This window comes from Mycobacterium sp. 1482292.6 (genome assembly GCF_001672995.1).
GTDB classification, from domain to species: Bacteria; Actinomycetota; Actinomycetes; order Mycobacteriales; family Mycobacteriaceae; genus Mycobacterium; species Mycobacterium europaeum_A.
In genome coordinates this window covers 1-41,155 of sequence record NZ_LZKV01000084.1, presented here as the reverse complement: position 1 = coordinate 41,155, position 41,155 = coordinate 1, and the positions used below count along the sequence as shown (strand labels likewise).

At 68.6% G+C, this 41,155-nt stretch carries 37 protein-coding genes and 2 pseudogenes; 20 read left to right on the top strand and 19 right to left on the bottom strand.

Annotation, left to right across the window (positions count from 1 at the left end):
- The 3 genes and pseudogenes from A5624_RS08485 to A5624_RS08475 all read right to left on the bottom strand — a co-directional run.
- A pseudogene (locus A5624_RS08485) lies at positions 1 to 657 on the bottom strand (alpha/beta hydrolase); the annotation flags it as partial.
- The gene (gene fadD12 / locus A5624_RS08480; protein ID WP_066864525.1) at positions 657 to 2,288 is read right to left on the bottom strand and encodes an acyl-CoA ligase FadD12; all 1,632 of its coding nucleotides are present in this window, start codon (positions 2,286 to 2,288) and stop codon (positions 657 to 659) included. The pseudogene A5624_RS08485 and the gene fadD12, both read right to left, overlap by 1 nt.
- A gap of 3 nt (positions 2,289 to 2,291) precedes the next feature.
- The gene (locus A5624_RS08475) at positions 2,292 to 3,032 is read right to left on the bottom strand and encodes a lysophospholipid acyltransferase family protein (RefSeq protein ID WP_231997706.1); all 741 of its coding nucleotides are present in this window, start codon (positions 3,030 to 3,032) and stop codon (positions 2,292 to 2,294) included.
- A gap of 248 nt (positions 3,033 to 3,280) precedes the next feature.
- On the opposite strand from A5624_RS08475, the gene A5624_RS08470 reads away from it, so the two are divergent.
- The 7 genes from A5624_RS08470 (at position 3,281) to secG (ending at position 10,516) form a co-directional block, all read left to right on the top strand.
- Complete coding sequence (locus A5624_RS08470) at positions 3,281 to 3,754, top strand: hypothetical protein (protein ID WP_231999924.1); 474 nt, start codon at positions 3,281 to 3,283, stop codon at positions 3,752 to 3,754.
- Between the two features lie 148 nt (positions 3,755 to 3,902).
- A complete protein-coding gene (locus A5624_RS08465) occupies positions 3,903 to 5,657 on the top strand; it encodes a DUF3556 domain-containing protein (protein ID WP_066864521.1) in 1,755 nt (584 codons plus the stop codon).
- Positions 5,650 to 7,074, top strand: a complete 1,425-nt coding sequence (locus A5624_RS08460) for an NAD(P)/FAD-dependent oxidoreductase (RefSeq protein WP_066864519.1) — start codon at positions 5,650 to 5,652, stop codon at positions 7,072 to 7,074. The genes A5624_RS08465 and A5624_RS08460 overlap by 8 nt, the downstream gene beginning before the upstream one ends.
- A 124-nt stretch (positions 7,075 to 7,198) precedes the next feature.
- Positions 7,199 to 8,218 carry a type I glyceraldehyde-3-phosphate dehydrogenase gene (gap, locus tag A5624_RS08455; RefSeq protein ID WP_066864516.1) on the top strand — a complete coding sequence of 340 codons (1,020 nt, stop codon included), beginning with the start codon at positions 7,199 to 7,201 and terminating at the stop codon, positions 8,216 to 8,218.
- A 3-nt stretch (positions 8,219 to 8,221) separates the two neighbouring features.
- Positions 8,222 to 9,451 carry a phosphoglycerate kinase gene (gene pgk, locus A5624_RS08450; protein ID WP_066864513.1) on the top strand — a complete coding sequence of 410 codons (1,230 nt, stop codon included), beginning with the start codon at positions 8,222 to 8,224 and terminating at the stop codon, positions 9,449 to 9,451.
- Between the two features lie 15 nt (positions 9,452 to 9,466).
- Positions 9,467 to 10,252, top strand: a complete 786-nt coding sequence (tpiA, locus tag A5624_RS08445) for a triose-phosphate isomerase (protein WP_066864509.1) — start codon at positions 9,467 to 9,469, stop codon at positions 10,250 to 10,252.
- 30 nt (positions 10,253 to 10,282) lie between these two features.
- The gene (gene secG, locus A5624_RS08440) at positions 10,283 to 10,516 is read left to right on the top strand and encodes a preprotein translocase subunit SecG (RefSeq protein ID WP_066864507.1); all 234 of its coding nucleotides are present in this window, start codon (positions 10,283 to 10,285) and stop codon (positions 10,514 to 10,516) included.
- A gap of 21 nt (positions 10,517 to 10,537) precedes the next feature.
- Here secG and A5624_RS08435 read toward each other — a convergent pair whose 3' ends face one another.
- Positions 10,538 to 11,455: an LLM class F420-dependent oxidoreductase gene (locus A5624_RS08435; protein WP_066864532.1), complete on the bottom strand. Its 918-nt coding sequence runs from the start codon at positions 11,453 to 11,455 to the stop codon at positions 10,538 to 10,540.
- 138 nt (positions 11,456 to 11,593) lie between these two features.
- On the opposite strand from A5624_RS08435, the gene ppc reads away from it, so the two are divergent.
- Positions 11,594 to 14,401 (top strand): phosphoenolpyruvate carboxylase, encoded by a 2,808-nt coding sequence (ppc, locus tag A5624_RS08430; RefSeq protein WP_066864505.1) that lies wholly within the window; start codon positions 11,594 to 11,596, stop codon positions 14,399 to 14,401.
- Between the two features lie 74 nt (positions 14,402 to 14,475).
- A complete protein-coding gene (locus tag A5624_RS08425) occupies positions 14,476 to 15,267 on the top strand; it encodes a DUF4239 domain-containing protein (protein WP_066864503.1) in 792 nt (263 codons plus the stop codon).
- Between the two features lie 25 nt (positions 15,268 to 15,292).
- On the opposite strand, the gene A5624_RS08420 is transcribed toward A5624_RS08425, so the two are convergent.
- Entirely contained in the window at positions 15,293 to 16,222 is a 930-nt protein-coding gene (locus tag A5624_RS08420) for a histone deacetylase family protein (protein ID WP_066864500.1), read from the bottom strand.
- Between the two features lie 19 nt (positions 16,223 to 16,241).
- Positions 16,242 to 16,640 carry an ATPase gene (locus tag A5624_RS08415; protein WP_066864498.1) on the bottom strand — a complete coding sequence of 133 codons (399 nt, stop codon included), beginning with the start codon at positions 16,638 to 16,640 and terminating at the stop codon, positions 16,242 to 16,244.
- Between the two features lie 109 nt (positions 16,641 to 16,749).
- Here A5624_RS08415 and A5624_RS08410 point away from each other — a divergent pair.
- A pseudogene (locus A5624_RS08410) lies at positions 16,750 to 17,982 on the top strand (MFS transporter); the annotation flags it as partial.
- Between the two features lie 274 nt (positions 17,983 to 18,256).
- On the opposite strand, the gene pgl reads toward A5624_RS08410, so the two are convergent.
- The 5 genes from pgl to tkt are packed head-to-tail and all read right to left on the bottom strand — an operon-like array spanning position 18,257 to position 24,703.
- Positions 18,257 to 19,024 (bottom strand): 6-phosphogluconolactonase, encoded by a 768-nt coding sequence (gene pgl, locus A5624_RS08405; RefSeq protein ID WP_066864488.1) that lies wholly within the window; start codon positions 19,022 to 19,024, stop codon positions 18,257 to 18,259.
- Entirely contained in the window at positions 19,021 to 19,932 is a 912-nt protein-coding gene (gene opcA / locus A5624_RS08400; RefSeq protein WP_066864529.1) for a glucose-6-phosphate dehydrogenase assembly protein OpcA, read from the bottom strand. The genes pgl and opcA overlap by 4 nt, the downstream gene beginning before the upstream one ends.
- Entirely contained in the window at positions 19,929 to 21,473 is a 1,545-nt protein-coding gene (gene zwf / locus A5624_RS08395) for a glucose-6-phosphate dehydrogenase (protein ID WP_066864486.1), read from the bottom strand. Before zwf ends, opcA begins: the two co-directional genes overlap by 4 nt.
- On the bottom strand, positions 21,470 to 22,588 hold the full coding sequence (tal, locus tag A5624_RS08390; protein ID WP_066864484.1) for a transaldolase: 1,119 nt from the start codon (positions 22,586 to 22,588) through the stop codon (positions 21,470 to 21,472). The genes zwf and tal overlap by 4 nt, the downstream gene beginning before the upstream one ends.
- A 15-nt stretch (positions 22,589 to 22,603) precedes the next feature.
- Positions 22,604 to 24,703 carry a transketolase gene (tkt, locus tag A5624_RS08385; protein WP_066864482.1) on the bottom strand — a complete coding sequence of 700 codons (2,100 nt, stop codon included), beginning with the start codon at positions 24,701 to 24,703 and terminating at the stop codon, positions 22,604 to 22,606.
- Between the two features lie 255 nt (positions 24,704 to 24,958).
- On the opposite strand from tkt, the gene A5624_RS08380 reads away from it, so the two are divergent.
- Together A5624_RS08380 and A5624_RS08375 are read left to right on the top strand one after the other, a co-directional pair.
- Complete coding sequence (locus A5624_RS08380; RefSeq protein ID WP_066864473.1) at positions 24,959 to 25,885, top strand: heme o synthase; 927 nt, start codon at positions 24,959 to 24,961, stop codon at positions 25,883 to 25,885.
- 111 nt (positions 25,886 to 25,996) lie between these two features.
- Positions 25,997 to 26,398: a hypothetical protein gene (locus tag A5624_RS08375; RefSeq protein ID WP_066864471.1), complete on the top strand. Its 402-nt coding sequence runs from the start codon at positions 25,997 to 25,999 to the stop codon at positions 26,396 to 26,398.
- A 13-nt stretch (positions 26,399 to 26,411) separates the two neighbouring features.
- Here A5624_RS08375 and A5624_RS08370 read toward each other — a convergent pair whose 3' ends face one another.
- Positions 26,412 to 27,386, bottom strand: a complete 975-nt coding sequence (locus tag A5624_RS08370; RefSeq protein ID WP_066864468.1) for a quinone oxidoreductase — start codon at positions 27,384 to 27,386, stop codon at positions 26,412 to 26,414.
- Positions 27,387 to 27,405: 19 nt separating this feature from the next.
- Here A5624_RS08370 and A5624_RS08365 point away from each other — a divergent pair, with 19 nt between their 5' ends.
- On the top strand, positions 27,406 to 28,062 hold the full coding sequence (locus A5624_RS08365) for a hypothetical protein (RefSeq protein ID WP_066864465.1): 657 nt from the start codon (positions 27,406 to 27,408) through the stop codon (positions 28,060 to 28,062).
- On the opposite strand, the gene A5624_RS08360 is transcribed toward A5624_RS08365, so the two are convergent.
- The 4 genes from A5624_RS08360 to mptB all read right to left on the bottom strand — a co-directional run bounded on the left by A5624_RS08360 (position 28,012) and on the right by mptB (position 32,578).
- Positions 28,012 to 28,953 carry a heme A synthase gene (locus tag A5624_RS08360; protein ID WP_156748939.1) on the bottom strand — a complete coding sequence of 314 codons (942 nt, stop codon included), beginning with the start codon at positions 28,951 to 28,953 and terminating at the stop codon, positions 28,012 to 28,014. The two genes, A5624_RS08365 and A5624_RS08360, sit on opposite strands and share 51 nt — an antisense overlap.
- 162 nt (positions 28,954 to 29,115) lie before the next feature.
- Entirely contained in the window at positions 29,116 to 29,826 is a 711-nt protein-coding gene (locus A5624_RS08355) for an ABC transporter permease (RefSeq protein ID WP_231999692.1), read from the bottom strand.
- A gap of 77 nt (positions 29,827 to 29,903) precedes the next feature.
- Positions 29,904 to 30,869 (bottom strand): ABC transporter ATP-binding protein, encoded by a 966-nt coding sequence (locus A5624_RS08350; protein WP_066864454.1) that lies wholly within the window; start codon positions 30,867 to 30,869, stop codon positions 29,904 to 29,906.
- The gene (gene mptB, locus A5624_RS08345) at positions 30,866 to 32,578 is read right to left on the bottom strand and encodes a polyprenol phosphomannose-dependent alpha 1,6 mannosyltransferase MptB (protein ID WP_066864452.1); all 1,713 of its coding nucleotides are present in this window, start codon (positions 32,576 to 32,578) and stop codon (positions 30,866 to 30,868) included. Before mptB ends, A5624_RS08350 begins: the two co-directional genes overlap by 4 nt.
- A gap of 146 nt (positions 32,579 to 32,724) precedes the next feature.
- Between mptB and A5624_RS08340 the strand changes: the two genes are divergently transcribed.
- Genes A5624_RS08340 through A5624_RS08310 form a run of 7 tightly spaced genes read left to right on the top strand, consistent with a single transcriptional unit; the run spans position 32,725 to position 39,013 of the window.
- A complete protein-coding gene (locus A5624_RS08340) occupies positions 32,725 to 33,498 on the top strand; it encodes a metalloregulator ArsR/SmtB family transcription factor (protein WP_066864450.1) in 774 nt (257 codons plus the stop codon).
- Positions 33,495 to 34,943: a Fe-S cluster assembly protein SufB gene (sufB, locus tag A5624_RS08335; RefSeq protein ID WP_066864446.1), complete on the top strand. Its 1,449-nt coding sequence runs from the start codon at positions 33,495 to 33,497 to the stop codon at positions 34,941 to 34,943. The genes A5624_RS08340 and sufB overlap by 4 nt, the downstream gene beginning before the upstream one ends.
- Positions 34,943 to 36,136, top strand: a complete 1,194-nt coding sequence (gene sufD, locus A5624_RS08330) for a Fe-S cluster assembly protein SufD (protein WP_066864438.1) — start codon at positions 34,943 to 34,945, stop codon at positions 36,134 to 36,136. Before sufB ends, sufD begins: the two co-directional genes overlap by 1 nt.
- A complete protein-coding gene (gene sufC, locus A5624_RS08325; protein WP_066864432.1) occupies positions 36,133 to 36,942 on the top strand; it encodes a Fe-S cluster assembly ATPase SufC in 810 nt (269 codons plus the stop codon). The genes sufD and sufC overlap by 4 nt, the downstream gene beginning before the upstream one ends.
- Before the next feature lies 1 nt (position 36,943).
- Complete coding sequence (locus A5624_RS08320; protein ID WP_066864427.1) at positions 36,944 to 38,206, top strand: cysteine desulfurase; 1,263 nt, start codon at positions 36,944 to 36,946, stop codon at positions 38,204 to 38,206.
- Positions 38,203 to 38,691: a Fe-S cluster assembly sulfur transfer protein SufU gene (gene sufU / locus A5624_RS08315; RefSeq protein WP_156748934.1), complete on the top strand. Its 489-nt coding sequence runs from the start codon at positions 38,203 to 38,205 to the stop codon at positions 38,689 to 38,691. Before A5624_RS08320 ends, sufU begins: the two co-directional genes overlap by 4 nt.
- The gene (locus A5624_RS08310; protein WP_066864419.1) at positions 38,666 to 39,013 is read left to right on the top strand and encodes a metal-sulfur cluster assembly factor; all 348 of its coding nucleotides are present in this window, start codon (positions 38,666 to 38,668) and stop codon (positions 39,011 to 39,013) included. The genes sufU and A5624_RS08310 overlap by 26 nt, the downstream gene beginning before the upstream one ends.
- 45 nt (positions 39,014 to 39,058) lie before the next feature.
- Here A5624_RS08310 and A5624_RS08305 read toward each other — a convergent pair whose 3' ends face one another.
- The 3 genes from A5624_RS08305 to A5624_RS08290 form a co-directional block, all read right to left on the bottom strand.
- Entirely contained in the window at positions 39,059 to 39,799 is a 741-nt protein-coding gene (locus A5624_RS08305) for a DUF5666 domain-containing protein (RefSeq protein ID WP_066864418.1), read from the bottom strand.
- 127 nt (positions 39,800 to 39,926) lie between these two features.
- Complete coding sequence (locus A5624_RS29455; protein ID WP_197498178.1) at positions 39,927 to 40,721, bottom strand: DUF5666 domain-containing protein; 795 nt, start codon at positions 40,719 to 40,721, stop codon at positions 39,927 to 39,929.
- Positions 40,722 to 40,795: 74 nt separating this feature from the next.
- A partial coding sequence (locus tag A5624_RS08290; RefSeq protein ID WP_197498176.1) for an acyl-CoA dehydrogenase C-terminal domain-containing protein occupies positions 40,796 to 41,155 on the bottom strand: 360 nt, incomplete at its 5' end.

Here is a 41,155-nt window from a genome sequence, read left to right as displayed (position 1 = left end):
GTAGCCGATCGACACGCACACCCAGCCGCGGGCGGCCAGGTGGCTCATCAGCGGATAGGCCTGGGGGCGGCGCATGCCGATCACCCAGGCGCCGCCGGGCACCTGCAGCAGCACCGGCGCCTTGCCGTCGCGCGGCAGGTCGTGGCGGCGCCAGATGTCGGCGAGGTTCGCGCGGCCGTGGGGACCGTAGGACACCACGTTGGTCTTCTGGACGTACCGGCGGCGGGCCACGGTGTTGCCCAGTGGCAGCATGCGCCGCCCGCTGCGCCGCGGTTCCGTCTGGGGCAGCTTGGCCAGCGCCTCTTCGTAGTCGTCGCCGAGTTCCTCGCGCAGCCCGGCCTCCAGCACCGGGCCCGGGGTGGTGACCCCCCGGTACTTGATCACCGCCAGGATGGCCCAGGACGCCGCCGTCAGCGCCAGCGCCGCCTTGCCGCGCCGCCCCGCGAAATCGCCGCGCCGCCCCCGCCGCAGCGCATCGAGCAGCGAGGCGGAGAAGTACACGCCCGGCACCTCGGAGGCCGGCCAGCCGAACCAGAAAACCAGGACGGTGCTGTAGCCCTTGCGGGCCAGCGGGCGTAATCCGTTGGCGGCGTTGGCCAATTCGAGCGCGGCCCGCGCGAGTGGCCGGGGTTTCCGCAGGGTCCGGGCGAGCCGCATCAGCCGGTCACCCGCGCTTGCAAATCGGCGCGCAGGATCTTGCCGGTGCTGCCGCGGGGAAGTTCGTCCAGCACCGTGATCTCGCGCGGGATCTTGTAGTTGGCCAGGTTCTCCCGCACGTGCTGCTTGAGCGCCTCGGGCGCGGCGCCCGCGTCGAGCGCGGCGCCGGGCTCGAGCACCACGAAGGCCGCCAGCCGCTGCCCGTATTGTTCGTCGTCGACGCCGATCACCGCCGCCTCCGCCACGTCGGGATGCGCCGCCAGCGTTTTCTCCACCTCGATCGGGTACACGTTCTCTCCGCCGGAGACGATCATTTCGTCATCGCGGCCGACGACGAACAGGCGCCCCGCCTCGTCGAGGTATCCCACGTCGCCCGACGACATGAACCCGGCGTGAAAGTCCTTGGTACTCCCCGAGGTGTAGCCCTCGAACTGGGTGTTGTTGCGCACGTAGATGCTGCCGACCTCACCGGTGGGCAGTTCGTTGAATTCCGGGTCCAGGATCCGGATTTCAGTCCCGCCGGCGGGCCGGCCCGCGGTGTCGGGCGCGGCCCGCAGGTCCTCCGGGGTGGCGGTCGCGATCATGCCGGCCTCGGTGGCGTTGTAGTTGTTGTAGATCACGTCGCCGAACGCGTCCATGAACGCGATGACCACGTCCGGTCGCATCCGCGAACCCGATGCCGCGGCGAACCGCAGCGACCGCCCGCTGTAGCGGCGCCGCACCTCGGCGGGCAGCTCCATGATGCGGTCGAACATCACCGGCACCACGGCGAGCCCGGTCGCCTGATGGCGGTCGATGAGGTCCAGCGTGGCCTCGGGGTCAAACTTGCGCCGGGTGATCACCGTGCAGGCCATGGACGCGGCGAAGATCAACTGAGAGAACCCCCAGGCGTGGAACATCGGCGCCACGATCACGATCTTCTCCTCGGCCCGCCACGGCGTGCGGTCCAAAATCGCCTTGAGCGTGCCGATTCCGGCGTTGCCACCGGTTTGGTTGGCGCCCTTGGGAGTTCCGGTGGTGCCGGAGGTAAGCAGGATCATCCTGCCCTTGCGGCCCGACCGCTGGGGCCGTTGCCCGGCGTACTCGGCGATCAGCTTCTCGACGGTGAGCTCGTGTTGCCCATCGGTCCAGGCCACGATGCGGCTGGCGTTCGGCCTGTCGGCCAGCGCGCGGTCCACGGTTGGGGTGAATTCCTCGTCGTAAACCACGGCGTCGACGCCCTCGCGGTTGACCACCTCGGCAAGCGCCGGCCCGGCGAACGACGTGTTGAGCAGCACGACGTCGGAGCCGATCCGGTTGGTGGCCACCACCGCCTCCACGAAGCCGCGGTGGTTGCGGCACATGATGCCCACGACTTTCGGCTGACCCGCGGGCAAGTGTTGCAGCGCGGCGCCGAACGCGTTGATCCGTTCGTCGAGCTCGCGCCAGGTCAGCGTGCCGAGTTCGTCGATCAGGCCGGGACGGTCCGGGCACCGCTGCGCCGCGCTGGCGAAGCCCACCGTCATGCCCATGCCTTCGCGGCGCATGGCCGCCGCCATCTTGAAGTAGCGGTCGGGCCGCATCGGCGCGATCATGCCGGCGCGGCTCAGCGTGCTGACCAGGCCCAGGGTCTCGCTCAGTGGATTCGCCATGGTTCAGCCCAGGATCGGGAAGCGACGCTTGGCGGCGAGTTCGGTCAGGGCGTCCTGCATCACCGACCGCACATGCTCGTCGACCTCGTCCACATCCGGGTCGTCACCGAACTGCTTGGCGATGTCGATGGGCGGGAGCACCTGCGTCACGATCTTGGTGGGCAGCGGCAAATTCGGCGGAATGACCGCACTCAGGCCGAAGGGGAAGCCGAACGACAACGGCAGAATCGCGCTGCGCAGCAAGCGTTTAATGCCCAGCCGCTCGGCCAGCCAGGTGCCGCGGGTCAAATAGAACTGCGTCTCCTGCCCGCCGATCGACACCGCCGGCACGATGGGCACGCCGGCTTCGATCGCCGTGCGGATGTAGCCCTTGCGGCCGTTGAAGTCGATGACGTTCTCCGACAGGGTGGGTCGGTAGGCGTCGTAGTCGCCGCCGGGGAACACGATCACCACCCCGCCGGAACGCAGCGCCGCTGCCGCGTTCTCCCGATTGGCCCTGATGTATCCGGTGCGCCGGAAGAATTCCGCGGTGGGTCCGGTCATCAGGATGTCGTGGCTCAGCGTGTAGACCGGCCGGTCGTAGCCGAGTTTGTCGTAGAAGTGGACGCTGAAGATCGGAACGTCCATCGGGAACATGCCGCCGGAGTGGTTGCCGACCACCAGGGCTCCACCGGGCGGGAACGCCTCCAGTCCGTGCACCTCGGACCGGAAGTAGGTCTTGAGAACGGGGCGCATCACCGCCATCAGGCGCTGGGTCAAGCCGGGGTCGAATTTGCCGATATCCCCGCCGTCGGGGTTGCCGTTGTCGGTCACGTTCCCTCCTTGACGCTCGCACTGGGCCGCTTCGCCGAGTCGAGTCCCTCGATGGTAGCGACCGGGCCTCGGTTGCTGTCACGGTGTTTCGCCCATTGCGCAACCGGGCATATGGTGTGGGCCGGGTCGGGGCGCTATTGTTACGGCGCCCTAAGTAATCCTCGAGTAAAGGGGACCCGATGGACGTAGCCGGTCTGTCTCACGAGCGTGGCGCCCGCTCGAGTGCCACCCGCAGATCGGCCGGCACCCGGGACCGGCGCGGGCGCCGCGCCCACCCCGCCGCGGTCCGCGCGGAATCAGCCCGCCCGGGTCAGGAAACGTCACGGCCCGCACCGGCCGCCGGTGCGCTCGCCGCGCCGGGCACCGCGGACGAGCTGCAGGCCGATTACTTCGTCCGACTGCTCGCCGGCCGGCGCGGCCTCATCGATCAGCGCATCGACGAGTATCAGCGCAAAATCGGCACGGCGGAGGCGCGGGGCGACCTGGACGCCGTGGCGAACTACCGCCGTCTGGCGCGCATCGCCGAGCAGGATCGGCGGACCCTGGACGCGCTGATCGACAAACTGCAGCGCCGGTTCGTCCGCCGGACGGCGGGTGCGGCCGCGCCGCAGGCACGCCCGGTGGCTCGCCGGTCCGCGCCGGGCCTGCGCTGAATCACCGCTTCCCGCAACAGTTCTCGCCGTTGGGCGGTTGATCGGGTGGTTGACGCGCAGCGCTGAGGCGCACAATGCGGCGCACCCGCGTGGCGGTGCCGATACATTCAATGGGCCAGCTGGTTTCTAGACAGGAACGAGGCCGCCCATGGGATTCATGGCTCCAGAGTTTCCCGACGTCGACCCGCAGACGTGGCTCAGCCTGCCGCGTTCGACGAGGCGCCAGATCATGACCCGGCATTGGGTCGAACACGGCTTCGGTTCGCCCTACGCGGTCTATCTGTTCTACCTCTTCAAGATCGCCGGGTACGCCGCCGGCGCCGCCGCGGTGATCTCCCTGACGCCGGGGCTGGGCGGGCTGGGCCACCTCACCGACTGGTGGACGCAGCCGATCGTCTACCAGAAGCTGGTCATCTTCACGCTGCTGTTCGAGATCCTGGGCCTGGGCTGCGGATCGGGGCCGCTGACCGCGCGGTTCTGGCCGCCGTTCGGCGGGTTCCTGTATTGGTTGCGGCCCAACACCATTCGGCTGCCGGCCTGGCCGGGCAAGGTGCCGTTCACCCGCGGCGACAGCCGAACGGTGGCCGATGTGGCGCTGTATCTCGTCGTGCTGGGCTCCGGCGTCTGGGCGCTGCTCTCACCGGGGCGGGGCAGGCCGGTGACGCCCGCGGGCGACGTCGGCCTGATCGATCCGTGGCTGGTGGTGCCAGCGATCGTCGCGCTCGCACTGCTGGGGCTGCGGGACAAGACCGTCTTCCTGGCGGCGCGCGGCGAGCACTACGGGCTGACGCTGCTGGTGTTCTTCTTCGGGTTCACCGACCAGATCGCCGCCTTCAAGATCATCATGCTGGCGCTGTGGTGGGGCGCGGCGACGTCCAAGCTCAACCACCACTTCCCGTACGTCGTGGCGGTCATGATGAGCAACAGCCCCCTGCTGCGCAGCCGGGCGTTCAACTGGTTCAAGCGACGGCTCTACCTCGACCCGGTCGACGACCTGCGGCCGTCGTGGATACCGAAGGTCATGGCCCACGTCGGCGGGACGACGGCCGAATTTCTGGTTCCGCTGGTCCTGGTGTTCTTCGCCGACGGTCACCGGTGGGCGTGGTTCCTGATCGGCTTCATGGTGCTGTTCCACCTCAACATCACCTCCACCATTCCGATGGGGGTGCCGTTGGAGTGGAACGTCTTCTTCATCTTTTCGCTGTTCTATTTGTTCGGCCATTACGCCGGTGTCACGGCCACCGGCCTGAGTTCACCGCTGCTGCTGATCATCCTGATCGTCGCGCTGGCGGTGGTGCCGATCGTGGGAAACATGTTCCCGCAACAGGTTTCGTTCCTGCCGGCGATGCGCTACTACGCGGGCAACTGGGCGACCAGCACCTGGTGCCTGCGCAAGGGCGCCGAGGACAAGATCGAGGCGAACGTCACCAAGGCGTCGGCGCTGGCACCCAATCAGCTTGCCCGCCTTTATGATCCGCAGACCGCCGAGCTCATGATCGACAAGTTGATGGGGTGGCGGTCCATGCACACCCACGGCCGGGCGCTGGGCGGGCTGGTGTCCCGCGCCCTGCCCGACGGCGCCGACGAGGCCGACTACCTGCTGCGCGACGGCGAAATCATCGCCGGACCGCTGATCGGGTGGAACTTCGGCGAAGGCCACCTGCACAACGAGCAGCTGCTGGCCGCCGTGCAGCGCCGCTGCGACTTCGACGAGGGCGACGTGCGGGTGATCATCCTGGAAGCCCAGCCGATCCAGCGCCAGACGCAGGCCTACCGCATCGTCGACGCCAAGACCGGGCTCGTCGAAGAGGGCTACGTCGACGTCGCGGACATGCTGAGCCGGCAGCCCTGGCCCGAGCCCGGCGACGACTACCCCGTCCACGTCACGACGGTCCATGCGTAAGGCCGTCGTCGTCGGCGCCGGGCCCAACGGCCTGGCCGCGGCCATCCGACTCGCCCGCGACGGCGTCGACGTGCAGGTGCTCGAGGCGCGCGAGACCGTCGGCGGGGGAGCGCGCTCGGCCGAGCTGACGGTGCCCGGGGTGATCCACGACGTCTGCGCGGCGGCGCATCCGATGGCGGTGGGTTCACCGTTCTGGGACGAGATCGGCCTGAGTCGATATGGACTGACCTGGAAATGGCCGGAGGTCGACTGCGCGCACCCGCTCGACGACGGCACCGCGGGGTCGCTGTATCGCTCGATGGACCGAACCGTGGCCGAAATGGGCGCCGACGGACGGCGGTGGCGGCTCGCGGTGGGCGATCTCGCCGCCGGCTTCGACGAGCTGTGCCAAGACCTGATGCGCCCGGTCCTGCATCTTCCGCAACACCCCATCCGGCTTGCTGCCTTCGGACCGCGCGCGGTGCTGCCGGCCACGGTGCTGGCTCGCTGGTTTCGCACCGAGCGCGTACGCGCGCTGTACGGCGGCCAGGCCGCGCACGCCTACACCCGGCTGGACCGGCCACTGACGGCCGCGATGGCGCTGATGTTCATGGCCAGCGGGCACCACTACGGCTGGCCGGTGGCTGAGGGCGGATCGGGGTCGATCATCGCGGCGCTGGCAGCCGTGCTGGCCGAACACGGCGCCGCGATCACCACCGGCGTCACCGTGACCAGCCGCAAAGACATTCCCGACGCCGACATCGTCATGCTCGACCTGACTCCCGCCGCGGCACTGCAGATCTACGGCGACGCCATGCCCGCGCGGATCAAGCGATCGTATGAGCGGTACCGCCAGGGCTCGTCGGCATTCAAGGTCGACTACGCCGTCCAGGGCGACATCCCGTGGACCAGTCCCGACTGCGGTCACGCCGGCACCGTGCATCTGGGCGGGACATTCGCCGAGATCGCGCACAGCGAACGCGAGCGGGCGCAAGGACGGATGTACCGGCGGCCGTTCATCATCCTCGGGCAGCAATACCTGGCCGACCCGTCGCGCTCGGCGGGCAATATCAACCCGATCTACGCCTACGCTCACGTGCCATTCGGCTACACCGGCGACGCCACCGAGATCATCACCGACCAGATCGAGCGGTTCGCCCCGGGATTCCGCGACCGCATCGTCGCGACCGTGAGCACCGGCACCGCCGACCTGGCGGCCTACAACCCCAACTACATCGGCGGCGACATCATCGGCGGCGCCAACGACGGGCTCCAGGTCATCCTGCGGCCGCGCGTCTCGGTCAACCCGTACGCGACCGGGGTGCCCGGCGTCTACCTATGCTCGCAATCGACGCCGCCGGGAGCCGGCATCCACGGCCTGTGTGGGTACTACGCCGCCGGGGCGGCGCTGGGATGGCTGCGCAAGCGTGGCCGCTAACCGGACCGCGTGTGGCCGAGGTCACGGGTGATATACCAGCGCGGCAATGGTAGCCGCCCCTGATCTAGGCTGGCGACGAGCGCAAATCAGCGGACACCGGAAAGAAAGACGACAGGAGAGACAAGTGACGGTCCGAGTAGGTATCAACGGCTTCGGTCGCATCGGGCGGAACTTCTACCGGGCCTTGCTGGCTCAACAGGAGCAGGGCACCGCGGATATCGAGGTGGTCGCCGTCAACGACCTGACCGACAACGCCAGCCTGGCGCACCTGCTGAAATTCGACTCCATCCTGGGTCGGCTGCCGCACGACGTCAGCCTCGAGGGCGACGACACCATCGTCGTCGGCAACAAGAAGATCAAGGCGCTCGAGGTCAAGGAAGGCCCGGCGGCGCTGCCCTGGGGCGACCTGGGCGTCGACGTCGTCGTCGAGTCCACCGGCATCTTCACCAACGCCGCCAAGGCCAAGGGGCACCTGGACGCCGGCGCCAAGAAGGTGATCATCTCCGCGCCCGCCACCGACGAGGACATCACCATCGTGCTGGGCGTCAACGACGACAAGTACGACGGCAGCCAGAACATCATCTCCAACGCCTCGTGCACCACCAACTGCCTGGGGCCGCTGGCCAAGGTCCTCAACGACGAGTTCGGCATCGTCAAGGGCCTGATGACCACCATCCACGCCTACACCCAGGACCAGAACCTGCAGGACGGGCCGCACAAGGACCTGCGCCGGGCCCGCGCCGCCGCGCTGAACATCGTGCCGACCTCCACCGGCGCGGCCAAGGCCATCGGCCTAGTGCTGCCGGAACTGAAGGGCAAGCTGGACGGCTACGCGCTGCGGGTGCCGATCCCCACCGGCTCGGTCACCGACCTCACCGCCGAGCTGTCCAAGTCGGTCAGCGCCGAGGACATCAACGCCGCGTTCAAGGCCGCGGCCGAGGGCAAGCTCAAGGGCATCCTGAAGTACTACGACGCCCCGATCGTCTCCAGCGACATCGTCACCGACCCGCACAGCTCGATCTTCGACTCGGGTCTGACCAAGGTGATCGACAACCAGGCCAAGGTCGTCTCCTGGTACGACAACGAATGGGGCTACTCCAACCGCCTCGTCGACCTGGTCGCCCTGGTCGGCAAGTCGCTGTAAACCGTGGCCGTCCACACCCTGAAAGACCTTCTCGCCGAGGGGGTTTCCGGACGCGGCGTGCTGGTGCGCTCGGACCTGAACGTGCCGCTGGACGACGGGAAGATCACCGACGCCGGCCGCATCACCGCCTCGGTGCCGACGCTGCAGGCGTTGGTCGAGGCGGGCGCCAAGGTGGTGATCACCGCGCACCTCGGCCGGCCCAAGGACGGAGCCGACCCGAAGCTGTCGCTGGCGCCCGTCGCCGCCGCGCTCGGTGAGCAACTCGGCCGGCACGTCCAACTGGCCGGCGACGTCGTGGGCACCGACGCGCTGGCCCGCGCCGAGGGCCTGACCGACGGCGACGTCCTGCTGCTGGAGAACATCCGCTTCGACGCCCGCGAAACCAGCAAAGACGACGGCGAACGCCTGGCGCTGGCCCGCCAGCTGGCCGAATTGGTCGGTCCGACAGGGGCTTTCGTCTCCGACGGCTTCGGCGTGGTGCACCGCAAGCAGGCCTCGGTGTACGACATCGCCACCCTGCTGCCGCATTACGCCGGCACGCTGGTGGCCGAGGAGATCGCCGTGCTGGAGCAGTTGACCAGCTCCACCAAACGCCCCTACGCGGTGGTGCTCGGCGGGTCGAAGGTGTCCGACAAGCTCGGTGTGATCGAATCGCTGGCCACCAAGGCCGACAGCATCGTCATCGGCGGCGGCATGTGCTTCACTTTCCTTGCCGCGCAAGGTTTCTCGGTCGGCAAGTCGCTGCTGGAGACCGAGATGGTGGACACCTGCCGCGAGCTGCTGGACACCTACGTCGACGTGCTGCGGCTGCCGGTGGACATCGTGGTGGGCGACAAGTTCGCCGCCGACGCGACACCGCAGACCGTCGCGGCCGACGCCATCCCGGACGACGTGATGGGCCTGGACATCGGGCCGGGCTCGGTCAAACGGTTCACCACGTTGCTGTCCAACGCCCAAACCGTGTTCTGGAACGGGCCGATGGGCGTGTTCGAATTTCCCGCCTTCGCCGCGGGCACCAAGGGCGTCGCCGAGGCGATCGCCGCGGCCACCGGCAAGGGCGCGTTCAGCGTGGTGGGCGGCGGGGACTCCGCGGCCGCGGTGCGCGCACTGGGCATCCCGGAGGGCGACTTCTCGCACATCTCGACCGGTGGGGGAGCGTCGCTGGAATACCTTGAGGGCAAGACGCTTCCGGGTATCGAGGTGTTGAGTCGACCCCAGCCCGACCACAACTAGAAAGGCCCCAGAGTCGTGAGCCGCAAACCGCTGATCGCCGGCAACTGGAAGATGAACCTCAACCACTTCGAGGCCATCGCGCTGGTGCAAAAGATCGCGTTCGCGTTGCCGGACAAGTACTACGACAAGGTCGACGTCACGGTGCTACCGCCGTTCACGGATCTGCGCAGCGTGCAGACCCTGGTCGACGGGGACAAGCTGCGGTTGACCTACGGCGCCCAGGACCTGTCCGAACACGACTCGGGTGCCTACACCGGCGACATCAGCGGCGCCTTCCTGGCCAAGCTGGGCTGCACGTTCGTCGTCGTCGGGCACTCCGAACGGCGGACCTACCACCACGAGGACGACGCGGTGGTGGCCGCCAAGGCCGCCGCGGCGCTCAAGCACGAGCTGACCCCGATCGTGTGCGTGGGCGAACACCTCGACATCCGTGAGGCCGGCCAGCATGTCAGCCATTGCGAGAAGCAGGTGCGTGAGTCGCTGGCCGGGTTGTCGGCCGAGCAGATCGCCAAGGTCGTCATCGCCTACGAGCCGGTGTGGGCGATCGGCACCGGACGGGTGGCCAGCGCCGCCGACGCTCAGGAGGTCTGCAAGGCGATCCGCGAACAGTTGGCGTCACTCGCCTCGCCGGAGGTCGCCGACTCGGTGCGGGTGCTCTACGGCGGATCGGTGAACGCCAAGAACATCGGCGAGCTGATCGCCCGCGACGACATCGACGGCGGACTGGTCGGCGGCGCCTCCCTGGACGGCGAGCAGTTCGCCACGCTGGCGGCGATCGCCGCCGGCGGGCCTCTTCCTTGAGCACGGCTTCGCCCAGGTAGGCTGGCCGTCATGCAGTTGGCTTTGCAGATCACCCTGGTCGTCACCAGCATCCTGGTGGTGCTGCTGGTGCTGCTGCACCGCGCCAAGGGTGGCGGCCTGTCCACGCTGTTCGGTGGCGGCGTGCAGTCCAGCCTGTCCGGCTCCACGGTGGTGGAGAAGAACCTGGACCGGCTGACGTATTTCATCACCGCCATCTGGCTGGTGTGCATCATCGGCATGGCGCTGATGATCAAATATCGCTGACGGCGCGCGTGTCCCGCGCGGTCACAGCGCGGCGGTGAGCCTCCACAGCGCTTCCCGGTCGACCGAGTCGGAGCGGTCCAGCGGGCTGAGCACGATGTCGGTGGCTCCGGCGTCACGGTAGCGGCGCAACTGGCGGGTTACGGACTCCTCGGGCCCGATCGCGGCGAGGTCGACGACACTGGCGAGGCCTTCCCGGGCGATCACGTTGCGATACGACGGGATGGCCTCATAAAAACTCAGCTGCTGGGCGGCGGCGCTGCGGGCGCCGTCGACGTCGTCGGCCAACAGCACGGGCACCGCGGCGATGACGCGCGGTGCCGGGCGGCCCGCCCCGGCCGCCGCCTTGGTGATCTCGGGCACGATGAATTCTTCGATGGTGCGGGGCCCGGCCAGATAGGGCAGTGTGCCGTCGGCCAGTTCGCCCGTGACCCGCAGCGCCTTGGGGCCCATCGCCGCCACATACACCGGGATCGGTGTGCCGCCGGGCACCCGCACCGGCCAGGTGGGGCTGGCGTGCAGTTCGCTGCCGTGAAAGTCGACGCCGCCGCTGTTGAACACCGACGCCAGGATCGTCAGGTGCTCGCGCAGCCGGGTGATGGTGTTGGGAAAGTCGGTGCCGAAGGCCGGGCGCTCCACCTGTCGGGCACCCAGTCCCAGCCCCAGGCTGAAGTTGCCGTGCGCGGCGGCCTGCGCCGTTTGCGCCAACGAGGCGACGATCAGCGGGTGACGGGGATTGATCGGCACCACCGAAGTGCCCACGCCCAGCCCGGGCACGGCGGCTCCGACGAGCGCGGCGAGCGCGATCGCGTCGTAGTTCTGCTGTTGGGGTAGCCACACCTGCGCGACACCGAGCTCGTGGGCTCGTTGGGCTTGGGCGATCACGTCATCGACGAGGTTGGGGGCATCGGGACGGGCCATGAGGATGATTCCGGTGGACATGTCCGCAACCAACACGGTTGATCGGCCGGTCATTCCTGTTTAATCACGCTGATCTGACGCGCTGGGCGCCATGGTGATTCACGGCCGCGGACGGTCCCCGACGGGCGGCCGCGGACAACCGCGTCGATACTGGGACTCATGGTTGAGGCATCCGAGGGCACGCTGGAACCGATCGGCGCCGTGCAGCGCACCCTGGTGGGTCGCGAGGCGACCGAGCCGATGCGGGCCGACATCAGGCTGCTGGGCGCCATTCTGGGTGACACGGTGCGCGAGCAGAACGGTCACGAGGTGTTCGAGCTCGTCGAGCGGGCCCGGGTCGAATCGTTTCGGGTGCGACGCTCCGAGATCGACCGCGCGGAGCTGGCGCGGATGTTCGATGACATCGACATCCACCAGGCGATCCCGGTCATTCGGGCGTTCAGCCACTTCGCGTTGCTGGCCAACGTCGCCGAAGACATCCACCGCGAGCGCCGCCGGGCGATTCACGTCGCCGCCGGCGAGGCGCCGCAGGACAGCAGCCTGGCCGCTACCTACGCCAAACTCGACTCCGCGCAACTGAATTCGGCCACCGTTGCCGGTGCGCTGAAGGGTGCCGTGGTGGCGCCGGTGATCACCGCGCATCCCACCGAGACCCGCCGGCGCACCGTGTTCGTCACCCAGCACCGGATCACCGAACTGATGCGGCTGCACGCCGAGGGACACGAAGAAACCGACGACGGCCGTAACATCGAACGCGAGTTGCGCCGCCAGGTCCTCACGCTGTGGCAGACCGCGCTGATCCGGTTGTCCCGGCTGCAGATCACCGACGAGATCGAGGTGGGGCTGCGCTACTACGCCGCCGCGTTCTTCAAGGTGATCCCGCAGGTCAACGCCGAGGTGCGCGACGCGCTGCGGAAGCGCTGGCCCGACGCGGACCTGCTCGATCAGCCGATCCTGCAGCCCGGTTCGTGGATCGGCGGGGACCGCGACGGCAATCCGAACGTGACGGGCGACGTGGTGCGCCAGGCCACCGGCAACGCCGCGTTCACCGCGCTGGCGCACTACCTGGCCGAACTGACCGCGCTGGAACAGGAGCTGTCGATGTCGGCGCGCCTGGTCGCGGTCAGCCCCGAGCTGACCGAACTGGCCGAGGGCTGCGGTGAGAAGGCCCGCGCCGACGAGCCGTATCGGCGCGCGGTGCGGGTGATCCGCGCCCGGCTCACCGCGACCGGCGCCGAGATCCTGGACCGCCGACCCCAGCACGAGCTGGACCTCGGGTTGCCGCCGTATGCCGCCCCGGGCGAGCTGCGGGCCGACCTGGACGCCGTCGATGCGTCGCTGCGCGCGCACGGCAGCGCGCTGCTGGCCGACGACCGCCTGGCGCTGCTGCGAGAAGGCGTGCGGGTCTTCGGGTTTCACCTGTGCGGCCTGGACATGCGGCAAAACTCCGACGTGCACGAGGAGGTGGTCGCCGAACTGCTGGCGTGGTCCGGGGTGCACCCCGATTACGGTTCGCTGCCCGAAGACGACCGGGTCGAGCTGCTGGCCGCCGAGCTGGCCACCCGCCGGCCGCTGGTCGGTGACCGCGCGGAACTGTCCGAACTGGCCCGCAAAGAGCTGGGCGTGGTGCGCGCGGCGGCGCACGCCATCAAGCGCTACGGACCGTCCGCCGTGCCCAATTACGTGATCTCCATGTGTCGTTCGGTCTCCGACGTCCTCGAGGCCGCGATCCTGCTCAAGGAGGCCGGCCTCATCGACGCGTCCGGGGAGGCGCCGTACTGCCCGGTCGGCATCTCACCGCTGTTCGAGACCATCGACGACCTGCACAACGGCGCCACCATCCTGCACGCCATGCTCGAACTCCCGATCTACCGCGCCCTGGTGGCCGCCCGCGACGACAGCCAGGAGGTGATGCTGGGGTATTCCGATTCCAACAAGGACGGCGGCTACCTGGCGTCCAGCTGGGCGGTGTACCGGGCCGAGCTGGCCCTGGTGGAGGTGGCCCGCAAAACCGGAATCCGGTTGCGGCTCTTCCATGGTCGCGGCGGCACCGTCGGCCGCGGCGGCGGGCCGAGCTATGAGGCAATCCTGGCGCAGCCGCCGGGCGCGGTGAACGGTTCGCTGCGACTCACCGAGCAGGGTGAGGTGATCGCCGCCAAGTACGCCGAACCGCAAGCGGCCCAACGCAATCTGGAGAGCCTGCTGGCCGCTACGCTGGAATCCACGCTGCTGGATGTGGAGGGCCTGGGCGACGCCGCCGAACCGGCGTACGCGGTGCTCGACGAGGTGGCCGTGCTGGCCCAGCGTGCCTACGCCGAATTGGTGCACGAGACACCGGGTTTCGTCGACTACTTCATGGCCTCCACGCCGGTCAGCGAGATCGGTTCGCTGAACATCGGCAGCCGCCCCACCTCACGCAAACCCACCGAGTCCATCTCGGACCTTCGCGCCATCCCCTGGGTGCTGGCGTGGAGCCAGTCGCGGGTCATGCTGCCCGGCTGGTATGGCACCGGGTCGGCGTTCGAACAGTGGATCGCGGCCGGCCCGGAAAGCGAAAGCGAGCGGGTGGACACCCTGCACGAGTTGTACCAGCGCTGGCCGTTTTTCCGCAGCGTGCTGTCCAACCTGGCCCAGGTGCTGGCCAAAAGCGACCTCGGGCTGGCGGCGCGCTACGCCGAATTGGTGGACGACGAGGAATTGCGGCGCCGGGTGTTCGACAAGATCGTCGACGAGCACCGGCGAACCATCGCCATGCACAAGCTCATCACCGGCCAGGACAACCTGCTCGCCGACAACCCGGCGCTGGCGCGTTCGGTGTTCAACCGCTTCCCCTACCTCGAGCCCCTCAATCACCTGCAGGTGGAGTTGCTGCGCCGCTACCGCTCCGGCGACGACGACGAATTGGTGCAGCGCGGCATTTTGCTGACCATGAACGGGCTCGCCAGCGCGCTGCGAAACAGCGGCTGATAACCCGCGATTCGTCTCCCCGGGCCGGCCCCCCGCGAATACCCTGATTGACGCGACGTCGACCGAGGAGACCAGTGAGCGGATCCGGACTACCCCTGTGGCTCTTTCTGGCCTCGGTCGTGGCGGTGGCGATCGCCATCGCGGTGGCTTCCATCTGGCTGGGCAATCGCATCCTGCCGAGCCGGCGAAACGGCAAGGAACACAATCCGGCGATCGCCTCGTTCCTCACCGTCGTCGGCTTCATCTACGGCGCCCTGCTGGGGTTCACCGTGGTGGCCACCTGGGAACACTTTTCGTCCACTCAGGTCGTCGTCTCCGGTGAGGCGTCGGCCCTGACGACGATGTACCGGCAAACCGTCGCCATGCCCGAACCGGAGCGAACCGAGATCCAGGAGCTGTTGCGCAAATACGCGGGCGCGGTGGCCGGCCCGGAGTGGAACAAGCAGCGCAACGACGGCGCGCGCGCCGCGATCACCCGGATGTATCGCACGGTCGGCCGCCAGCAACCCAACGTCGCGGCGAAGCCGATCAATCAGCAATTCCTCAACCAGTTGAGCGAATTGGCCTCCGACCGCAACGAACGCATCGTCGGCACCAAGCCACGGATCCCGCCCCTGATGTGGGCGGGGTTGATCTTCGGCGCGGTTGTGCTGGTTGCGTTTACGGGTTTCCTGCGGCTGGGCAGCACCGTCGGTCACGTCGTGGTGTCCAGCACGGTCGCGGTGCTGCTGGGTCTGCTGCTGTGCGTCGTGTTCCAGCTCGACCACTCCTATGCCACCGACCAGCGGATCACGTCGGGGCCATTCCAGCACGCGCTGGACATCTTCGATTCGGTCGACAACGACAGCCGCTACTTCCCGCGCTGAGCATCGACGCTGAGGGCGAGTCGGTTCAGCCCTTCAGCAGCTCGCCGACGTGCGCGATGACCGAATCGGTGAGGCCCTGCAGGTCATAACCGCCCTCGAGCACCGCCACCAGGCGCCCGTCGCACAGCCTTTCGGCCGAGGCCATCAATTCCCGGGTGACCCAGGCGAAGTCGTCGGCCGTCATGGTCAGCGAGCCGAGCGGATCGCGTTCGTGGGCGTCGAAACCGGCGGACACGATGATCAGCTCGGGCGAAAAGCCTTGCAGCGCAGGTAGTATCCGATCCTCGAAGGCCGCGCGCAGCTCGGTCCCGCCGTCACCGGGTGCAAGGGGCGCGTTGAAGATGTTGCCCACCCCGGTTTCTCGCACCGCACCGGTGCCGGGGAACAGCGGCATCTGATGTGTGGACGCGTAGAGCACGCTGGGGTCGGAGTAGAAGATCTGCTGGGTGCCGTTGCCGTGGTGGACGTCGAAATCGACGATGGCGACGCGCGTCAGCCCGTGTTTGCGCTGCGCGTGCCGCGCGCCGATGCTGATGTTGTTGAACAGGCAGAAACCCATGGCGCGCTCGGTCTCGGCGTGGTGGCCCGGCGGACGGCACGCGACGAACGCGTTCTGCGCGTCACCGGCCAGCACCGCGTCCACGGCCTGCAGCGTGGCGCCGACCCCGCGCAGCGCCGTCTCCCAGGTCGAGGGCTCCATCATGGTGTCGCCGCCGTCAAGGTAGACGTAACCGTCTTCGGGCCGCGCGGCTTCCAACGCGTCCACGTAGCGATTGGAGTGCACATAGCGCGTCGCCGCGAGGTCGGCCGGCTCGGCCTCCGCACGCATCAGCGTGTCGAATTGTGGCCGGCTCAGCGCCGCCGCCACCGCGCGGTAGCGGTCCGGTCGCTCCGGATGGCCGGGCGCGGTCCGATGGTCCGCGAACGCGGAATGGTGCAGCAGCAACGTGGCCATCGAAGGTCCCGCCGGGCGCCTACTGCACGGTCCGGTTGCGCAGCCGGTCCACCAGACCTCGCACCGCGTGCTCGGTGATCGCCAGGGGAGACATCATGGTCTCGCCCACCCGCACCATGTCGTCGACCCGCGCCACGATGGCCTCCACCGGCTCGACCAGCACGATCAGCCGCTTGGCCAGATCGTCCAGGCTGGTCATCGTGCCGTCCAGGTGATCCAGGCCGGCTTCCAGGCGTTCCACCGTGGCGTTGAGGGCCGACAGGGAACTGCTCAGCTCCTTCATGGTGATGCTCAACCCGTCGAGGACGTCTTCGACCTGCTCCACGGTCTTGTCGGCGTTCAACGCGGCCTGGGTGAGCGTCTTGATCCGGCTTCGCTCTTGCCCCCCGCGCGCGGTTCTGTCTGCCATGACCGTCATTATTACCCCTGCGCCGAGCCGGTGTGGCAGGCGTCACCATTCCCATTTTGATAGGGTTCCTATCTAATTTCCCTGTCGAAATCTCTGCCCGCGTCTGGCGTGAAGGAGGATGGCGTTGACGAAAACCCGCGGGGGGCCTGGCTTTCTGCGTCAGCCGAGATCGGTGTGGGCCGTTGCCTTCGCGTGTGTGATCTCGTTCATGGGCATCGGTCTGGTGGATCCGATCTTGCCGACGATGGCGAGCCGGCTGCACGCGACACCCGAGCAGATTTCGCTGTTGTTCACCAGCTACCTGCTGGTCACCGCGGTGGCGATGCTGATCACCGGCTGGGTGTCCTCCAGGATCGGCGCCAAGCTGACGCTTGTCGTCGGACTGGTCATCATCGTGGTGTTCAGTGCCCTTGCCGGAGCCGCCGGTGGAGTGAACGGAATCATAGGTTTTCGGGCCGGGTGGGGTCTGGGCAACGCGCTGTTCATTGCCACCTCGCTGGCGGTCATCGTGGGGGCGGCCAGCGGTGGCTTCGCGGGCGCGATCGTGCTCTATGAGGCCGCGCTGGGTGTCGGCATCGCGATGGGGCCGATGGTGGGCGCCGCACTTGGCGGGATCAGTTGGCGTGGGCCGTTTTTCGGGGTAGCCGCGCTCATGGGAGTCGCCCTCATCTGCGTGCTCACGTTGGTTGCGCCGGCTCCACTGCCGGCCGAGCGGGCGCGGATCGCGGACCCGATCAACGCGCTACGCAATCGCGGTCTTTCGACCATCGCGGTCGCCGCCCTGCTGTACAACTCGGGCTTCTTCATCGTCATGAGCTATTCGCCGTATCCAATGAAGATCGGCATACACGAACTGGGCTTGGTGTTTTTCGGCTGGGGCCTGCTCGTCGCGGTGTTCGCGGTCTTCTGCGCGCCGTGGGCGCAGCGACGCTTCGGTACCGCCCGCTCGCTCTACCTGACGCTGTTCTTGATGTCGCTGGACTTGGTGGCGATTGGAGTGTGGATCGCCCGCCCGCCCGTGGTGATCGCTTGCGTGATAGCTAGCGGCGCCTTCATCGGAATGAACAACACGCTGGTCACCAGCACGGTCATGCAGGTATCGCCGGTGCCGCGGCCCACGGCCTCCGCGGCGTACAGCTTCGTGCGGTTCATCGGCGCCGGCCTCGCGCCGTGGCTCGGTGGAATCGTGGCCGCTCACTACGGTCAGGCGGCGCTGTTCTACCTTGCGGGAGGCGCGGTGTTCCTCGGCCTGCCGGTGCTCGCCACCGCGCACGGCCTGGTGGCCAGGGCCCACGTGCCCTCCGCACACGAAAACGACGAGGCCGCTGAGGAAATCGTCGAGTCGGCCGAGGGCAATGTGCTATACGGCCATCTGCGTGGCGTCGACGCCGCGCCGCTTGCCGACGCCGAACTCACGCTGGTCGACGACGCCGGTCGCCAGGTCGCGCACGGACGGTCAAGCGCCGACGGCTACTACCACCTCGTCGGCCCGGTCGCCGGCAGCCATACCCTCGTCGTCGCGAGTAACGGTGACACACAAGACTTTCCGGTGCAGCTGAGCCGAGCGTCGACAGAACTGTCGCTGCGGCTGGACGGATGCCCCGTCTCTTAGCGACCGGCCCAGCTCACGCCTGGTGTCGCGTGACTGCGGACGTGTCCGACGGCAGCTTCGCCGCGGCGTCCTCGTCGAGCAGCCACAGCGTGGTGTCCAGCCCGACCGCCCCGGCGGCCGGCACCGAAACCGGTGCCGCGCCGCCGATGGCGGCGGCCACCGCGTCGGCCTTGCCGCCGCCGGACACCAGCAGCCAGACTTCGCGAGAACGCGCAATGGCGGGCAGAGTCAACGTGATTCGTTGCGGCGGCGGCTTGGGCGAGTCGTCGACCGACACCACCATCCGGGTGGTTTCGAGCACGGCCGGGGTGTCGGGGAACAGGGAGTTGATGTGGCCTTCGGGTCCCATGCCCAGCAGGTGCACGTCGAAGTTCGGAACCGGCTCGCCGGGTTCGGCGTTGGCGGCCAGCAACTGCTCGTAGGCCAGCGCCGCCGCGGCCAGATCGCTGCCGAATTCCCCGTCGCTGGCCGGCATCGGGTGCACCTGGCTCGACGGGATGTCGACCTGGGAGAGCAGCGCCGCCCGCGCCTGCTTGTCGTTGCGCTCGTCGTCGTCCTCGGGGACGTAGCGTTCGTCGCCCCAGAACAGATGCACCTTTGACCAGTCGATCTCGCGTCCGGCCAGCGACTGCAGCAGCCCGATGCCGTTGCCGCCGCCGGTGAGCACGATGAGCGCCCGGCCTCGGCCCGCAACGGCGTTCGCGATGGTGTCGGTCAGCCGCGCGGCGGCGGCCTCGACCATCGTCTTGCTATCCGGGAAAATCTCGATGCTGGTGCTCACACGTATTGCACTTTCTCGATCCCTTCGAGCGCTGATTGGTAAACCTCGTCGGCGTCCAGCCGCCGCAGGTCTTCGGCGAGGCACTCGCCGGTTTCCCTGCGCGCCAAGGGGAGTAGGGCGTCCGGTCGCGACGTCCGGCTCAACGTGGCCGTCCTTCCTTCCTGCGGCCGGCTCAAGACGATGGTTTCGCTCTTGCGCTCCAGTTCGATCTTGAGTTCGCCGACCGCCCGGCGCACCGGGCCGTCGATCCGGCTGGCCAGCCACCCGGCCAGCACGTCCAGGGCGGGCTCGGTCGCCAGACCGGACACCAGCGCCGACTCGATCGGTTCGTGCGGCGCCAGGTCGACCGCCGAGGTGAGCAGCGCACGCCAGTAGGTGATCCGCGCCCAGGCCAGGTCGGTGTCACCCGCGGTGTATCCGGGCAGCCGGCTCTTGATGGCCGCCAACGGGTCCACCCCGTTGGTCGCGTCGGTGATGCGACGAATCGCCAACCGCCCCAACGGGTCTTGCGCGGGTACCGTCGGCGCGACGTCGGGCCACCACACCACCACCGGGATGTCGGGCAGCAGGAACGGCGTGACCACGCTGGCGGCGTGGCCGGACAGCGCACCGGACAGCCGCAACACCACGACTTCGCTGGCGCCGGTGTCCCCGCCGGCGCGCAGCTGGGCGTCCAGGCGCGGCTTGTCCGCATACGGATTGCCCCGCATCGTCACGATGATCCGGCTGGGGTGCTCATGGCTGGCGTCGTTGGCCGCCTGCAGCGACTCTTCGAGGATATCCTCGCTGTCCGGCGCGATGATCAGCGTCAGCACCCGGCCCATCGCCACGGCCCCGACCCTTTCCCGCAGTTCGTCGAGCCTCTTGTTGACCGCCGTGGTGGTGGTGTCTTCCATATCAATGATCACGGGCGCCGCCATTCCCGGCCGGTGCGCCGCAGCATCTCGAACGCCGAGTCCGGACCCCAGGTGCCCGACTCGTACGGTTCGGGCTTACCGTCCGCCGCCCAATTGTTGAGCACGGGATCGAGTATGTCCCAAGCCAATTCGACCTCTTCGTTCACCGGGAACAGGGACGGCTCGCCGAGCAGCACATCGAGGATCAACTGTTCATAGGCCTCCGGCGACTCCTCGGCGAACGCCGAACCGTAGGAGAAGTCCATGTTGACGTCGCGGACCTCCATCGCGGTGCCCGGCACCTTGGAGCCGAACCGCAGCGTGACGCCCTCGTCGGGCTGCACCCGGATCACCATGGCGTTGGTGCCCAGCTCGTCGGTCATGGTGGCATCGAACGGCAGGTGCGGCGCCCGCTTGAAGACCAGGGCGATCTCGGTCACCCTGCGGCCCAGGCGTTTTCCGGTACGCAGGTAGAAGGGCACCCCCGCCCAGCGGCGGGTGTCCACCTCGAGCGTGATGGCGGCGAACGTCTCGGTGGTCGAGTCCTTGGCGAACCCTTCCTCGTCGAGCAGCCCGACCACCTTCTCGCCGCCCTGCCAGCCGGCGGCGTACTGACCGCGGCTGGTCGTCTCATCGAGGGGCTCGGCGAGGTGGGTGGCCGAGAGCACCTTGATCTTCTCGGCCTGCAGCGCCGAGGGGCTGAAGCTGACCGGCTCCTCCATCGCGGTCAGCGCCAGCAGCTGCATCAGGTGGTTCTGAATGACGTCGCGCGCGGCGCCGATGCCGTCGTAGTAGCCGGCCCGGCCGCCCAGTCCGATGTCCTCGGCCATGGTGATCTGCACGTGGTCGACGTAGTGCGCGTTCCAGATCGGGTCGAACAACTGATTGGCGAACCGCAGCGCCAGGATGTTGCGGACCGTCTCCTTGCCCAGGTAGTGGTCGATCCGGAACACCGACTCCTCCGGGAACACACTGTTGACGGTTTTGTTCAGGGCCTGGGCACTCTCCAGATCGTGGCCGAACGGTTTCTCGATGACCACCCGGCTCCACCGCTCGCCCTGCGGGCGCGCCAGGCCGGACTTGTGTAGTTGTTCACACACCATCGGGAAGGAATTCGGCGGGATGGCCAGATAGAAGGCGTGGTTGCCGCCCGTGCCGCGCTCGGCGTCCAGCTTGTCCAGGGTCTCGGCCAGCCGGCCGAACGCCTCGTCGTCGTCGAAAGCGCCCGGGACAAAACGGAATCCCTCGGCCAGCCGGTCCCAGTTCTCCTGGCGGAACGGCGTGCGGCAGTGTTCCTTGACGGCCTCGTGCACCACCTTGCCGAAATCCTGGGTGCTCCAATCCCGGCGGGCGAAGCCCACCAGCGAGAAGCTGGGCGGCAGCAGACCGCGATTGGCCAGGTCGTAGATGGCCGGCATGACCTTCTTGCGGGCCAGGTCGCCGGTGACGCCGAAGATCACCATCCCGCACGGCCCCGCGATCCGCGGGAGCCGCTTGTCGCGCTTGTCCCGTAACGGGTTATGCCATTGTTGCGCGGTGCGGGCTGGGCTCATTTGGAGGCGGAACCCAGCTGCTTCTGAGTTTCTTCCAGCAGCTCGGTCCAGGAATCCACGAACTTCTCCACGCCCTCGTTCTCGAGCACCTTGAAGACGTCGGTCAGATCGATGCCGATCTGGTCCAGCTTGTCGAACACCGCCTGGGCGTCCTCGGCGGTGCCGGTGACGGTGTCGCCCTTGATCTCACCGTGGTCGGCGACGGCGTCAATCGTCTTCTCCGGCATAGTGTTCACCGTGTTGGGTGCCACCAGCTCGGTGACGTAGAGGGTGTCGGAGTAGTCGGGGTTCTTCACACCGGTGGACGCCCACAGCGGACGCTGCACCCGGGCGCCGTCGGCCTTGAGCGACTCGAAGCGATCGCCGCCCTCGAACACCTCCTGGTAGGCCGCGTAGGCCAGGCGCGCGTTGGCCACCCCGGCCTTGCCCAGCAGCGCCTTGGCGTCGTCGGACCCGATCTTCTCCAGCCGCTTGTCCACCTCGGTGTCCACCCGGGACACGAAAAACGATGCGACGGAATGGATCTTGGAAATGTCGTGGCCCGCCTCGCGGGCCTTTTCCAGGCCGGCCAGGTAGGCGTCCATCACCTGGCGGTGCCGCTCGACGGAGAAGATCAACGTGACGTTGACCGAAATGCCTTCCGCGAGAACGGCGGTGATCGCCGGAATGCCGGCCTTGGTCGCCGGAATCTTGATGAACAGGTTGGGCCGGTCGACGATCTTCCACAACTCGACGGCCTGGGCGACGGTCTTGTCGGTCTCGGCGGCCAGCCGAGGGTCGACCTCGATGGACACCCGTCCGTCGACGCCGTCGGAAGCCTCCCACTCCCGCTTGAGCACGTCGCACGCATTGCGCACGTCGTCGGTGGTGACGGTGCGGATGGTCGCGTCCACATCGGCGCCACGCTCGGCCAACTCGGCGATCTGGCCTTCGTACGCATCGCCCTCGGCGAGCGCCTTCTGGAAGATCGACGGGTTGGTGGTCACGCCGACAACGCTTTTCGTGTCGATCAGCTCCTGCAGGTTGCCCGACTGCAGCCGCTGTCGGGACAAGTCATCCAGCCAGACGGATACACCCGCGGCGGACAGCGCCGCGAGGTTGGGGTTCTGAGTCATGTGAAAGGCCCTTTCTCAGTTGTCCACTACCTGTTCCGCGGCGGCCGCGACGGCTTCTGCGGTGAAACCGAATTCCCGGAACAACGTTTTGTAATCGGCGGACTCGCCATAGTGTTCGATCGAGACGATCCTGCCGGTGTCGCCGACGAGCTTGTGCCAGGACTGGGCCACCCCGGCCTCGACGGCCACCCGCGCCGATACGGTCGGCGGCAGCACGCTGTCGCGGTAGTCCTCCGGCTGGGACTCGAACCACTCGACGCACGGCATGGAGACCACCCGCGCCACAATGTCCTTGTCCGCCAACAACTTCTGCGCATCAACGGCGAGCTGGACCTCCGAGCCGGTCGCGATCAGCACCACGTCTGGCTCTTGGCCGGGCTCCTCGCCGTCCGAGCCCAGAACGTAGCCGCCCCGGGCGACGCCCTCGGCGCTGGTGCCCTCCAGCACCGGGACATTCTGGCGCGTCAGCATCAGGCCGACGGGGCCGCTGCCGTTGCCGCGGGCCAGGACCGTGCGCCAGGCGTAGGCCGTCTCGTTGGCGTCGGCCGGGCGCACCACCGAGAGGTTCGGGATGGCGCGCAGCGCCGCGAGGTGCTCGATCGGCTGATGGGTCGGGCCGTCCTCGCCCAGGCCGATCGAGTCGTGGGTCCACACGTAGATCGTGTCGATGTCCATCAACGAGGCCAGCCGCACCGCGGGCCGCATGTAGTCGGAGAACTGCAGGAAGGTGCCGCCGTAGGCGCGGGTGGGTCCATGCAGGACGATGCCGGACAGGATGGCGCCCATCGCGTGCTCGCGCACACCGAAGTGCAACGTCCGGCCGTACCAGTGCGCCGTGTAGTCCTTGGTCGAAATGGACGGCGGCCCAAAGGAATCGGCGCCCTTGATGGTGGTGTTGTTGCTACCCGCCAGGTCGGCCGAACCGCCCCACAGCTCCGGCAGCTTCGGCCCGAGCGCGTTGAGAACTTCGTTGGAGGCCTTGCGGGTGGCGATCGGGTCGGAGCCGGGTTCCCAGCGCGGCAGGTCGGCGTCCCAGCCGTCGGGCAGCTCCTCGGCGGTCAACCGGTCCAGCAGCGCCTTGCGTTCGGGTTGTGCCTGCGCCCAGGCGTCGAAATCGGCCTGCCACTTCTCGTGGGCTTCCTTGCCGCGGTCCACCAGCTTGCGGGTGTGGGCGATCACCTCGTCGCGCACCTCGAACTTCTTGTCGGGGTCGAAGCCGAGGATCTCCTTGACGGCGGCGACTTCCTCGTCGCCCAGTGCCGCGCCGTGCGCCTTGCCGGTGTTCATCAGCTTGGGCGCGGGGTAGCCGATGATGGTGCGCAGCGAGATGAACGACGGCCGGTCGGTGGCCGCCTTCGCGTTGGCGATGGCCTCCTCGATCGCGACGACGTTTTCGCCGCCCTCGATCTCCTGCACGTGCCAGCCGTAGGCGCGGTACCGCGCGGCGGTGTCCTCGCACAGGGCGATGTTGGTGTCGTCCTCGATGGAGATCTCGTTGTGGTCGTAGAAGACGATCAGGTTGCCCAGCTGCTGGACGGCCGCCAGCGACGAGGCCTCCGAGGTGACGCCCTCTTCGATGTCGCCGTCGGAGGCGATCACGTAAATGAAGTGGTCGAACGGGCTGGTGCCCGGGGCGGCGTCCGGATCGAACAGCCCGCGCTCATAGCGCGCGGCCATCGCCATGCCCACCGCCGAGGCCAGGCCCTGGCCCAGTGGTCCGGTAGTGATCTCCACGCCCTTGGTGTGCCGGAATTCCGGATGCCCGGGGGTCTTCGACCCCCAGGTGCGCAGCGATTCGATGTCGGACAGCTCCAGCCCAAAACCGCCCAGGTACAGCTGCAGGTACAGCGTCAGGCTGCTGTGCCCGCAGGACAGGACGAACCGGTCGCGGCCCAGCCAGTAGGTGTCGCTGGGATCGTGGACCATCGCCCGCTGAAACAGGGTGTATGCCAGCGGCGCCAGGCTCATCGCCGTCCCGGGATGGCCGTTGCCGACCTTTTGCACCGCGTCGGCGGCCAGCACCCGGATGGTGTCGACGGCGGCCGAGTCGAGCTCGGACCAGTCGTCGGGAAGGTGCGGTTGGGTCAGCGTGGAGATCTCTTCGAGTGTCGTCACAGACTCAGTCCTTGGGTCATCGAGCTGATGAATCCCACCCTAGTGCGGGAGGGCCGGCTCTTGCAGCGCAGGATTTCGGGTACCCACCGCCGGCAGGTGTGAAAATTACGCGCCCGTCGAAAGTGCCTGACATTCAGTTCGCGAATCTGGGAAAAGTCTGCGGGAACCGACCCGCGGGCGGGCCATCGCCACACCGCGGTCTACCATCGTGTGTAGTAGATGCTGCGCGCCGCTGCGACCCCAAGGAGTAATTGCGTGAGCGTTCGCGGGCGCGTCGCGCCGAGCCGATTGCCAAGCCGGATACACGGCACGGTGCTGGCTTATCTGGCGCTGACCAAGCCGCGGGTCATCGAACTGCTGCTCGTCACCGCGATCCCGGCCATGCTGCTGGCCCAGCGCGGCACGGTGAACCCGCTGCTGATCGTCAACACGCTGATCGGCGGGATGCTGGCCGCCGGGGGTGCCAACACGCTGAACTGCGTGGCCGACGCCGACATCGACAAGGTGATGAAGCGCACGGCCCGCCGGCCGCTCGCGCGCGCCGCGGTGCCCACGCGCAACGCGCTGGTGCTCGGCCTGGTGCTGACGGTGGCGTCGTTCTTTTGGCTGTGGTGGACCAGCAACCTGTTGTCCGGGCTGCTGGCCCTGGCCACGATCGCGTTCTACGTGTTCGTCTACACCCTGCTGCTCAAGCGCCGCACCTCGCAGAACGTGGTGTGGGGCGGCGCCGCCGGCTGCATGCCGGTGATGATCGGCTGGTCTGCCGTCACGGGCACCATCGGCTGGCCCGCGCTGGTGATGTTCGCGATCATCTTCTTCTGGACGCCGCCGCACACCTGGGCGCTGGCGATGCGCTACAAGGACGACTACAAGGCGGCGGGCGTGCCGATGCTGCCGGCCGTGGCGACCGAGCGTCAGGTGACCAAGCAGATCCTGATCTACACCTGGCTGACGGTGCTGGCCACGCTGGCGCTGGCGCTGGCGACCGGCTGGCTGTACGCCGCGGTCGCCCTGGTGGCCGGGGTGTGGTTCCTGGCGATGGCCCACCAGCTCTACGCCGGGGTCCGCGCCGGCGAGCCGGTCCGGCCGCTGCGGTTGTTCCTGCAGTCGAACAACTACTTGGCGGTGGTGTTCTGCGCGCTCGCCATCGACTCGGCCATCGGGCTGCCGCACCTGTTCTGAGCCGGTCGCCGACTCGCGTCGCCTCGGTGCCGTGACCGCATCACCCGGCGAATTCGAGAACTGATTTCTTATCTGGGATCGGTAGCCGGTCCACGGGATCACACTTCAGGCATGGCAACTAACCGCATCGTCAGGACGTTGGTCGCCGGAACGCTGCTTTCGGCCGGCCTGTCCTTCTGCGACATGGGCATCACCACGGGTATCGCCGAAGCCCAGCCCGGGCCGATCCCGCTGGACGCGTGGCCCGGCTGTCCCAACGACCACCCCCAGGGGCCGTGCCGCTGGTGCCCCGGGCAACCGTTGCCGCCGACCGGCAACCATGTCACCAACCCCGTCGTCTGGGACAACAACGTCTGCCACACCTACTATTACGTCTGGTTCGGACAGGGCAATGTCGCCCAAAACATCTGGGACGGCGACAACCCGCCGGCACCGCCACCACCACCGCCGCCGGGCCTCATCAATAGAGACAATTGCCAGCAGCTTCTGGGAATCTTCTGCCCGCACGCGTAGCGGCTCGAATCATCTAGGGCAGCAGCACGATCGAGCCCGCCGTCTTGCGGCCCTGCAGGTCCTGGTGGGCGCGCGCCGCTTCGGCCAGCGGATAGCGCCCGCCGACCTCCACGGAGATGTCGCCGCCGGCGATCGCGGCGAACAATTCCTCTGCGCGCCAACTGAATTCCTGGCCGGTGCGCACGAAGTGCGCCAGCGACGGCCGGGTCAACAACACCGAGCCGGCGGCGTTGAGGCGCTGCGGGTCGAACGGCGGAACGGGTCCGCTGGCCGCGCCGAACAACGCCAGCGTGCCCCGGACGGCCAGGCTGGCCAGGCTCGCGTCGAATGTGCTCGCGCCCACGCCGTCGTACACCGCGGCCACCCCGGCGCCGTCGGTCAGCGAGCGGATCCGCTCGCCGAACGCCGCCGCGTCCTCGGGATAGGGGAGCACCTCGTCGGCGCCTGCCCGCCGGGACAGCCGCTCCTTCTCCGGCGTCGAGACCGTGGTGATCACCCGCGCCCCGAGCAGATTGGCCCACTGCGTCAGGATCAGGCCGACGCCGCCCGCGCCGGCGTGCACCAGCACCGTGTCGCCCGCCTGCACCGGATACACCGACTTGAGCAGGTAGTGCGCGGTCAGTCCCTTCAGCAGGGCCGAGGCCGCCACGTCGGCGGTCACGCCGTCGGGCACCTCGGCGGTCAAATGCGCTGGGGCCGTGGCATATTCGGCATACCCACCGGACGCCGCGGCGCTGACCACGCGGTCGCCGACGCGCAACCCGTCGGCGCCGTCGCCGAGGGCTTCGATGGTTCCGGCTAGCTCCGAGCCGAGGACGAACGGCAACTCGCGCGGGTACTGCCCGGAGCGGAAATAGGTGTCGATGTAGTTGACGCCGATGGCCTCGGCCTTGATCAGCACCTCGCCGGGCCCGGGGGCCGGCTGGGGCGTATCGACGTAGCGCAGCACCTCGGGGCCGCCGGTCTCGCTGACTTCGATTGCGTGCATCCGCTTATCATGCCCGGGCATGAAGCTCGCTCGCCCGGACGTCTTCCATCCCCGCATCGTGCTGGCGGGGTCCGGTGACGGCGCGGCCGGCGACGCCGGTCTGGTGGCGGCGCTGCGGCGACGCGGTCTGCACGCGCGCTGGCTGCCTTGGGACGACCCGGAAACCGCCAGCGCAGATCTGGTGATTTTGCGCGCCGGCGCGGACGCCCGGGATCGACGCGACGAATTCCTGGCGTGGACCCGACGAGTCCGCCACCTGCTCAACCCGCCCGGCGCCATCGCTTGGAACCTCGATGAGCGGTATCTGCGCGACCTCGAGAACGACGGCGTGCCGACGCAGCGCGACCGGCCCGTCGCGCGGGCGTCGTTGATCTTCGTGGGCGGCGAACGGTCGCACGCCTGGCCGGTGGAGCCGGAGTTCGAATCGTGGGATCTGGGCCACGCCGCGCTGACGTCGGCCGCGCGGCGCGCCGGGGTGAGCACGCGGGAGCTGCTCTTTGCGCGCGTGGACCTTGCCGGCCACCGGGTGGCGGCGCTGGATCTGGTCGCGCCGTCGCTGGGGTGGCGTCGGCTGGACCCCGGGGCCCGCGAGATCGCCCAGCGTCAGTTCGCCGTCGCGGTGCAGTCAGCCTGCGAGCGGCTCGGGCTGGGCCCGCTCTCGCATGGCCGCCCATAGCGCAGCGGTGGCCGCGGTGCAGGCCGCGGCCCCGGCCACGTGCAGGGCGACCAGCACGGCGGGGACTCCGGTGTAATACTGCGCGGTGCCGACGGCGGCCTGGGCGAACACCAGCGCGAGCAGCACGGCGAGCCGCACCAGCACGGCCCGGGCGGCGCGCACGGCCAGCAGCCCGAAGCCCAGCCCCACCAACAGGGCCAGGTAGGCGATCAGCAGCGACGAGTGCAGGTGCACCAGGGTGTCGACCTCGACTTTGAGCCGCGGCACCGTGCGGGTGGGGCTGCGATCACCGGCGTGCGGGCCAGCGGCCGTCACCAGCGTGCCGGTGACCAGCACGGCGGCCAGGTTCAAGCCGGACAGCGCGGTCAGCGCGCGCAGCGGCCGGACGACCCGCTCGCGCACCACTCCGTCATCGGGCTCGCCGACTTTCACGTAGAGCAGCACCGACAGCCACACCATCGTCATCGACGTCAGCAGGTGGACGGCCACCGTCCACCACAGCAGCCCGGTGCGCACGGTGATGCCGCCGATCACCGCCTGCACGACGGTGGACACCGGCATCAGCCAGGCATAGACGAGGACCTCGCGGCGCCGTCGCGCCCGGGTGACGGCCAGCACCGCCAGCGCCGCCGTGATGACGACGGCGAAGGTGACCATCCGATTGCCGAACTCGACGGCCTGGTGGATGCGTGGCACCTCGGCGTGGGCCACCGGCACGAAGCTGCCCGGAAAGCACTGCGGCCAGGTGGGGCAGCCCAGGCCCGACGCGGTGACGCGCACGATCGCGCCGGTGATGGCGATGCCGCCCTGGGTGAGGATGACGGCCGCGGCGATCAGGCGCTGCACGCCCAGGCTGGGGTTGGGCAGCAGGTCCACCGCGCGCAACAGCATCCGTCCAACCACGGCCCGATCCTAAGCCACCGAAACTACGAGCTGTAGTACGGAGGGGTGCGCCGAGACTTAAACCACGTACACCGATAGCGGCGTGTCGTGTGCGTGGTTTAAGTGTCGCGAGCCCGACCCGAACGTCAGGTGAAGAGCCCGATGCGACCGTCAGGTGAAGCGGAACCAGCGCAGCGCGCTCAGCGCGCCCACCGCGCCCCACGCGGCCAGGACGATCACCCCGAACCAGTCCACCGACATGGTCATCGCCTGCGACAGCGCCTCGGTGAGCGCGCCCGACGGGGTCAGCCGGGCCGCCAACTTGACCGCGGTCGGGGTGATGCCGGTTTCGACGGTCAGCGCGCCGAGGCCGGCGAACACGAACCACATCAGGTTGGCAACCGCGAGCACGATCTCGGCCCGCAGCGTCCCGCCGAGCAGCAGCCCCAGGGCCGCGAACACCACGGTGCCCAGCGCGATCACCGCCGCGCCCAGCGCCAACGCCGCCGGTTCCGGTCGCCAGCCGAGCGCAAAACCGATGGCGCCCAACAGGATTGCCTGCAAAAACACCACGGTGACCACGGCCAGCGACTTGCCCGCGATGATGCCCCACACCGGCAGCGGGGTGGCGCCGAGCCGCTTGAGGGCGCCGTAACGCCGATCGAAGGCGACCGCGATCGCCTGCCCGGTGAACGCGGTCGAGATCACCGCCAGCGCCATGATGACCGGGGTGAAGGTGGCCGCGCGGTGCTGGCCGAACGAACCGAGCGGCAGCAGCGTGAGCCCGACCAGCAGCGTGATCGGGATGAACATGGTCAGCAGCAGCTGTTCGCCGTTGCGCAGCAGCAGCTTGAGCTCCAAACCGAACTGCGCGGCAAGCATTTTCGGCACCGCGCTGGGCCGCGGGTCGGGCGCGAAGGTGCCCGCCGGAAAGACGCTGGATCGAATCTCGTTGTCGGTCAAGGCCGTAACTTCCTGCCGGTGAGGTCGAGGAACACGTCCTCGAGGCTGCGTTGCTCGACGCGCATGTCGGTGGCCAGCACGTCGATCCGCGCGCACCACGCGGTGACGGTGGCCAGCACCTGGGGGTCGATGTGCCCTTCGATCAGGTACTCGCCCGGCGTCACCTCGGTGGCCTTGTAGTCCTCCGGCAGGGCGGCGGACAGCAGCGACAGATCCAGGCGCGGCGGTGCGCTGAACCGCAACTGGTCCTTGGCCCCGCTGCGCATCAGCTCCGTCGGCGTGCCGGAGGCCACCGTCGCCCCGTGGTCGATGATCACCAGCCGGTCGGCGAGTTCCTCGGCCTCCTTGAGCTGATGCGTCGTCAGCACGACCGTCACACCGTCGCGGCGCAGCGCATCGATCAGTTCCCACACCAGCAGCCGGGCGTGCGCGTCCATGCCCGCGGTGGGCTCGTCGAGGAACACCAGTTCCGGGCGCCCGACCAGGGCACAGGCCAGCGCCAGGCGTTGCTGCTGGCCACCGGAGAGCCGCCGGTAGGTGGTGCGGGCGGCGTCGGTGAGGCCGAGCGTGTCCAGCAGCCAGGCGGGGTCCAGCGGGTCGGCGGAGTAGGCGGCCACCAGATTGAGCATCTCGCCGGCCCGCGCCGCGGGATAGCCGCCGCCGCCCTGCAACATCACCCCGATGCGCGCCCGCAGCCGCGTGTTGTCGGCGATCGGGTCCAGGCCGAGCACCTCGATGGTGCCGGCGTCGGGCCGTACGAAGCCCTCGCACATCTCCACCGTCGTCGTCTTGCCGGCGCCGTTGGGGCCGAGCAGGGCCAGCACCTCGGCGGCGTGCACCTCGAGATCGAGGTTGGCGACGGCCTCGACGGCGGTCACGCCGGACCCGTATGTCTTGGTGACGCCGCGCAGCCGCACCACCGTGTCACGGGATTTGCGCGATTCTGGAAAGGCCGAGCTCACGTGGAATCAGCGTAGGCGCCATGTGCCGGCGCCGGGCGGGGGGGCGACGGGGGCTGCGGCGGTGCCGTCTCGTCGGTGACGGGTGGGCCGTCGGATTCGGTGCCCAGGACGGGCGGGCGGCGCCAGGGCAGGCGGGTGTAGGTCAGCGCGATGAGCGCCACGACGATGACGGTGCTGGCCAGGGTGGCGTCGATGATCTGGAACAGCGCGAACCGGTCGCCGTTGGCGGTGGGGCCGAAGATCCCGACGACCAGGCTGATGACGATCGCCGCGACGCGGAAGCCGGTGCGGGTCGCCCAGGCGGCCAGCGGGATGATGGCCCACAGCAGGTACCAGGGCTGCACGACGGGAAACAGCAGCACCGTGATGCCCAGCGCCACGCCCAGCCCGCCGATCGGGTGCAGCCGGCCGCGGAAGACGGCCAGCAACAACCAGGCCACCATGACCATGATGATCAGCACGCCGATCGCACGGGTCAGCCCCAGCACCGCGGTGGTGTGATCGCCCAGCCCCAGCAGGATGCCCACCTGCCCGGTGCCCAGCGCCAGCAGCGTCGGCGGCGACATCCAGCTGCGTACCACGTTGGCGGTGCCCAGCGTGTAGATCCAGCCGAAGCCCAGCCCGCTGGCCCAGCCCACCAGCGCCATCACCGCCAACGACAGCACCGCCATGCCGCCGCCGGTCAGCAGCAGCGCGCGCAGGGTGCCACCGCAGCGGTAGGCCAGGGCCATCGTGACGAAGCCCAGCGCCAGCAACGACGGCAGTTTCACCTGCGACGACAGCACGATCAGCACAGCGCCGGCGACCAGCATCCCCAACGGCTCCCAGTCCGGCCCGAGCTTCCAGGAGTGGGGCAGCAGGCGCGGCGCTTTGCCATCCGAGATGCCGCGCAACGCGAATTCCGCCCCGGCCAGCATCAGGCCCAGCATCAGCGCCTCGTTGTGCACGCCGGCCACCAGATGCATGATCAGCAGCGGATTGGCCGCGCCCAGCCACAGGGCGCTGACCTCGGCGACGCCGCAGCGCCGGGCCAGGCGCGGCGTCGCCCACACGATCAGGGCCACCCCGAGCAGCTCCACCAGGCGGTGGCACAGCACGGCGGCGACGATGTTCTCCCCGGTGACCGCCGAGATGCCGCGCCCGATCCACAAAAACAGCGGCCCGTACGGCGCGGGCGTCTCGCGCCACAGCGTTGGCACGGACAGCGTGAAGATGTGCGACAGCCCCAGGCCGGAGGCCGGGCCCACCCGGTAGGGGTCCAGGCCCTCCAGCGAGATCTGGCTTTGCGCCAGGTAGGAGTAGACGTCCTTGCTGTACATCGGCGGGGCGATGAGCAGCGGCAGCACCCACAGCAGCAGGGTGCGGTCCAGGTCGCCGCGCGACATCCGCCGGTTGCCCAGCGCGAACCGGCCCAGCATCAACCAGGCCAGCGCCATCATGACGGCGCCGGTGGTGGTCATGGTCAACGACACCGTCTGGATCCGCGACGGGAGGTTGAGCAGCCGCACCCCGAAGGTGGGGTCCTGCACAACGGGACGCGCGCCGGCGCCCAGCGCGCCGATCGCCATCACCACGGTGCCGGCGGCACCGAACAGGCGGGTGCGGCGCAGCGCGGTGAGCTCGGTATCGTTCAGCGGCGAGCCCACTGCTTGCTCGTCGCCGTGCAGGCTCGCGATCGACGAGCTCAGCGTGTGGTGGCGGGCTGCCATCAGAGCAGCCTAGCCCGGCCGACGAGGCGGACCGCACGTTGCGGGCGGTGAGGAGCCGGGCGATCGGGCGGTTGGTGTGAGCATCGCGACGCCAGCACAGGGGACCCTTGCTAGACCGATCCCCGGAATTGCGTCACACTGGTGTTGTGAAAATCCGAACCAGCCCCGATGGGGCCGCTACCGGCGTGGCCGACGTCGGCGCGCCGGTGCCGGATGGTCACACCCGCCGCGCGATCGTGCGCCTGCTGTTGGAGTCCGGATCGATCACCGCCGCGGAGATCGGTGACCGGCTGGGTTTGACGGCCGCCGGCGTGCGACGCCACCTCGACGCGCTGATCGAGGCTGGCGACGCCGAGGCCACGGCGCCCGCCGCGTGGCAGCAGGCGGGGCGCGGGCGTCCCGCCAAGCGGTACCGGCTGACCTCGGCCGGGCGGGCCAAGCTCGACCACGCCTACGACGACCTTGCCGCGGCGGCCATGCGGCAACTGCGCGAAATCGGTGGGGAAGAGGCGGTGCAGGCGTTCGCCCGGCAGCGGATCGACGCCATCCTGGCCGACGTTCCCGCGGCCGACAGCGCGGCCGACACCGACGTCGAGGCGGCCGCCGACCGCATCGCCACCGCACTGACCAAGGCCGGCTACGTCACCACGACCACGCAGGTCGGTGGGCCGATCCACGGCGTGCAGATCTGCCAGCACCACTGCCCGGTGTCGCACGTCGCGGAGGAATTCCCCGAGCTGTGCGACGCCGAGCAACAGGCCATGGCCGAGGTGCTGGGCACCCACGTCCAGCGGTTGGCGACCATCGTCAACGGCGACTGCGCCTGCACCACGCACGTACCCCTGACCCAGGCATCAAGCACGGCGCCCAGCCCGCGCCGTATGACCGACACCACGAGCATCAAAGGAGCGTCTCGATGACACTCACCCCCGAGGCCAGCAAGACGGCTACCGCGCCGCTGACCCAGGAAGAGGCGATCGCGTCCCTGGGGCGGTACGGCTACGGCTGGGCGGACTCCGACGTCGCCGGCGCCAGCGCCCAGCGCGGCCTGTCGGAGGCCGTCGTCCGCGACATCTCGGCGAAGAAGAACGAGCCCGAATGGATGCTGCAGACCCGGCTCAAGGCGCTGCGCATCTTCGACCGCAAGCCGATGCCGAACTGGGGTTCGAACCTGGAGGGCATCGACTTCGACAACATCAAGTACTTCGTGCGCTCCAGCGAGAAGCAGGCGGCGACGTGGGACGACCTGCCCGCGGACATCAAAAACACCTACGACAAGCTGGGCATCCCCGAAGCCGAGAAGCAGCGGCTGGTCTCCGGCGTCGCGGCCCAGTACGAATCCGAGGTCGTCTACCACTCCATCCGGGAGGACCTGGAGAAGCAGGGCGTCATCTTCCTGGACACCGACACGGCGCTGCGCGAGCACCCGGAGATCTTCCAGGAGTACTTCGGCACCGTGATCCCGGCTGGGGACAACAAGTTCTCCGCGCTGAACACCGCGGTGTGGAGCGGTGGCTCGTTCATCTACGTGCCCAAGGGCGTGCACGTCGACATCCCGCTGCAGGCCTACTTCCGGATCAACACCGAGAACATGGGCCAGTTCGAGCGGACGCTGATCATCGCCGACGAGGGCTCCTACGTGCACTACGTCGAGGGTTGTACGGCGCCCATCTACAAGTCTGACTCGCTGCACTCCGCGGTGGTCGAGATCATCGTGAAACCCAATGCGCGCGTTCGCTACACGACGATCCAGAACTGGTCGGGCAACGTCTACAACCTGGTCACCAAGCGGGCCCGCGCCGAGGCCGGCGCCACCATGGAGTGGATCGACGGCAACATCGGGTCGAAGGTCACCATGAAGTACCCGGCGGTCTGGATGACCGGCGAGCACGCCAAGGGCGAGGTGCTCTCGGTGGCCTTCGCCGGTGAAGACCAGCACCAGGACACCGGCGCGAAGATGCTGCACCTGGCCCCGAACACGTCGAGCAACATCGTGTCCAAGTCGGTGGCCCGCGGCGGCGGCCGCACCTCCTACCGCGGCCTGGTGCAGGTGAACAAGGGAGCGCACGGATCGCGGTCCAGCGTGAAATGCGATGCGCTGCTGGTCGATACGATCAGCCGCAGCGACACCTACCCCTACGTCGACATCCGCGAGGACGACGTCACCATGGGCCATGAGGCCACCGTGTCCAAGGTCAGCGAGAACCAGCTGTTCTACCTGATGAGTCGCGGCCTGACCGAGGACGAGGCCATGGCCATGGTGGTTCGCGGCTTCGTCGAGCCGATCGCCAAAGAGCTGCCCATGGAGTACGCGCTCGAGCTGAACCGGCTGATCGAGCTGCAGATGGAAGGCGCGGTCGGCTAGTGACGAATCTGACCGAAGCGGTTGAGGGTTCGGCCCTCGCCGCTGCCAACAAGGGCGAGCTGTTCTCCTCGTTCGAGGTGGACGCGTTCGAGGTCCCGCACGGCCGCGACGAACTCTGGCGGTTCACCCCGCTGCGCCGGCTGCGCGGTCTGCACGACGGCTCGGCGCGCGCCACCGGCAAGGCCGGGATCAGCGTCGCCGAGCGGCCCGGCCTGCGGGTCGAGAGCGTCTCGCGTGGCGACGAGCGACTCGGCCAGGGTGGGGTGCCCACCGACCGGGTTGCCGCGCAAGCTTTTTCGTCGTTCAACTCCGCGACGCTGGTCACCGTCGAGCGCGATACCCGCATCGCCGAGCCGATCGGCATCACCGTCACCGGCCCGGGCGAGGGCGCGGTGGCCTACGGTCACCTGCAGGTCCGGGTCGCCGAGCTCGCCGAGGCCGTCGTCGTCATCGACCAGCGGGGCAGCGGAACGTACGCCGACAACGTCGAATTCGTCGTCGACGACGCCGCCCGGCTCACCGTGGTGTGGCTCGCCGACTGGGCCGACGACGCGGTGCACGTCAGCATGCACCACGCCAAGCTGGGCAAGGACGCGGTGCTGCGCCACGTCGCCGTCACGCTCGGCGGCGAGGTGGTGCGGCTGACGGCCAACGTGCGCTATACCGCCCCGGGCGGGGACGCCGAGCTGCTGGGCCTGTACTTCGCCGACGACGGCCAGCACCTGGAGTCGCGGCTGCTGGTGGATCACGCCCGGCCCGACTGCAAGTCGAACGTGCTGTACAAGGGTGCGCTGCAAGGCGATCCGGACTCCGCGCTGCCCGACGCGCACACCGTCTGGATCGGCGACGTGCTGATCCGCGCCGAAGCCGCCGGCACCGACACGTTCGAGGTGAACCGCAACCTGGTGCTCACCGACGGGGCGCGCGCCGACTCGGTGCCCAACCTCGAGATCGAGACCGGCGAGATCGTCGGCGCCGGACATGCCAGTGCCACCGGCCGTTTCGACGACGAGCAACTGTTCTACCTGCGTTCCCGCGGCATCCCCGAGGAGCAGGCCCGCCGCCTGGTCATCCGCGGTTTCTTCGCCGAGATCATCTCCAAAATCGGGGTGCCCGAGATCCGCGAACGCCTGACCGCGGCCATCGAACACGAACTGGCCTTAACCGAAAAGACGGAAACAACAGCCTCATGACCACTCTGGAAATCAAGGACCTCCACGTCAGCGTCGTCAACCCGAACGCCGCCGAATCCGAACGCGAGATTCCCATCCTCAACGGCGTCGACCTGACGGTGAAATCCGGTGAGACACATGCGTTGATGGGTCCCAACGGGTCGGGCAAGTCGACGCTGTCCTACGCCATCGCCGGTCACCCCAAGTACACGGTGACCTCGGGCTCCATCACGCTGGACGGCGAGGACGTGTTGGCGATGAGCATCGACGAACGCGCCCGTGCCGGAATCTTTTTGGCCATGCAATATCCCGTCGAGGTGCCCGGCGTCTCGGTGTCGAACTTCCTGCGCTCGGCGGCGACCGCCGTGCGCGGTGAGGCCCCGAAACTGCGGCACTGGGTCAAAGAGGTCAAGGCGGCGATGGGCTCGCTGGAAATCGACCCGGCGTTCGCGGAGCGCAGCGTCAACGAGGGTTTCTCCGGCGGTGAGAAGAAACGCCACGAGATCCTGCAGCTGGAACTGCTCAAGCCCAAGATCGCGATCCTCGACGAAACCGACTCCGGACTCGACGTCGACGCCCTGCGGGTGGTCAGCGAGGGCGTGAACCGCTACGCGGAGACCGGCTGGGACGATGGCACCGGCCAGTCGGTGCGCGGCGGCGTCCTGCTGATCACGCACTACACCCGCATCCTGCGCTACATCCGCCCCGAATACGTGCACGTGTTCGTCGGCGGACGCATCGCCGAATCCGGCGGTCCCGAGCTGGCCGACGAACTCGAGCAGAACGGCTACGTCCGCTTCACCCAAGCGGCGGCCGCCGGGGCCTGACATGGCTACACCTTCGGCGGCGGTCCCACCCCTGGATGTCGCGGCCATCCGCGCCGACTTCCCGATCCTCAAGCGCGTCATGCGCAGCGGAAACCCGTTGGCCTACCTGGATTCCGGTGCGACGTCCCAGCGCCCGCTGCAGGTGCTCGACGCCGAGCGGGAGTTCCTGCTCACCTCCAACGGCGCCGTGCACCGCGGTGCGCACCAGCTGATGGAGGAGGCCACCGACGCCTACGAGCAGGGCCGCGCCGACATCGCCGCGTTCGTGGGTGCGGACGCCCAAGAGCTGGTGTTCACCAAGAACGCCACCGAGGCGCTCAACCTGGTGTCGTATGTGCTGGGGGACAAGCGCTTCGAACGCGCCGTCGGACCGGGTGACGTCGTCGTCACCACCGAGCTCGAGCACCACGCCAATCTGGTTCCGTGGCAGGAACTCTGCCGGCGCACCGGGGCGACGCTGCGCTGGTACGGCGTGACCGACGACGGGCGCATCGACCTCGACTCGCTGCAGCTCGACGAACGCGTCAAGGTCGTCGCCTTCACCCATCATTCGAACGTGACCGGCGCGGTGGCCCCGGTGGCCGAACTGGTCAGCCGGGCGCGGGCGGTGGGCGCGCTGACCGTGCTGGACGCCTGCCAGTCGGTGCCGCACCAGCCCGTCGACTTCCACGCCCTGGACGTCGACTTCGCCGCATTCTCCGGCCATAAGATGTTGGGGCCCAACGGTATCGGTGTGTTGTACGGCCGCGGCGAGGTGTTGTCGGCGTTGCCGCCGTTCTTGACCGGTGGCTCGATGATCGAGACCGTGACCATGGAAGCGTCCACCTACGCGCCGGTGCCGCAGCGGTTCGAGGCCGGCACCCCGATGACATCGCAGGTGGTCGGGCTGGGCGCGGCCACCCGCTATCTCGCGGCCATCGGCATGGACGCCGTGCAGGCCCACGAACACCAGCTGGTCGTCGCGGCGATCGACGGCTTGTCCGGTATCGACGCCGTGCGCATCGTCGGCCCGACGTCCATGGAGAACCGCGCCTCGCCGGTGTCGTTCGTCGTCGACGGCGTGCACGCCCACGATGTCGGGCAGGTGCTCGACGACGAGGGCGTCGCGGTGCGGGTGGGCCACCACTGCGCCCTGCCGCTGCACCGCCGGTTCGGGTTGGCGGCCACGGCTCGGGCGTCCTTCGGGGTGTACAACACCACCGAGGAGGTCGAGCGTCTGGTCGCCGGCGTGCGCCGCGCTCTGGATTTTTTTGGGAGAGGCTGACATTGCGTCTCGAGCAGATGTATCAGGACGTGATCCTGGACCACTACAAGCACCCACAGCACCGCGGGCTGCGGGAACCGTTCGGCGCCGAGGTGTTTCACGTCAACCCGGTCTGCGGTGACGAGGTCACCCTGCGGGTGGCGCTGTCCGAGGACGGCGAGACCGTCGCCGACGTGTCCTATGACGGGCAGGGCTGCTCGATCAGCCAGGCGGCGACCTCGGTGCTCACCCAGCAGGTGATCGGGCAAAGCGTCGGCGACGCGCTCAAAACCATCACCGCCTTCACCGAGATGGTGTCCTCGCGTGGCACCGTCGAGGGCGACGAGGACGTGCTGGGCGACGGGATTGCGTTCGCCGGGGTGGCCAAATACCCCGCGCGGGTGAAATGCGCGCTGCTGGGGTGGATGGCGTTCAAGGATGCGTTGGCCAAAGCGGCTACAGAGTTTCAGGAGGTCATGGATGAGCGAAACCACCGCGCAGGATGAGGAATTCCTCGCCGACCTCGAGGAGGCGATGCGTGACGTCGTCGACCCCGAACTCGGCATCAACGTCGTCGACCTGGGACTGGTCTACGGGCTGAACGTCGAGGCGGGCGAGGAGGGAACCGTCGCGCTGATCGACATGACGCTGACGTCGGCGGCCTGCCCGCTGACCGACGTCATCGAAGACCAGTCACGCAGCGCTTTGGTGGGCGCCGGCCTCGTCGACGACCTGCGGATCAACTGGGTGTGGAACCCGCCGTGGGGTCCGGACAAGATCACCGAGGACGGCCGCGAGCAATTGCGCGCCCTCGGCTTCACCGTCTGATAAACGCTTTTCGCGCTTTACCGCGCGCTGTCGGCGTCCCGGCCACTAGAGGTGGAAGGGCAGGTGCGGCAGGTGCAGGTGGTGATGCGGGTGCCCCATCGGCGGGCAGGTCTCCACACTGATCATCGCCGCGTGCAGTACCCCGCCGTCCTGAGTCCCTTGTGCCCCAATGCATTTCCCGTTCGTGATCGCCTGGGTGTCCGACGGGGTCTGCCGCTGGTATGAGGTCGACCCGGCGACGGTCACGTTGGTGGAGGCGCCAGGGCCGCTGGGGCCCAGACCGTTGACGGCGATGGTGTTACCCGACACCGAGGCGACCGTGCCGTAGAACCCGGCGGGCGGCGGGCATTTGCCGTCCACGGATGGGGTGACCGTCACCGCCTGCGCGGTGATTGCAGCCGGCGGCGGCGCGCTTTGCGGGGTGGCCTTGATGTTCACGCAACTGCCGGGCGTCACGTCGGTCAGCTTCGCCGGGGTGACGTCCATGACCATGGTCTGCGGCGTGTAGTCCACCGTCGCCGAACCGGTCCTCGTCCGAAGGGCGACCGTGCCACCCGAATTCGACTGCACCATGCCTTCGACGTAGTCCTTGCCTATCGGCGGGGCTGGCGGGGGCGCCGGCGCCGGTGGCGGCGCAGCGTTGGGCGCCCCGCTGGGCGGGACCGCCGTGACGGCGCGTGGCGCGCTGCTGTTCGACGCGTCGTGGGAGGGTCCACACATGGCGACGCACAGCACGAGGAAGGCGATGACGGCGCCGAGCACGATCTGCGTCCGCCGGGTCTTCAACGATAGGGCAGCCACAGGACTCATCTCCGATCACGCGTTTCGCCGTCGTAGGCAAATACCCCCGCCGGACGCGGTTTTCACGCCGCGCCGGCGGGAGTGACGGCAATCTCAGTCAGCCGAGCCGGGGTCAGCCACCCTGGCCGGGCTGCTTGGGCTTGCCGCATTTGCCGTCGACAGCCTGTCGTAGATTGATGCTCGTCGCCTGCAGCGCGCCGCCGTTGTCCTGGGTGCCCCGCGCGTACAGGCATTTGCCGGGAGTGATCGCGTCGGTATTGGCGGGCGTCTGCTTGCTGTATTTGGTCTTGTCGTCGACCGTGACGGCCGTTTGCGTGGTGTTGCCGTTGGGATCGGTGTTGGTCAGGTTGATGGTGTTACCGGACACCGACGCCACCGAGCCGCGCACCCACGCCGGCTTCGTGGGCGCATTCGACGGCGGGAGAGACGGCGGCGTGGTGGTGGAACCGCCGGGCGCGGACTGCGGCGGCTTCGGGCAGGCGCCGTTGACGGACTGGCTGATCTTCACCGACGCGGCAGTGACGGGCTGTCCGGGCGCCGGCGTCGTTCCCTCCGTCGGCTTCACGCTGACGCAGCTGCCGGGGGTGACGTCCGGCAGCCCGGCCGGCACCGCCTCGGTGATCTTGGTGGTCGAGGTGAAGTTGACCGAAGCGGTCGCGTTGTCTTCCTTGGTGACCTGAATGGAGTTGCCCGCCACCGAGGCGATCAGGCCGCTCACCCGCGCTTCGGCGTTCGGGGTGGCCGAGGTGGTCGTCGACGTCACGACCGACGTCGAGGTCGAGGTCGAGGTCGACGGCGGACTGGACTTGTTCGAAGAGCCGCAGGCGGACAGGGATAGCGCGGTGGCCCCCGCGACGGCGAAGACCGCGAGGCGGGTGAACCGGGGCGCGTGACAGCTGGCAGACATCAACGTTTCTCCATTCGTCGGTTAAAGCCAACGTAAGGGTTTACCCGTTTAACCTGTGCCCAACCTGTGGGCGCTCAGAAGGCCGCTTCGGCCACCTTCATGATGTCGTCGTCGATGGATTCGATGACCCCGCGCAGCGCGGTCAGCCTGGGCAGCATGTTCTTGGCGAAGAACCCCGCGGTCGCGACCTTGCCCCGGTAGAACGCTTCGTCGTCGCCCGCGCCATTCGCCAGCGCGCGGTGCGCGATGTCGGCCTGCACCAGCAACCTCCAGCCGATCAGCAGATCGCCGACCGCGAGCAGGTAGCGCACCGATCCCAGGCCCACCTTGTAGATCTCGTCCGCCTGCTGCGCCGCGGACATCAGGTAGCCCGTCAGCGCGCCGGTCATCGCGGTCACGTCGTCGTACGCGGTCTGCACCAGCTGCGCGACCGG

What these genes read in the sequence shown, in the direction of transcription:
- sufB (WP_066864446.1), top strand. Translation starts at nt 33,495, where the DNA reads ATGACACTCACCCCCGAGGCCAGCAAGACGGCTACCGCGCCGCTGACC.
- A5624_RS08460 (WP_066864519.1), top strand. Translation starts at nt 5,650, where the DNA reads ATGCGTAAGGCCGTCGTCGTCGGCGCCGGGCCCAACGGCCTGGCCGCG.
- A5624_RS29455 (WP_197498178.1), bottom strand. Translation starts at nt 40,721, where the DNA reads ATGTCTGCCAGCTGTCACGCGCCCCGGTTCACCCGCCTCGCGGTCTTC.
- tal (WP_066864484.1), bottom strand. Translation starts at nt 22,588, where the DNA reads ATGACTCAGAACCCCAACCTCGCGGCGCTGTCCGCCGCGGGTGTATCC.
- A5624_RS08320 (WP_066864427.1), top strand. Translation starts at nt 36,944, where the DNA reads ATGGCTACACCTTCGGCGGCGGTCCCACCCCTGGATGTCGCGGCCATC.
- A5624_RS08360 (WP_156748939.1), bottom strand. Translation starts at nt 28,953, where the DNA reads ATGCTGTTGCGCGCGGTGGACCTGCTGCCCAACCCCAGCCTGGGCGTG.
- mptB (WP_066864452.1), bottom strand. Translation starts at nt 32,578, where the DNA reads ATGGCAGCCCGCCACCACACGCTGAGCTCGTCGATCGCGAGCCTGCAC.
- A5624_RS08415 (WP_066864498.1), bottom strand. Translation starts at nt 16,640, where the DNA reads ATGACGGTCATGGCAGACAGAACCGCGCGCGGGGGGCAAGAGCGAAGC.
- A5624_RS08420 (WP_066864500.1), bottom strand. Translation starts at nt 16,222, where the DNA reads ATGGCCACGTTGCTGCTGCACCATTCCGCGTTCGCGGACCATCGGACC.
- ppc (WP_066864505.1), top strand. Translation starts at nt 11,594, where the DNA reads ATGGTTGAGGCATCCGAGGGCACGCTGGAACCGATCGGCGCCGTGCAG.
- A5624_RS08370 (WP_066864468.1), bottom strand. Translation starts at nt 27,386, where the DNA reads ATGCACGCAATCGAAGTCAGCGAGACCGGCGGCCCCGAGGTGCTGCGC.
- A5624_RS08375 (WP_066864471.1), top strand. Translation starts at nt 25,997, where the DNA reads ATGGCAACTAACCGCATCGTCAGGACGTTGGTCGCCGGAACGCTGCTT.
- sufC (WP_066864432.1), top strand. Translation starts at nt 36,133, where the DNA reads ATGACCACTCTGGAAATCAAGGACCTCCACGTCAGCGTCGTCAACCCG.
- A5624_RS08470 (WP_231999924.1), top strand. Translation starts at nt 3,281, where the DNA reads ATGGACGTAGCCGGTCTGTCTCACGAGCGTGGCGCCCGCTCGAGTGCC.
- zwf (WP_066864486.1), bottom strand. Translation starts at nt 21,473, where the DNA reads ATGAGCCCAGCCCGCACCGCGCAACAATGGCATAACCCGTTACGGGAC.
- fadD12 (WP_066864525.1), bottom strand. Translation starts at nt 2,288, where the DNA reads ATGGCGAATCCACTGAGCGAGACCCTGGGCCTGGTCAGCACGCTGAGC.
- A5624_RS08355 (WP_231999692.1), bottom strand. Translation starts at nt 29,826, where the DNA reads ATGCTTGCCGCGCAGTTCGGTTTGGAGCTCAAGCTGCTGCTGCGCAAC.
- A5624_RS08310 (WP_066864419.1), top strand. Translation starts at nt 38,666, where the DNA reads ATGAGCGAAACCACCGCGCAGGATGAGGAATTCCTCGCCGACCTCGAG.
- A5624_RS08475 (WP_231997706.1), bottom strand. Translation starts at nt 3,032, where the DNA reads ATGGCGGTGATGCGCCCCGTTCTCAAGACCTACTTCCGGTCCGAGGTG.
- secG (WP_066864507.1), top strand. Translation starts at nt 10,283, where the DNA reads ATGCAGTTGGCTTTGCAGATCACCCTGGTCGTCACCAGCATCCTGGTG.
- A5624_RS08365 (WP_066864465.1), top strand. Translation starts at nt 27,406, where the DNA reads ATGAAGCTCGCTCGCCCGGACGTCTTCCATCCCCGCATCGTGCTGGCG.
- A5624_RS08465 (WP_066864521.1), top strand. Translation starts at nt 3,903, where the DNA reads ATGGGATTCATGGCTCCAGAGTTTCCCGACGTCGACCCGCAGACGTGG.
- A5624_RS08435 (WP_066864532.1), bottom strand. Translation starts at nt 11,455, where the DNA reads ATGTCCACCGGAATCATCCTCATGGCCCGTCCCGATGCCCCCAACCTC.